Annotated in this window: 45 protein-coding genes and 1 other RNA gene (1 of these 46 running past the window's edge); 16 read left to right on the top strand and 30 right to left on the bottom strand. The window is 52.9% G+C overall.

What is annotated here, in order from left to right:
- The 5 genes from ntrX to NQF64_RS06305 all read right to left on the bottom strand — a co-directional run.
- On the bottom strand, positions 1 to 15 hold the 5' portion of the coding sequence (gene ntrX, locus NQF64_RS06325; protein ID WP_099026987.1) for a nitrogen assimilation response regulator NtrX. Its footprint begins 1413 nt before the window's first position; 15 of the gene's 1428 nt are visible here — the first part of the coding sequence; the start codon lies at positions 13 to 15; the stop codon falls past the left edge of the window.
- Between the two features lie 9 nt (positions 16 to 24).
- Positions 25 to 2364 (bottom strand): sensor histidine kinase NtrY-like, encoded by a 2340-nt coding sequence (locus NQF64_RS06320; protein WP_266106858.1) that lies wholly within the window; start codon positions 2362 to 2364, stop codon positions 25 to 27.
- A gap of 35 nt (positions 2365 to 2399) precedes the next feature.
- Positions 2400 to 3131 carry a helix-turn-helix domain-containing protein gene (locus NQF64_RS06315; RefSeq protein WP_266106857.1) on the bottom strand — a complete coding sequence of 244 codons (732 nt, stop codon included), beginning with the start codon at positions 3129 to 3131 and terminating at the stop codon, positions 2400 to 2402.
- A complete protein-coding gene (dusB, locus tag NQF64_RS06310) occupies positions 3131 to 4180 on the bottom strand; it encodes a tRNA dihydrouridine synthase DusB (RefSeq protein WP_266106856.1) in 1050 nt (349 codons plus the stop codon). The genes NQF64_RS06315 and dusB overlap by 1 nt, the downstream gene beginning before the upstream one ends.
- Positions 4181 to 4260: 80 nt before the next feature.
- Complete coding sequence (locus NQF64_RS06305) at positions 4261 to 4554, bottom strand: hypothetical protein (RefSeq protein WP_407651826.1); 294 nt, start codon at positions 4552 to 4554, stop codon at positions 4261 to 4263.
- A 161-nt stretch (positions 4555 to 4715) separates the two neighbouring features.
- Here NQF64_RS06305 and NQF64_RS06300 point away from each other — a divergent pair, with 161 nt between their 5' ends.
- Positions 4716 to 5774, top strand: coding sequence for a quinone-dependent dihydroorotate dehydrogenase (locus NQF64_RS06300; protein ID WP_266106854.1), 1059 nt, complete (start codon positions 4716 to 4718; stop codon positions 5772 to 5774).
- Between the two features lie 39 nt (positions 5775 to 5813).
- Positions 5814 to 7346: a glycosyltransferase family 2 protein gene (locus NQF64_RS06295; RefSeq protein ID WP_099026993.1), complete on the top strand. Its 1533-nt coding sequence runs from the start codon at positions 5814 to 5816 to the stop codon at positions 7344 to 7346.
- Between the two features lie 78 nt (positions 7347 to 7424).
- Here NQF64_RS06295 and NQF64_RS06290 read toward each other — a convergent pair whose 3' ends face one another.
- The 6 genes from NQF64_RS06290 to NQF64_RS06265 form a co-directional block, all read right to left on the bottom strand.
- Positions 7425 to 8858: a sugar porter family MFS transporter gene (locus tag NQF64_RS06290; protein WP_099026994.1), complete on the bottom strand. Its 1434-nt coding sequence runs from the start codon at positions 8856 to 8858 to the stop codon at positions 7425 to 7427.
- Between the two features lie 91 nt (positions 8859 to 8949).
- Positions 8950 to 10353 carry a sugar porter family MFS transporter gene (locus NQF64_RS06285; RefSeq protein ID WP_266106853.1) on the bottom strand — a complete coding sequence of 468 codons (1404 nt, stop codon included), beginning with the start codon at positions 10351 to 10353 and terminating at the stop codon, positions 8950 to 8952.
- Positions 10354 to 10440: 87 nt separating this feature from the next.
- Positions 10441 to 10995 carry a Fur family transcriptional regulator gene (locus NQF64_RS06280; protein WP_099026996.1) on the bottom strand — a complete coding sequence of 185 codons (555 nt, stop codon included), beginning with the start codon at positions 10993 to 10995 and terminating at the stop codon, positions 10441 to 10443.
- Positions 10992 to 11927, bottom strand: a complete 936-nt coding sequence (gene rapZ, locus NQF64_RS06275) for an RNase adapter RapZ (protein ID WP_099026997.1) — start codon at positions 11925 to 11927, stop codon at positions 10992 to 10994. Before rapZ ends, NQF64_RS06280 begins: the two co-directional genes overlap by 4 nt.
- A 39-nt stretch (positions 11928 to 11966) precedes the next feature.
- The gene (locus NQF64_RS06270; RefSeq protein ID WP_257875157.1) at positions 11967 to 13616 is read right to left on the bottom strand and encodes a cache domain-containing sensor histidine kinase; all 1650 of its coding nucleotides are present in this window, start codon (positions 13614 to 13616) and stop codon (positions 11967 to 11969) included.
- A 162-nt stretch (positions 13617 to 13778) separates the two neighbouring features.
- The gene (locus tag NQF64_RS06265; RefSeq protein WP_266106852.1) at positions 13779 to 14555 is read right to left on the bottom strand and encodes a response regulator transcription factor; all 777 of its coding nucleotides are present in this window, start codon (positions 14553 to 14555) and stop codon (positions 13779 to 13781) included.
- Between the two features lie 416 nt (positions 14556 to 14971).
- Between NQF64_RS06265 and NQF64_RS06260 the strand changes: the two genes are divergently transcribed.
- The 4 genes from NQF64_RS06260 (at position 14972) to infC (ending at position 19353) form a co-directional block, all read left to right on the top strand.
- A complete protein-coding gene (locus NQF64_RS06260) occupies positions 14972 to 15595 on the top strand; it encodes a nucleotide exchange factor GrpE (RefSeq protein WP_099027000.1) in 624 nt (207 codons plus the stop codon).
- A 24-nt stretch (positions 15596 to 15619) separates the two neighbouring features.
- Positions 15620 to 16585, top strand: a complete 966-nt coding sequence (locus tag NQF64_RS06255) for a glycosyltransferase family 9 protein (RefSeq protein WP_266106851.1) — start codon at positions 15620 to 15622, stop codon at positions 16583 to 16585.
- 145 nt (positions 16586 to 16730) lie between these two features.
- Entirely contained in the window at positions 16731 to 18677 is a 1947-nt protein-coding gene (thrS, locus tag NQF64_RS06250) for a threonine--tRNA ligase (RefSeq protein WP_099027001.1), read from the top strand.
- Positions 18678 to 18792: 115 nt separating this feature from the next.
- Entirely contained in the window at positions 18793 to 19353 is a 561-nt protein-coding gene (gene infC / locus NQF64_RS06245) for a translation initiation factor IF-3 (protein WP_099027002.1), read from the top strand.
- A 59-nt stretch (positions 19354 to 19412) separates the two neighbouring features.
- Here infC and metF read toward each other — a convergent pair whose 3' ends face one another.
- Together metF and NQF64_RS06235 are read right to left on the bottom strand one after the other, a co-directional pair.
- Positions 19413 to 20291, bottom strand: a complete 879-nt coding sequence (gene metF, locus NQF64_RS06240) for a methylenetetrahydrofolate reductase [NAD(P)H] (protein WP_266106850.1) — start codon at positions 20289 to 20291, stop codon at positions 19413 to 19415.
- Positions 20292 to 20321: 30 nt separating this feature from the next.
- On the bottom strand, positions 20322 to 21290 hold the full coding sequence (locus NQF64_RS06235) for an ArsR/SmtB family transcription factor (RefSeq protein WP_266106849.1): 969 nt from the start codon (positions 21288 to 21290) through the stop codon (positions 20322 to 20324).
- A gap of 208 nt (positions 21291 to 21498) precedes the next feature.
- Here NQF64_RS06235 and metE point away from each other — a divergent pair, with 208 nt between their 5' ends.
- Positions 21499 to 23829: a 5-methyltetrahydropteroyltriglutamate--homocysteine S-methyltransferase gene (metE, locus tag NQF64_RS06230; RefSeq protein ID WP_266106848.1), complete on the top strand. Its 2331-nt coding sequence runs from the start codon at positions 21499 to 21501 to the stop codon at positions 23827 to 23829.
- A gap of 109 nt (positions 23830 to 23938) precedes the next feature.
- On the opposite strand, the gene NQF64_RS06225 is transcribed toward metE, so the two are convergent.
- Together NQF64_RS06225 and NQF64_RS06220 are read right to left on the bottom strand one after the other, a co-directional pair.
- The gene (locus NQF64_RS06225; RefSeq protein WP_266106847.1) at positions 23939 to 24406 is read right to left on the bottom strand and encodes an MliC family protein; all 468 of its coding nucleotides are present in this window, start codon (positions 24404 to 24406) and stop codon (positions 23939 to 23941) included.
- Position 24407: 1 nt separating this feature from the next.
- Complete coding sequence (locus NQF64_RS06220; protein WP_143813650.1) at positions 24408 to 24938, bottom strand: hypothetical protein; 531 nt, start codon at positions 24936 to 24938, stop codon at positions 24408 to 24410.
- Positions 24939 to 25059: 121 nt separating this feature from the next.
- Between NQF64_RS06220 and NQF64_RS06215 the strand changes: the two genes are divergently transcribed.
- Positions 25060 to 27780 carry a M16 family metallopeptidase gene (locus NQF64_RS06215; RefSeq protein ID WP_266106846.1) on the top strand — a complete coding sequence of 907 codons (2721 nt, stop codon included), beginning with the start codon at positions 25060 to 25062 and terminating at the stop codon, positions 27778 to 27780.
- A gap of 83 nt (positions 27781 to 27863) precedes the next feature.
- On the opposite strand, the gene NQF64_RS06210 is transcribed toward NQF64_RS06215, so the two are convergent.
- The 6 genes from NQF64_RS06210 to aroA all read right to left on the bottom strand — a co-directional run bounded on the left by NQF64_RS06210 (position 27864) and on the right by aroA (position 39462).
- Positions 27864 to 28904 carry a CgeB family protein gene (locus tag NQF64_RS06210; RefSeq protein WP_266106845.1) on the bottom strand — a complete coding sequence of 347 codons (1041 nt, stop codon included), beginning with the start codon at positions 28902 to 28904 and terminating at the stop codon, positions 27864 to 27866.
- A gap of 31 nt (positions 28905 to 28935) precedes the next feature.
- Positions 28936 to 31956, bottom strand: a complete 3021-nt coding sequence (locus tag NQF64_RS06205) for a glycosyltransferase (RefSeq protein ID WP_266106844.1) — start codon at positions 31954 to 31956, stop codon at positions 28936 to 28938.
- On the bottom strand, positions 31953 to 35336 hold the full coding sequence (locus NQF64_RS06200; RefSeq protein ID WP_266106843.1) for a glycosyltransferase family protein: 3384 nt from the start codon (positions 35334 to 35336) through the stop codon (positions 31953 to 31955). Before NQF64_RS06200 ends, NQF64_RS06205 begins: the two co-directional genes overlap by 4 nt.
- A gap of 187 nt (positions 35337 to 35523) precedes the next feature.
- A complete protein-coding gene (gene rpsA / locus NQF64_RS06195; RefSeq protein WP_099027010.1) occupies positions 35524 to 37233 on the bottom strand; it encodes a 30S ribosomal protein S1 in 1710 nt (569 codons plus the stop codon).
- A gap of 250 nt (positions 37234 to 37483) precedes the next feature.
- On the bottom strand, positions 37484 to 38137 hold the full coding sequence (gene cmk / locus NQF64_RS06190) for a (d)CMP kinase (RefSeq protein WP_099027011.1): 654 nt from the start codon (positions 38135 to 38137) through the stop codon (positions 37484 to 37486).
- Positions 38134 to 39462 carry a 3-phosphoshikimate 1-carboxyvinyltransferase gene (gene aroA / locus NQF64_RS06185; RefSeq protein WP_266106842.1) on the bottom strand — a complete coding sequence of 443 codons (1329 nt, stop codon included), beginning with the start codon at positions 39460 to 39462 and terminating at the stop codon, positions 38134 to 38136. The genes cmk and aroA overlap by 4 nt, the downstream gene beginning before the upstream one ends.
- A gap of 87 nt (positions 39463 to 39549) precedes the next feature.
- On the opposite strand from aroA, the gene NQF64_RS06180 reads away from it, so the two are divergent.
- The 3 genes from NQF64_RS06180 to NQF64_RS06170 are packed head-to-tail and all read left to right on the top strand — an operon-like array spanning position 39550 to position 40631.
- The gene (locus NQF64_RS06180) at positions 39550 to 39675 is read left to right on the top strand and encodes a hypothetical protein (protein ID WP_266106841.1); all 126 of its coding nucleotides are present in this window, start codon (positions 39550 to 39552) and stop codon (positions 39673 to 39675) included.
- The gene (locus tag NQF64_RS06175; RefSeq protein ID WP_099027073.1) at positions 39629 to 39946 is read left to right on the top strand and encodes an FYDLN acid domain-containing protein; all 318 of its coding nucleotides are present in this window, start codon (positions 39629 to 39631) and stop codon (positions 39944 to 39946) included. Before NQF64_RS06180 ends, NQF64_RS06175 begins: the two co-directional genes overlap by 47 nt.
- Positions 39927 to 40631: a hypothetical protein gene (locus NQF64_RS06170; protein ID WP_266106840.1), complete on the top strand. Its 705-nt coding sequence runs from the start codon at positions 39927 to 39929 to the stop codon at positions 40629 to 40631. Before NQF64_RS06175 ends, NQF64_RS06170 begins: the two co-directional genes overlap by 20 nt.
- On the opposite strand, the gene NQF64_RS06165 is transcribed toward NQF64_RS06170, so the two are convergent.
- The 8 genes from NQF64_RS06165 to NQF64_RS06130 all read right to left on the bottom strand — a co-directional run bounded on the left by NQF64_RS06165 (position 40567) and on the right by NQF64_RS06130 (position 48318).
- Positions 40567 to 41319 carry an SDR family oxidoreductase gene (locus tag NQF64_RS06165; RefSeq protein ID WP_266106839.1) on the bottom strand — a complete coding sequence of 251 codons (753 nt, stop codon included), beginning with the start codon at positions 41317 to 41319 and terminating at the stop codon, positions 40567 to 40569. The genes NQF64_RS06170 and NQF64_RS06165 overlap by 65 nt on opposite strands.
- 1 nt (position 41320) lies before the next feature.
- The gene (gene recR / locus NQF64_RS06160; protein WP_099027015.1) at positions 41321 to 41917 is read right to left on the bottom strand and encodes a recombination mediator RecR; all 597 of its coding nucleotides are present in this window, start codon (positions 41915 to 41917) and stop codon (positions 41321 to 41323) included.
- Positions 41918 to 41939: 22 nt separating this feature from the next.
- Positions 41940 to 42263, bottom strand: a complete 324-nt coding sequence (locus NQF64_RS06155; RefSeq protein WP_099027016.1) for a YbaB/EbfC family nucleoid-associated protein — start codon at positions 42261 to 42263, stop codon at positions 41940 to 41942.
- A gap of 27 nt (positions 42264 to 42290) precedes the next feature.
- Complete coding sequence (locus NQF64_RS06150; RefSeq protein WP_266106838.1) at positions 42291 to 44366, bottom strand: DNA polymerase III subunit gamma/tau; 2076 nt, start codon at positions 44364 to 44366, stop codon at positions 42291 to 42293.
- Positions 44367 to 44463: 97 nt separating this feature from the next.
- Positions 44464 to 44560, bottom strand: an RNA gene (gene ffs, locus NQF64_RS06145) — signal recognition particle sRNA small type.
- Positions 44561 to 44603: 43 nt separating this feature from the next.
- A complete protein-coding gene (ggt, locus tag NQF64_RS06140; RefSeq protein ID WP_266106837.1) occupies positions 44604 to 46427 on the bottom strand; it encodes a gamma-glutamyltransferase in 1824 nt (607 codons plus the stop codon).
- A 15-nt stretch (positions 46428 to 46442) separates the two neighbouring features.
- Positions 46443 to 47243, bottom strand: a complete 801-nt coding sequence (gene map / locus NQF64_RS06135; protein ID WP_099027019.1) for a type I methionyl aminopeptidase — start codon at positions 47241 to 47243, stop codon at positions 46443 to 46445.
- Between the two features lie 79 nt (positions 47244 to 47322).
- On the bottom strand, positions 47323 to 48318 hold the full coding sequence (locus NQF64_RS06130; protein ID WP_099027020.1) for a D-alanyl-D-alanine carboxypeptidase family protein: 996 nt from the start codon (positions 48316 to 48318) through the stop codon (positions 47323 to 47325).
- 357 nt (positions 48319 to 48675) lie between these two features.
- Between NQF64_RS06130 and clpS the strand changes: the two genes are divergently transcribed.
- Complete coding sequence (gene clpS, locus NQF64_RS06125) at positions 48676 to 49023, top strand: ATP-dependent Clp protease adapter ClpS (RefSeq protein ID WP_180794236.1); 348 nt, start codon at positions 48676 to 48678, stop codon at positions 49021 to 49023.
- A 95-nt stretch (positions 49024 to 49118) separates the two neighbouring features.
- The gene (gene clpA / locus NQF64_RS06120; RefSeq protein WP_266106836.1) at positions 49119 to 51455 is read left to right on the top strand and encodes an ATP-dependent Clp protease ATP-binding subunit ClpA; all 2337 of its coding nucleotides are present in this window, start codon (positions 49119 to 49121) and stop codon (positions 51453 to 51455) included.
- 29 nt (positions 51456 to 51484) lie between these two features.
- Here clpA and NQF64_RS06115 read toward each other — a convergent pair whose 3' ends face one another.
- Complete coding sequence (locus NQF64_RS06115; RefSeq protein ID WP_407651825.1) at positions 51485 to 51985, bottom strand: DUF3465 domain-containing protein; 501 nt, start codon at positions 51983 to 51985, stop codon at positions 51485 to 51487.
- A 154-nt stretch (positions 51986 to 52139) separates the two neighbouring features.
- On the opposite strand from NQF64_RS06115, the gene NQF64_RS06110 reads away from it, so the two are divergent.
- From NQF64_RS06110 to cas9, 3 genes are all read left to right on the top strand, one after another.
- Positions 52140 to 53159 (top strand): MBL fold metallo-hydrolase, encoded by a 1020-nt coding sequence (locus NQF64_RS06110; RefSeq protein WP_266106835.1) that lies wholly within the window; start codon positions 52140 to 52142, stop codon positions 53157 to 53159.
- Complete coding sequence (locus NQF64_RS06105; RefSeq protein WP_266106834.1) at positions 53152 to 54090, top strand: N-acetylmuramoyl-L-alanine amidase-like domain-containing protein; 939 nt, start codon at positions 53152 to 53154, stop codon at positions 54088 to 54090. The genes NQF64_RS06110 and NQF64_RS06105 overlap by 8 nt, the downstream gene beginning before the upstream one ends.
- Positions 54091 to 54270: 180 nt before the next feature.
- Positions 54271 to 57429 (top strand): type II CRISPR RNA-guided endonuclease Cas9, encoded by a 3159-nt coding sequence (gene cas9 / locus NQF64_RS06100; protein WP_266106833.1) that lies wholly within the window; start codon positions 54271 to 54273, stop codon positions 57427 to 57429.
- Positions 57430 to 57671 lie beyond the last annotated feature (242 nt).

The raw sequence follows: 57671 nt of genomic DNA, 5'->3' as shown, positions 1-57671 counted from the left end.
AATTTCATGCTCCATGACTTACCTTCATGCTCCGCTTTCGCTGTCTCCCGCAAGGTCTTTCTTTATCAAGGGGAGCTCCAACGTCACTAAAGTGCCACTCATCCCTTGGTCTGCAGCTGATAATCCAACGATTGTCTGACATTCCTGCTCTGTCAACGGGCGTAACCGCACCTGACCGTGATGAGCCTCCATCGCACGATGGACAATAGCCAGCCCCAACCCCGTCCCCTTCTCCTTATGGGTTACATAAGGCTCGGTAAGGCGTTGATGCTCCCCAGCAGGCAGACCCACGCCATTATCTGCAACACTTATGATTGCCGCTCCCTCCTCTTGCGTCAAGCGCAGGATAATCGTCCCGATAACAGGGTGCCCTTCCCCAACCTGCCGCTTGGTCATGAGGATAGCATCTGCTGCATTTTGTAACAGATTGATAAGAGACTGACTAATTAAACGATGGTCACACCGTACAATAACTGCCCCTCCCTCTGGCATATCCAACTGATAAGCAATTTCGGGATGGGCATTTTGCTGGAGGAACAACGTCTCCCGGCAAAGCCGGACGAGGTCATGCTCGGCCATTTCCGGTTGGGGCATCCGCGCAAAGGAGGAAAACTCATCCACCATGCGCCCTATATCCCCCACCTGCCGCACAATCGTGCTGATGAGACGGTCATAAATCTCCGGGTCGCTGGTAATTTCTTTATGAAAACGCCGCCGCAATCGCTCTGCCGCTAATTGAATCGGCGTGAGTGGATTTTTAATCTCATGGGCAATACGACGTGCCACATCCGCCCATGCGGCTTTACGCTGCGCGACTTGGAGGAGGGTAATATCATCAAACGTGACAACATAACCCGTTGACCCTGCATGGTCATTTTGGTCCGCCACGGCACAAACAAGCAAGGTCCGCCCTGCCCCAGCCCCGCCACCACTCCCCGGGCCACCGGGGGCATGAGCATGTTCAGCATCAATTTGAATCTCCGCGCCATGCTCTTTATCAGGCTGCTCCTTCACCGCTTGCAGCAAAGCAGCAAACTCCGGCACGAAGGCCACTAAGGGCCGCCCCTTTGCTTGCTCCATATCCCGCTGAAGAATAAAAGACGCTGCCCGGTTAGGCAGCTCAACAAACTGATTATGGTCTAAACCAATCACCCCAGCAGACACACCGGCAAGGACTGTCTCGGTAAAGCGGCGGCGTTCATCAATTTGGTCATAAGCCAGCATGAGTTCAGAGCGTTGGTCAGCAAGCTGGCTGGCCATGAGGTTAAACGCCCGAGAGAGTGCCATCAACTCATCTTCCCGATTCCCCTTACCCTCCACGGGAACACGCGCTGTTAAATCCCCCCGTGAGATACGCTGTGCCGCGCGGATTAACTGGCTAAGCGGCCGCGTAATGCGATTAGCTTGGGAGAGGCCACTTAACATCCCCACCGCTAACACCAACAGCCCCATAAGAGCCAAAATCACAATAAGGACAAGCTGCGCCTTCCCACGATTATTGAGCATGCGCTGATAATCCTGCACCAGCGCGTTTGTCCGTGTCATATGATGAAGAATCTCAGGGTCCACCGGGCGAGTGATGACGAGCATCAAGCCAGAATTCCCCCCCAATGAGACGACCCCGCGGACCACCTGCGCCTCTGGTTGGTCCAGCAACACGACCTCACCCGTCCGCGCCATAGTCGCAACAGAGCGTGGAGGAAGCTCCTTTTGCGGGTCCTCCGCCCGAATGGCCAGCAATCCCCCAGTGGCGATGATTTGATAAGTCAACGGATTAAAGATAATCGCATCATTCAACCCGCGCTCGGTCACCTCATCTTCTAACAACGCTTGTAAGCGGGAATGATCATGGAACAAATCCGTCCCATGAGTGAACATTTCATCATTCTGAACCGTCAGCAGCGTATTGGCTAAAGCGAAGGCTTCTGTCCGTGTATTCTCATTATGTTCCCGCAAATACCCCGCCGCGACAGAGCGTGCCTCACTCAACGCATTATTCACCCGATTGGAGAACCAAATCTCCACCCCGTAATGGAAGAATAACGCAGACAATACCCCGACCATCAAGGCAGGGGCTACAGCCACAACGCCAAAGAGCATAACCAGCTGAGTATGCAGCCGCGCACCTGCTTGGCCCATGCGCCGCTCGGCCAACATCCGGCCAATTTGCCGCACTGCCGCCGCCCCAATGAGCATGATTGTGATGAAATCGAGCAGAAAGAGCAAAGCTTGGGCCCGCGGCACACGCGCAAGAGACACACCCCCAGCTAAGACGATGAAAGTCACAAAGGTCAGTACCAACGCCACAACCGTCAGCACCACCACACCGTTAGGGCTGGTGAGCCGCCAGAGGGAGGCCCTCATTTTCCCAGAAAAGAACCGCCTCATCACGCGCTCTCCTACCGCGCCCCTGGCGGGCGAGGAATCGTAATCTGAAGCTCCTGAATCCGTTTACGCAATGTGTTCCGGTTCAACCCTAATAAAGCAGCGGCTTTAAGCTGATTACCCCCCGTATGCTGCAAGGCCATGATGATAAGAGGCTTCTCTACCGCGCCCACCACACTATTATGGAGGTTACAACTCCCTGCCTCTAACCCTGCACGCACATAGCTTCGCATCACAGGCTCAAACATCGCCGCCAAACCACCTTTAGAGGCCGCAGCTAAACTTCCCACGGCCTGCAAACGCTCCGGGCCTAAACATTGCTCGGCGGGAAGAGCCGCCAACCAATGCTGCAAGCCGTCCTCCAACCCTCCATGACGCAATAAGGTCGCATGGTCATGGCAGCTCGCTACGATAATCCGTACGCGCTCCTCTCGTTTCACGTGAGGCCGCTGTGTTAAGAACAATACAAAGCGATGCTGCATCTGGGGAGAGAGGCAATCCAGCTCATCAATTAAGAGCGTGCCTCCTTGGGCTTGCTCTAACCAGCCATTTCCCGCCGTGCCAAAGAGACGCTCCTCCCGCAAAGCCCGTGGCACACCTGTTAGCCCCGCAACCACAAATGCCCCATGCGCGCAGGGACTATGAGCATGAATTTGCCGGGCAATATCCAACCGCTCCCGCGCGCTAGCCCCGTGGAGGAATAAAGGCCGCATCGCACGGTCCTCGCGGGCAGTACGCTCCGCCATTATGCGGCATGCCGAGCAAGGGCGGCTTCTCGGTCTCTTACAATGCCTGCGGCGATCGCCTCATCATAAAAACGCGTAAGCAGCGCGATGACAGCACCCGCCTCATCTAGCCGGTTTACCTCCGCACGAAAAGCCGCAGACCCCGGCAACCCTGCCGAATACCAAGATACATGCTTACGAGCGAGACGCAGGCCGGGACGCTCTCCAAAATACTCCATCATCATATGATAATGCTTTAGGACAATATCTCTCTCGGTGGCGAGGTCAGGGTCTGGCACATCCACCCCACTGCGCAAGGATTGTACAAGCTGTGCTAAAAACCAAGGCCGCCCGTAACAGCCCCGCCCTACCATCACGCCATCGGCCCCTGATTCCGCCAAAGCCTGACGGGCTGAAGCCATGCTGATAATATCCCCATTTACAATCACAGGTAGCTTTACGGCCTCTTTTACCGTCCGCACAAATCGCCAATCAGCATGACCATTATAGAACATCTGACGCGTCCGCCCATGGACGGTAATCATACGGATGCCCACATCCTCCGCAATCCGCGCCAACTGAGGCGCATTAAGGCTGGCATGGTCCCACCCCATACGCATCTTCAACGTCACAGGGACATTTACTGCCTTAACGGTCGCCTCCAAAAGTCGCGCCGCTAATGCCTCATCCCGCATGAGGGAGGAGCCTGCCATCTGCCCGATCGCCACCTTCTTAACCGGGCAGCCGAAATTAATATCCACCACATCCGCCCCACCTGCCACGGCGATTTTAGCAGCCTCACCCATAGCTTGAGGGTCGCAGCCTGCAAGCTGTACGGCATTAATCCCGCCAGCCCCAGCACTACGCGCCATACTCAATGTACGTTCATTCTCCCGCACCATGGCCCAAGAGGCAATCATCTCCGAAATCACCAACCCTGCTCCTAGCTCGCGTGTTAGGCGGCGGAAGGGAAGGTCCGTCACACCAGACATCGGCGCGAGGATAACAGGGTCCTCAATCACGCAATCCGGCCCTAATGTGATAGGAGGCAAAGGAATCGGGGTGGGCATCGCTCGTTAAGACCTACGGGTTTTTATAAAGGGCATGGGAGGGATTTTACCGCTCTCCCCGCTAAAGAGCAAACAAGGGCCTACCGTGCCCCTCCACCACCTCTACGATGACGTGCCCGCCGCATAGCCAGAATCTCCCGCTCATGGCGTTGTCGTCCCGCCGCGGTGACCTCAAACCGGCCATCCTCTCGTTGCTGGGCAAACCCCATCCCTGCCAGACGCTCTAAACATGCACGGTCCTTTAACGGGGCGCGGAAGTCCGGCATCTTCCCCTCCGGCGGGGGACCAACAGGCCGCCCCGTTGCACCGCTTAACACCACCCGATGTAAAGCTGAGCGGCAACATGTCTCTAAATATAACTCATCCCAACTCATGCTCTCTCCTCTCATTAATCCCACGCAACCCCGATCACGCCCTCATCTTGCGAAGATAGATTATCACCATCATCGCACGGCATGAATAATGTGAATCCTCTTGACAAACCCTCACGATGAGGTCTGAAACAACCCAGGCAACTGATATAAGGGGAAAAAGAATGCTGGACCTCGGACAAATCGCCACACAGCTTCTACGCCGCCTCGACCCCGAAACGGCTCATGAAATCGCAATCCACAGCATTGCATACGGCTTAGCAGGCCATGGCAAAGCCGACCACTCCGCCTTAAAGACGCACGCTTTGGGCCTAACCTTCCCCAACCCCATTGGCCTTGCCGCGGGGTTTGATAAAAATGCCCGCGCTGTAAGAGGCCTCGCAAAATTGGGCTTCGGTTATATTGAAACAGGGACCGTTACCCCCCGCCCCCAACCCGGCAACCCCAAACCACGCCTCTTCCGCTTGATTGATGACCATGCCATCATCAACCGCATGGGCTTTAATAGCTGCGGGATTGATCGCTTTTGCCAAAATCTCACACCGCTATTCCGCCCCAATAAAGAAGGCCACGTCCAGGCGGCCAGTGTACCTTTGGGCATTAATCTAGGCATTAACAAAACAGGGGCCGACCCCTTAACGGACTATCCCGCCCTTGTTGGCAGGGTAAAATCCTACGCCGATTATATTACAATCAATCTTTCCTCCCCCAACACGCCAGGTTTGCGCGACCTCCAAGCGGTGGATATGCTCTCCCGCCTGTTGGAAGCCATCCAAACGGCCCATCCAGACCGACCAGCTTTGCTCATCAAACTCGCACCCGACCTTGAGGACGAGGCTTATGGCCCTATCCTCCAAGCAGCGATTGATGGTGGAGCAGATGGTCTCATCCTCACCAACACGACTCTCGCCCGCCCCGAGAGCTTAACAGGCCCCCACCGTACAGAGGCGGGCGGTCTCTCCGGCGCACCACTCGCTACTCGGGCACGCGATGTGCTAAGATTAGTCGCGAACTTGAATGAAAGACGTCTTTGCCTCATATCTTCTGGAGGGATCGAAAGTGGGCGTGACATCTTGGACCGCTTAAAAATGGGAGCCAACCTTGTCCAAATCTATACCGCCTTTATTTATGAAGGGCCCGCCGTGCTCACACGTTTAAAGCAAGAGCTTTTGCAAGAAATGAGCCGCGAGGGTATTCGCAACCTCGCCTCTCTGCCACGCTAGACACCCCTGACGAACTACCATAGGACCACGAACTCTCTCATGAAACTTGCTTTGGTCGGCATCATCAAGAATGAAGCCCATGACATCCTATACTGGCTTGGCTGGCATGCCCGCTTAGGCATTAATAGCTTCATTCTCTTTGATGACGATTCAGACGATGGGACGCGCGCTCTTATCCGTGCTGCTTGTGTGCATTGGGATATTCGTCTTTTCCACATTCGTGAGCATAGCTTAAACCTTGCAGAGCAAAGCCATCTTAAACGCCAACAGCAAGTCTATTGCGATGCGCTCAATGCCATAAAAGGGCAGTTCGACTGGGTGGGCCTGTTTGATACAGATGAATATCTCACCCTATGCGAGCATAAAACCTTACCAGACTTCCTCGCTACGATGGGGACAGATGTTGGTGCGGTGGCGCTGCATTGGCGTGTTTATGGTCATAATAACCGCATTACCACCCCTAACACGCCACCTTTCCATAGTTTTACCCGCCACAGCACAATCCAAGAAGATATAAATCGGCATATTAAAACTCTTCTCCGCCCCTCTTATTGGGACCATGAGCAGTGGGTAAATGTCCATTATTTCCCTCTGCAAAAGGGACGTTACGTCACAGCCACAGGACACCCCATCACCTGGTCGGACTCACTTGGCATAACAGCCGAGCAACCGGAATGGTCGGGGGCGTTCCTCATGCATTTTCAAAATCGTAGCGTAGAGCAGTTTGTTGAGCGCGCCCGGAATCGCAAAGATATTCAGCTTACTTTAGCTGATGCCGACTTCTCCCAATGGAATGAGGTGGAGGACCTTACACCTCGTCACGCCACCGCTGATGTACTAGGCCGAGTGCGACCTGTGATCACCTCTGGTGTTGTCAATGCGCTGATGCAATTACAGCATCAATATCCCCCACATGCAAAACACACGCCTCCCCCGGCCACACAATCATCCTCTACCTTTAATATCTTTGCTCTTTTCCCCAAGGAAGAGCGCCTTTTGGGCCTTAAAGAGGGCCTTATTTATGATACGGATGCCGCAGAGCTAAATAGCCACAACAACAACGTTACTCTTTTCCTCCTCCAAAGCCGCCATGTCCCTACAGCGGCCTTCCTTTTCGCGCTGGATCAAACCTACAAAATTGTCGATTTCATCCTCCTAGATGATGGGCGGCTAGGCGGCTTACCGCGTTATGACCTCCTCCCGATTGTTGAACAAACAGCCATTGCGCTACGACAAAGGGGCGGCTTTTCCCGCCAAGGGTACTTCCTCTCTGCCCCTCCTAAAGAGCCACTTACAACCAATCGCCCCAAGGCCGATATGTGGGAATATTTTACAGCCCTCCCACAGCTGACCTTACCTACAGAGGATTCATGGTTAACCCTCCCTGCCTTTAATCTTGCTGAGATGCTCCTCCGCACCCCTACCATCACGTTAGAGGATATCAGCTTCCTCACGCAGGTGGATCGCCACATGACAGCATGGCTCCTTCCCTTGCTGGCTGCCCATTTGGAAGACTCACAGGCCCGCATCCTGCACAGCTATTTAGGCCCCTTCGCGCCCTTCATCCTATAAGAGGCACAAACTCTTCTACCCATAAAAAAAGGCTCCCTCTCTTGGGGAGCCTTTTTTGTAGCACTATAAAAAGCAGCTTTAGCGGCCCAGATTACGCAGCTTCACACCGCTCATCAGCCGCTCCTCAATCTTCGCAAGGGACATGCCTTTTGTCTCTGGGACATAAAGATAGGTCAGCCCAATAAAGAGGAAGTTCAGCACCGCAAGGAGCCAGAACGTCCCTGCCGCGCCGAAAAACTCCATCAAAGGGAGGAAGCTGACACTCACGCCCATATTGGCCAGCCAGTTCGTCAAGGTAGAGATGGACATCCCAAAATCCCGCCCTTGGATGGGCTGAATCTCCGCACATAGCACCCACATCAATGGCCCAGCGGACATAGCATGGCCTGCGCAGAAGATCATCAACACGAACACCGCCATCATTTGGGAGGCTTGCTCGGTCATACCCTCATTCAACAAACCCGCTAATGCGCCCATGGCCAGAGCCATCACCGCAAAACCAACATATAGAATCGGCTTACGCCCCCAGCGGTCCACCAGCCCTACAGCCACAAAGGTCGCCAGCATATTCACCAGCCCAATAATGGCCGTACACCAAACCTGCGAATGGGTATCGAAATGCGCCGCATGGAGAATCTTCGGCGCATAGAACATCACAATATTAATGCCCGCTAATTGCTGCATAGCCTGCAACACAATCCCCAGCAGCACAGATCGGCGGAAGTTCTTGTTCCGCTTCAATAGAGAGAAGCCTTCTTGCTTTGTCTCTAATTGCGCGCGAATGGCCTGAATCTCTTTAGCCGCTTCTAGCGGGTCATTACGCAAATCCAGCAGGATACGGCGTGCTTCTTTATGGCGTCCCTTCATCACCAGCCAATGCGGGCTGTACGGCAAAAACAGCACCCCAACAAAGAACAGCACCGCAGGAGCTGAAGCAAACCAGAACATCCCGCGCCAATTCCCCCGATAGGAGAAGAATGTATCAGCCAAAAAGGCGATGAAAATCCCCACTGTGAGCATCAGCTGGTAGGTAGAAATCATCGCCCCGCGCGTGTCCTCACTGGCAATCTCGGAAAGATAAAGCGGCGCTGTAAAGGCCGAAAGCCCCACCGCATAACCCATCACAACACGAAAGCAAATCATCGATGAGATAGACCAGCTAATCGCACAGCCCGCCGCACCGATCACAAACACAGACGCACCACAGATTAACGCCCGTTTACGGCCAATCTTATGGGCAAGGGTACTCGCACTAACAGAGCCGATCGCCGCCCCGGCCATCATAGCACTCACAACCCAAGAAAGAGCCATCGTAGAGGGATGAAACTCTCGCGAGAAGAAATCTAACGCACCAGACACCACACCAATATCAATACCAGACATCAAGCCAGCCAAAGCGGCAACAACGCCAATGGCTAAAATCTTAAACTTTGTTGGGTCAAAGAATGACGTATCTTCATCATCGTCACTCATACCGGGAGGAGCTATGCGGGGGTCAACCTCATCTACCATATGCGATCATACCCTCTCTACAAAAGAGAAACCAACTTGATGGGACCGACCTTAGCCAGCCCCATCCCTCAAGCTTATAACAAGAGCAGCCTTACCGGCGGCCAAGGTCGCGCAATTTTACGCCGCTCATCAGGTCTTTCTCAATAACATCCAGCGGGACATCCTTCGTCTCTGGCACAAAGAGATAGAGCAGAACCACACCAACAGCGTTTAATATCGCAAAAAGCCAGAAGGTATTTGCACTGCCGATAGCCTCCATCACACTCAGGAAGGTTGTACCGATAAGGAGGTTGCTGAGCATGTTCGTCCCTGTGGAGATGGAAATCCCCAAGTTACGACCTTCCGCTGGCTGAATCTCTGCACAGATAACCCACATAAGCGGCCCGGCGGACATCGCAAACCCACCAACGAAGATGATAATCATCGCCAAGGCAAGAAGCTGCTGGGTCAGAGTTGTCGTCCCAATCGAGAGAAGGAAGGCCAAAATCGCCATGCTCGCAGCCATGATGCCATAACCGGCATAAAGGATAGGCTTACGACCCCATTTATCGGAATATCCAACAGCAACAAAGGTCATCAGCACATTCACAAGGCCGATAAGGGCTGTACACCACATCTGGGCAGAAAGGCCAAAATGGGCGGCCTCCAAAATACGAGGGGCATAGTACATGATGATGTTAATACCGGCAAATTGCTGCATAATCTGCAACAACATCCCCAACCCTACAGAGCGGCGATAATTGCCATTCGTCTTGAAGAGCTTCCACCCTTCTTCCTTGGTTTTCAGCTGCTCACTGATGGCTGCCAGCTCCTTATGTGCCTGTGCAGGCCCATCACGCAGGCGCGTCATGGTCTCCAAGGCTTCTTCCTTCCGCCCCTGAATCATCAACCAGCGTGGGCTTTGGGGGAGGAACAGGAAGATAAGTAAGAAAATAACAGCCGGGATAGCCTCCACCGTCATCATAGACCGCCATGCACCAGAAGGGGCAAACCAGCTATTAGAGAAGAAAGCTAAGAAAATGCCCATCGTCTTAAGCAGCTGGTAAAGTGAACCCATCGCCCCGCGCTGCTCTGTGCGTGAGACCTCGGAGAGATAAAGCGGTGTTGCAAAATCTGACAGGCCCATCCCAAAGCCGACAATCAAACGGCACGCAATCATCATTGCAACCGATTGCGATGTGGCACAGCCTATCGCCCCAATCGAGAATGCTGCCGCAGCGGCTGTTAGCGTAAACTTCCGGCCTAAGCATGATGTTATCTTACTGCCTGTCAGCGCGCCAATGGTCGCCCCAACCAACATCCCCCCGACAACCCATTCCAACTCCACCGTTGTGGCATGGAACTGTTGCCCAAAAGGACGCAACACACCAGAGATGACACCAATATCCATCCCGCACATCAACCCGGCAAGGGAGGCAAGGATACAGACAAACAACACACGCCGCCTGGCGGTTGGGTCGATCGTCGAATGCGGGGACTCAACTGTCTCGTTCATAATCTCAAGCCTCTCCTACACCAGGGGCATTTTGTGACAGACTCACCCAATACCATAAAAAACAATTTAGCCTAAAAGTAATTTAACCTAATGGTCTATCATCTCATTGCCGTTAGACTGTCCCGCAGCTGCACATTCAGCACAGGTCCCTTCAATCTCCACCGTTGCCGCTTCAGCATGGAAGCCCTGCCCACGGGCCGATTGCAATAAAACAGCGGCAACAACATCCTGCTCCAGCTCTTGTACACGCCCACAATGGCGGCAGATAAGAAACTGAGCGCGATGCACACCCCACGCTTTATGCGATTTACAATCTGCATGGCACGCCAAACGATGATGACAACCCACAAAAGCGCTCAAACGTTCAATACGATGGATAAGCCCTTGCTCGAGAAGAAACTCCAACGCCCGATACACTGTCGGCGGTACAGCTTTAGGCTGATACTCCCGCAATAAAGAGAGTATATCATAAGCCCCTAATGGCCGCTCCTCTGCCAGGATAAGCCCTAAAACCAACCGTCGCGTTATTGTTAGCCGCTGCCCATGATGGTGGCACCAATCGGCTACCTCATCTAAACGCGCTATCACATGCGCTGCAAAATCCGGCTCTGCTTGCTGTTGCACTAGCCTTCCCCCTTTCATGACGTCCCATCAGGCAAAACAGCCCAGCGCCATGAGGCCAATCCTTCACGCGCAAGCTCCCGGTGTACAACCATTACAGAGGCGGGAAGTTCGTCTATCATAGGCTCTTCAGATAAATCCCGCGCGAGTGCTTCAATTATCGTTACAGAGCGATGCCGCCCACCACTGCAGCCTACAGCAATGGTAACGTATTTTTTCCCTTCCTCAGCAAAGCGCGGCAAAACTGTACGTATTAGCCCCAAAACATGCTCATAAAATTGCTGGTAAAAAGGGTCTGCCTTCACATAATCCGCTACGGATTTTTCTAACCCTGTGTGGGGACGTAACGTTTCATCATAATGGGGATTCCGTAAAAAACGGGCATCAAGTACGAGGTCTGCCTCCCGTGGGAGGCCCGCCGGGTAAGCAAAGGACATCAAGATGACAGAGAGCATCGCCCCACTCCCCGCACTAAAGCGCGCATTAATCATCTGGCGCAAATCTGGTACTGGGAGGTCACTTGTATCGATAACAAGATCAGCCATAACCCTTAAAGGGGCAAGCATCTCCGCTTCCAGCTCCAAAGCGGGACGTACACCTCCATCACCTGCTAAAGGATGACGCCGCCTTGTCGCGGTAAAACGACGCAAAAGCACATCATAATCCGCCGTGACAAAAAGCAGCTGTATTGCACAATCCTGCTCACGCCGTGCCTGGGCGAGGAAATCTGCCACGCGATGTGATTCAAACCCACGACTGCGCACATCCAACCCAATGGCTAAACGCTGCCCGGCTTGATTAATCAATGGCCCAAAAAGATCAAGCGGGGGGTTATCCACGACCTCGTAATCGAGGTCCTCCAACATCCGTAAGGTAGAGGCTTTGCCTGCACCGGAGAGACCTGTCACCAGTACAATCTGCCGCGCAGAGTGTTCCTTCGTCTTTATGACCATGCCCTGCTTTCCTGCGCCTTATCAAGGAAGATACGATAACTACGACAACATAGCACAGTCCTCAGTTGGCAAGAAACATTGACCATCCTTACGCAAAGCGCACTTAGGAAGAAAACACGCAATTAAAGGCAGCCTAATCACAAACCGCGCCCCACAGATACGGGTCTCTCCCGTTATGGCATCCACCTCATCACGGTTTTCCGCATATAACACACCATCAAACGCCATAATAATTTGTCGACTTATCGCCAGCCCCAATCCGGAATGTTCTCCAAAATGCTCACCAACGGGGCGCTCTGAATAAAAACGATCAAAAATACTATTCAATTTAGCAGGGGGAATGCCCGGCCCTTCATCCTCTACGGCGATCTCAATGGCAGGACCACCAGGCGTGATAGACCCATCTTCTTCCAACCGTGAAGGCCCTGTAACTGTACGTAAGACCAACCGTATCGTCCCCTCCGCAGGGGAGAAAGACACTGCATTACCAATGAGATTATGAAATACTTGTACTAATCTATCACGCACAGCTTGCACACAGAAAATACCCTTCCCCTCCGGCACAGAGAGCATTAAGCGAACGCCTTTTCCCTCCCGGATCGTCTCATGCACATCAACAAACTGTTCCAAAAGCTCAACAACATTAATAACAACGCGCTCCTCGCGTTGCAGCTCCCCTTCCACACGACTAGCAAAAGAAATATCGGTAATCAGCCGCTCTAAACGCTTAACATCACCCCCTAAGATGGATAATAACCGATCGCGCGCTTGCATATCTGTAATACGGGGAAGCGTATCTAAAGCCGAACGAATGGATGATAGGGGGTTTTTCAACTCATGACTAACTTCCGCAGCAAAGCGCTCTACATCATCCATACGTGCCCATAAAGCCAAGGCACTCTCCCGCAAAGCACGGGCAAGCTCGCCAATCTCATCCCGACGGCTGAGCAACGTATAAGGCAGCCCATCGACATGGCCCTGCCCTGGCTCACGCATATTCCGCGAGCGAACAACAAGGCGTCGTAAGGGAATAGCCAATGTCATAGCGAGATACCATGACAGTAATACGGCTGCCCCCATACTCAGCAGTAACATGACGACAATCACCCACCGTACTTTCATCAATGAGCGATCAATATCGGCATTAAAGCGCGTTAATTGCAGAACCCCTACCGTCTTGCCTCCTATAAAGACAGGCTCCACCACCGTCATAACTAATTCATGCGTATCAGTTAGGCGAATATAAGGAGGCAATTCCCCTCGTGCACTGATGCGGACATCTTCGTCCGTCTCATACCCAAAATTTTGCGATGCTGTAGAATTATCTAGTGGAACTTGCCCCTCTTTTGTCTGCAAAGGGATTAGCGCGAGCACCCACGCATAAAGCTTATCTGCAATACTGACCGTCGGCTGCCAGCTTACCCCTCCAATTGGGGACCCTTTTTTCCGACTTTCTGTCAAAATATGGCCGTTTGGTGCATAAAGACGCACCTCAGCATTCCGGCTAAAACGGATCATATCTTCTAATAAAAGATGGGCCTGTGCGACATCTAGGCTAACATTGCCGCCCTTCCCCTCACGATAATGCCCTTGTTGGAGAACAGAAGTGTAGATCCGCGCCTGCTCACGCAGAGCATCAATACTGTCATCAAGCAACGTATTGCGGACAGCATTAATAGACAGCAACATCCCTCCCATAAATAATAGAGGGAGGAAATTTACTAACAATAAGCGACTCGTGAGCGGAGAAACCCACCGCCGTATTTGTGGTAAATGTAACCATAGCTGCGTGCGCAATAACTTTTGCCGCACAGCACTTACCTTCACCATTAACCCATGAGCTCCATTACCTTATTCCCTATATCGGTATCCAACACCATAAAGCGTCTCAATATGATTAAAACTATCATCTACCTGTCGAAACTTCTTACGAACCCGCTTAATATGACTATCAATTGTGCGGTCATCGACATAAATACTGTCTCCATAGGCCGCATCGATGAGTTGGTCGCGCGACTTCACCATACCTGGGCGCAAGACCAAAGCTTTGACGAGCAAAAACTCCGTCACTGTTAGGGCAACATCAGTCCCATTCCAGACACATTGATGGCGTGCCTCATCCAGTGATAATCCCCCACGGATGAGGATCTCACCACCAACAGCTCCGTCGCCATCTAACCCAGCCTGACTCACTTCATGCCGTCGTAACAGGGCACGAATACGCTCCACCAACAAACGCACGGAAAAAGGCTTCGTGATATAATCATCCGCCCCGAGCCGTAGCCCCATAAGCTGGTCTAACTCTTCATCCTTTGAGGTTAGAAAAATAACCGGCAAACTACTTGAGCGCGTCCTCAGCCGACGTAATAACTCCATCCCATCCATACGCGGCATTTTTACATCCAACACGGCTAAGGAAGCCGAACGAGACAAAATACCCTGCAAGGCGCTCTCACCGTCCGTATACGTATGAACGACGAACCCCTCAGCCTCTAACGTCATTTGTACAGATGTCAGAATATTACGATCATCATCAACAAGAGCAATTATCGGGGCTTGCTGCCCCCTAACGCCATATTTCTCTTCCCCAAAAGGTTGATAAACACAAGGGAAGGGACCCTTTACCATGAAAACTCCTACCATTCTTCACAGGTACCGGAGATGTCAGAGAGTCCTACCCCCGGATTGCAATATAACATTGACACAGATGAGCACACACACATCTGCCCTCACTGATCACAATTTCTACACCAAAAGGTCATAGTTTTTGAATACCTTAAAATAGGGGTTTTTTAATATATTGTACCTTTATTTTACATTTTTTTAACCCATTTGCACCGCAAACAACCTTCAGCCTCTTGTTTTTACAAAAAACAATACTATCTATTATAGGTATTAAGAGGAGTATTTCCTCTATTTGTCGAATGACCTTGCAAAATATGCAAAGCCACGACATCAAATGGTTAGAAGGCTAGCTTGCGATGACAGTCTTTGCCATATAATGCAGGCCCGCCATCTCATAAGACGCGAACTAGGGTCACAACATGACAGAACAAACGTCTCATACCGAAACAGAACACCCCAACACCCCACAGCATGAGGCTCCCTCTCACGCTGATCAGCATGACAGCCAAACAGGCGAAGGCCATACACACGCTGAGGATAATGCCGAGGCACGCATCGCCGCGTTAGAAGAGAAATTGGCCGAGATGGAAGACCGCTGGAAACGCTCTGAAGCGGAAAACCAGAATCTTCGCACCCGCCATAAGCGCGAGCTTGAGGATGCCCGTCATTACTCGGTGCAGAAATTTGCGCGCGATGTTGTAGAAGCTGCCGAGAACCTTCAACGTGGCCTCTCTGCTCTCCCCCCGCATGAAGAAGGCGAAGATGGACTCATCACCCGCCTGCGTGAAGGGTTTGAGGGGACAGAGCGTGCCTTCCTCTCCATTTTGGAGCGGCATGGCATTACCAAACAAGACCCCACTCATGAGCCTTTTGATGCCAATCTTCATCAAGCCATGCAGGAGCAAGAGGTCGATCACCTCCCACCAGGGCATGTCGTCCAAGCATGGACACCAACCTGGTTGCTCAAGGACCGGCTGCTTAAACCTGCTATGGTTATAGTCTCCAACCCATCCTCAACCGGTCAAGCACCGAAGAAGGATTAAACAAAACAACACCCTCATGGCTCTATGACGAACATTCAGAACATCCTTATTATTCGTCATGGGGCCTTAGGAGATGTTTGTCAGGCTTTTGAGGCCTTTGCCTCCATTCGGCAGGCCTTTGCGCATGCCCATATTACCCTCCTCACCAGCAGCCCTTATCAAGCTCTTGCTGCCTCCACCCCTTGGTTTGACGCTATCGCGATTGATGACCGCCCCCCCATCACACATTGGCGGCATTGGCGTAATATCCGCGCTCTGTTGCACAAGATGGACCTTGTGTTCGACCTCCAAAACTCTGGTCGTACGAGCCGTTATCGCACGCTTGCACCGCGTACTATCCTATGGTCAGGCCAACAAAAGCGGGCGAGCCTCCCTCATCACAATCCCCAAGCCCGCCAGATGCATACGCTCTGCCGACAACGCGACCAGCTCCGCAGCGCAAATGTCCCTTTACAGCCCCGCACGATTCCAACCTTTCTAAAGGATGAAGGCCCATTCCTTACTGAGCCTTATGTGGTGCTTGTCCCCGGTGCTGCACCACATCGACCCGCCAAGCGATGGCCCCTCGCCTATTTTGCAGATTTAGCCCACACTATCGCCGCATGGGGGTATGTCCCCCTCATTGTAGGGAGTGCAGCAGACGCTCCCCTTGCCGCGCATATCTGCCACCATGTTCCCACAGCGCGGGACTTTACCGGCAAAACCACATTGCCTGCTTTAGCAGGGCTGCTCCATCGCGCTTTGCTTTGTTGTGGCAATGATACCGGGCCACTACATATGGCCGCTATGATGGATTGCCCCACCTTAACCCTCTTTTCTGCCGAAAGTGACCCCCGCCGTTGCGCCCCCCACGGCCTCACAGTAGGGCAAAACCGCGTGATGCAAGCAGATACGCTCGCTCATATACAGCCAGAACGTGTGATGACCTTGCTGCATGATTGGGGCCTCCCCCTCATGCAAGCACGCAGGGCACATCATGCAAAAAAATGACCCAACGGCACACTATCTCATATTAGGGCTTGCAGAAGAGCCGTTTTAAAGGCCATTTTGCCACCCGCTATGTTCAACGAATCCCTTTTCGCCTAACATAAGCTGAAGAATCCCTCTTGATGATGACTGACCAAGGAGTCCTTTCATGCCCGCCATTACCCTACCCGATGGAAGCATTCGCACCTTCGATGGGGCAGTGACAGGGACAACTATCGCCGACTCCATTGGCCCAGGTTTAGCCCGTGCGGCCATCGCGATGGAGGTTGATGGCAAAGCTGTGGATATAGGCTTTACCATCACGCAGGATAGCGCTGTTCGTTTCATCACCCGCAAAGATGAAGATGCCCTCCCGATGATTCGCCATGATGCTGCCCATGTCATGGCCGAGGCTGTGCAAGCCCTCTGGCCGGGGACGCAAGTAACCATCGGGCCAAGCATTAAAGACGGCTTTTATTACGACTTCTTCCGCGACAAGCCCTTCACCCCTGCCGATTTTGACGCCATCGAAACCAAAATGGCCGAGATTATCGCCCGTGGAGATGCCTTCACACGAGAGGTATGGGACCGTAACGAGGCCATTGCCTTCTTTGAGGAACGCGGTGAGAGCTTTAAGGCCGAATTGATTCGCGACCTGCCAGAGAGTGAGGAGATTTCCATTTACCGCCAAGGGGAATGGTTAGACCTCTGCCGTGGGCCGCATCTCCGCACGACAGGGGATGTTGGCAATGCCTTTAAGCTCATGCGGGTGGCCGGGGCTTATTGGCGGGGGGACCATCGCAACCCCATGCTTACGCGCATCTATGGCACAGCATGGCGCGATAAAAAGGAGCTTAAAGCCTATCTAGAACGCCTAGAAGAGGCCGAAAAACGCGACCATCGCCGCATTGGCCGGGATATGGACCTGTTCCATATTCAAGAAGAAGCCGTAGGGCAGATTTTCTGGCATCAAAAAGGTTGGCGGCTCTACACAGCGGTGCAAGATTATATGCGCCGCGCCCAGAACCGAAACGGCTATCAAGAAGTCCGCACCCCTCAACTTGTGGACCGCACCTTGTGGGAAGCCTCCGGCCATTGGGATAAATATCGTGAGCATATGTTCATCGCCACAGTGGAGGATGAGGATAAGACCCTCGCCCTCAAACCGATGAACTGCCCTTGCCATGTGCAGATCTTCCGCCATGGCTTGCGCTCTTACCGGGAGCTGCCGCTGCGTATGGCGGAGTTCGGGGCCTGTCATCGCTATGAACCCTCCGGCTCGTTGCATGGGATTATGCGTGTGCGCGGCTTTACGCAGGATGATGCGCATATCTTCTGCACAGATGACCAAATCGCTGAAGAAACGGCCCGCTTCGTCACTATGCTAGGCGAGGTCTATAAAGATTTTGGCTTTGAAAGCTTCCGCGTTAAATTCTCCGACCGGCCTGAAACCCGTGCTGGCTCTGATGAGGTCTGGGACCGTGCCGAGGGGGCCTTAAAACGTGCCTGCGAAATGGTTGGGGTAGAGTATGAGTTAAACCCCGGCGAAGGTGCCTTTTACGGGCCGAAATTGGAGTTCGTACTGACTGATGCCATCGGGCGCGACTGGCAATGCGGGACGTTGCAGGTCGATTATGTTCTGCCAGAGCGGCTAGATGCCTCTTATATTGGTGAAGATAGTGCCCGCCACCGGCCCGTTATGCTCCATCGCGCTATCTTGGGGAGTTTTGAACGCTTCCTTGGTATCCTCATTGAGCAATATGCCGGGAAGTTCCCCCTCTGGCTGGCCCCAACGCAAGTTGTGGTAGCGAGCATCGTGACGGATGCCGCTGATTATGCTCAAGAGATTACCGCACGTCTGCAAAAAGCGGGCTTGCATGCGGAGGCTGATATTCGCAATGAGAAAATCAATGCGAAGGTGCGTGAGCATAGCCTCGCCCGTGTACCAGTCATCCTCGTTGTTGGCCGCCGTGAGGCAGAGGAAGGTACAGTCAGCCTCCGCCGCCTTGGGGAACAAGCCCAAAAGGTCCTCCCTTTTGAGGAGATTCTCCCCGCCTTGCAGGAAGAGGCAACACCGCCAGACCTTCTCCGCGCTATGCAGCAGAAAACAGCCTGATACGCAGTCCATCCTCCCCCCTTGCGCCATGCCCGCACGGGGGGTATGAATCTAAACAGAAAGTTTGAGACCCCTCACCGTTTTGTACCGGGTGAGGCCCTAACATCGACAGGAGATGACCATAGCTAGACCGCCATTTCCCGCCGCCCCAAATCGCGAAGGGCCGCGCGTTAATGAAGAGATCCGAGTACCGCAGGTGCGCGTTATTGATGCCGCAGGCGAGATGGTTGGCATTATGTCAACAAGAGAGGCTCTTTCCCGTGCTTTTTCTGAGGGGTTAGACCTGCTGGAAATCAGCCCTACGGCCGAGCCTCCGGTGGCGAAGATTCTCGATTACGGCAAGTTCAAATATGAACAGCAAAAGAAGCGTAACGAGGCCCGCAAGAAGCAAAAGGTCATTGAGATTAAAGAGGTCAAGGTCCGCCCTGGCACGGGCGAGCATGACTTCCAGACCAAAGTAAAGGCTGTGCGTTCCTTCTTAGAGGAAGGAGATAAAGTTAAGGTCTCACTCCGCTTTAAAGGCCGTGAGGTTGCTCATCAGGAACTTGGCTCTAAGATGATGCACCGCATCCGCGAGTCTGTGGATGATATTGCTAAAGCTGAGCAAACCCCTCGCTTGGAAAATCGTCAGATGATTATGATTCTGGCCCCAAGCAAACAGCGGGATACAAAGTAGGCTTTGTACTTGCTCCATAAAAACCCGGTCCTTTATAAGGCCGGGTTTTTTAGTTTCTATCAGCTTGCAAGCTCCACAAGTGGATGCGACCGCTGCCGCCCTAATAAAGTGCATAAGGTAGAGGTAGGGGCACTTTGATTGAGCGTATAAAAATGGAAATGCTCCACCCCTTCCGCGCGCAAACGCTGGCAAAGGCGATCGACTACCACGGCACTCAAGCGCGTGCGAATAGGGGGGAGGTCATCCACCCCCTCAAAGAGCGTTTTTAACTCTTCTGGGACAGAAGCCCCGCACATTTTGGCAAAACGCCATGCTTGTACCGCCTTACCAATAGGCAAAATCCCCGGTACGATGGGTTTATTAATCCCCGCCTTCACCGCACGATCTCGGAAACGCAAAAAACATTCTGGGTCAAAAAAGAATTGCGTAATCGCCCTATCGGCCCCTGCATCAAACTTCTCTTTAAGATGCTCAATATCAGACTGCGCCGATTGCGCCTCGGGGTGCGTCTCTGGGTATGCCGCAACAGAGATCTCAAAAGGGGCAGTCTTCTTCAGCCCCGCTACAAGGTCTGCTGCATAATGATACCCCTCTGGATGCGGGCGATAAGGCGTTGGGACCTCACCTTTGGCAACCGGGGCATCACCCCGCAACGCCACAATATGCTTTACCCCTAGGTCCCAATAAGCACGGGCGACATCATCCACCTCACCTTTAGCGGCATTAACGCATGTAAGATGCCCCGCCAATGGGATAGGCAATGCCTCTACCATCTGTCGTAACGCCTCTAACGTACGCTCCCGCGAGGACCCACCCGCCCCGTATGTAACGGACATAAAGCGTGGCTCATAGGCAGCAAGACGCTGCGCTACCCGCAATAAAGCCGCGGCTTTCTCGTCCGTCTTAGCGGGAAAAAATTCGAATGAGACCTCAGCCATGATGTCCGTTCCTTCTAAAATAAATGTAAGTTATCGCGTTTTCGAATCCTGATGTAACGGCAGGCGGCCCATCCAAAGCTTAACCGTCAACTCACCATCCAAAGAGAGGGGCGGGTCTAACTCCAACCCAGCCGCTTTAAACCATTGCTGCATGCGCTCATCACTAAAACCGAGATACATATGCGCATCCCGCGTACGGAGCTCCTCACGGTCATGCAGGGCGAAATCCACCACCAGCAAACGCCCACCAGGGCTTAAAATCCGCGCCGATTCGGCAATCACAGCCGCCGGATGCTGTGCATAACGCAAGGCCTGATGCAAAATCGTCAGGTCAGCCGAGCCTGCGGCTAACGGCAGAGCATAAAAATTCCCCTGCCGTAACTTAATCTCCTCACCATCAGCCGTGCGATCATCTTCCAATTTCACACGCGCTAGCCGGAGCATAGAAGGGCTACGGTCAAACCCAATGGCACTCTCACAACGTGGGGCGAGAAGCTCCAACATGCGCCCCGTACCTGTCCCAATATCCACCACGCGCCCCAATGGCCCCGGTCCGACAAGCTCCATAATGGCCGACTCGACCGAATCTTCCGAGACATGAAGGGAGCGAATCGCATCCCATTCCGCGGCATGGACCTCAAACCAATCTTCTGCCTCACCCATACGGACATTCCGCACAGCTTGGAGACGTTGACGGTCAGCCCGGCCTATCTCGTCATCTTCTTCCTCATGATAACGCCGCCAATGGTCCAACGCGGCAAAGATGGGCTCTAGGTCATTCTCATCTCCTAAGGCGAGAAAAACCCAGCTCCCCTCCTTGCGGCGTTCCACCAACTCCGCCTCCGCCAGTACTTTAACATGGCGAGAGACACGCGGCTGGCTCTGGCCCAAAACTTGAGCCAGCTCACCGACAGACAACTCCATCTCACGCAATAAACGTAAGATTCGCAAACGTGTTGGCTCTGCAAGAGCCTGAAAGATGATAAGAGCACGATCCATGTGAGAGCATATATAACGATTTCATTATATATGCAATACATATTGACACATTAAAAAAGCCCTGCCACTTCTAATGGCCGAAGAGAGATCACCCGCCGCGTTGAAAGCAAAAAAGCGGTTGGACGTAATCTTCCATGGCTGTCTTACACGAGCAGTCTCATTCTTACTGGTGGGGGCTTCCCTCCACCAAAACGCCAGGAGGTATGTCATGACCGTACGTGTCGCCACATTGGGCTTTCCCCGTATCGGTGGTCGCCGTGAGCTAAAAAAAGCCCTTGAGAGCTTCTGGGCTGGTAACAGCAGCGAGGCTGAACTGCTCGAAACCGCCGCAGCCCTCCGTAAAGAAAATTGGACCCGCCAGAAGGAGCAAGGAGCGGATATTATCCCCTCTAACGACTTCTCCCTTTATGACCATGTGTTAGATACCAGCGCACTTGTTGGAGCTGTACCGGAGATTTACGGCCATAAAGGCGGCAAGGTGGACCTCACCACCTATTTTGCTATGGCCCGTGGCCGTCAGGTCTCTGGCGAGCATCCCGCTCATGACCAATCCCATGATTGTTCCTGCCAGCATCAACACGCAACCGATGTTCCTGCGGCGGAAATGACAAAATGGTTCGACACTAATTATCATTTTCTGGTGCCAGAGTTTAAAGCGGGGCAAAGCTTCCGCCTCTCCTCCACCAAAATTATTGATGATTATAAAGAGGCCAAGGCCCAAGGGATTGAGACACGCCCTGTTCTGCTTGGCCCCGTTAGCTTCTTGCTCCTCGGTAAAGCGCATGGGGCTGCCTTTAATAAGCTAGACTTACTCCCAGCTTTGCTGCCTGTTTATCATGAGGTCCTCCAAGCATTGCACCAAGCCGGGGCAGAATGGGTCCAGATTGATGAGCCAACTTTAGTGCTGGACCTTGATGATGCCGCCCGTAAAGCCTTTGCTCATGCTTATCAGAGCCTGAATAAAGCAGTACCCAGCATCAAGCTCTTCCTCACAACCTATTTCGGTGGGTTAGGCGATAACCTAGAGACTGCCCTCTCCCTGCCTGTCCAAGGCTTGCATATCGACCTCGTCCGCGCTCCACAGCAGCTTAATGACGTTGTCGCAAAAGCACGGCCGGACTTGCTGCTCTCCCTCGGTGTGATTGATGGCCGTAACATCTGGAAGGCAGACCTCTCCAAAATTATCGCACAAATTGCCCCGATTGCGGAGAAGCGGGACATCATCGTTGCACCGTCTTGCTCCTTGCTCCATACACCCATCGACCTAGAGCGTGAAACACAGCTGGATGCAGAGGTTAAAAACTGGCTCGCCTTTGCTGTGCAGAAAATTGCCGAGCTGGCTACGATTGCCAAAGCCCTTAATCAGGGGCATGAGAGCGTAAAAGCCATCTTAGATGCCTCCGATGCTGCCGTGCAGAGCCGTAAGACCTCCATACGCATCCATAATCAGGAAGTCAAAAAACGTGCTGCTCAAAAAGATGCAAAGCTAACCCAGCGTCAATCCCCCTTCCCTACACGCCAAAAAGCGCAGGAAGGTGCCCTCAAGCTGCCGCTCTTCCCCACAACGACCATCGGCTCCTTCCCGCAGACCAAAGAGGTACGCCAAGCCCGTGCCCGCCATGCGAAGAAGGAACTCTCTACACAAGATTATGTAGCCTTCCTCAAGAAGGAAACAGAATCCGCCATCAAATGGCAGGAAGAGGTTGGGTTGGATGTGCTCGTTCATGGTGAGTTTGAGCGCAACGACATGGTGCAATATTTTGGTGAGAAGCTCTCCGGCTTTGTCTTTACCAAACATGCATGGGTACAATCTTACGGCTCCCGCTATGTGCGCCCGCCCATCATCTTTGGTGATGTATCCCGCCCCGCCGCAATGACGCTGGATTGGTGGCAATATGCCCAATCTTGCTCCAAAAAGCCGGTCAAGGGCATGTTGACAGGCCCTGTCACCATCCTCAACTGGTCCTTTGTGCGTGATGACCAACCACGCTCTGAGACATGCCGTCAGATTGCCTTTGCCATCCGTGATGAAGTGCAAGACCTAGAAAAAGCCGGTTGTGGCGTCATCCAGATTGACGAAGCCGCCCTGCGCGAAGGCCTCCCCCTCCGCCGTAAAGACTGGCAACATTATCTGGATTGGGCTGTGGAGAGCTTCCGCATCACTGCCAGCGGTGTGCAGGATAAGACGCAGATTCACACCCATATGTGCTACTCCGAGTTTAACGACATTATCGAAGCCATCGCCGCTATGGATACTGACGTTATCTCCATCGAGACAGCACGGTCCAAAATGGAGCTGCTAGAGGCCTTTACTCATCATAAATACCCCTCTGAGATTGGGCCGGGTGTGTATGATATTCACTCCCCCCGCGTCCCCTCTGTAGAGGAAATGGTCGAGCTACTCCGTGCTGCGGAGAAGAAGGTCTCCCGCCGTCAACTTTGGGTGAACCCTGATTGCGGCCTCAAGACCCGTAATTGGGCAGAGGTCCGCCCGGCCATTGCTAACATGGTCAAAGCTGCCGAGATCCTGCGCGGTTAACGCAGGCAGTAAGCTGAGGGAGGGGTGTCATCAGCCCTCCCCCACAACAAAAAGGCTCTTTCCTTTAATGGGAAAGAGCCTTTTTTAATGGACCCATCCTATAATAGCCTTAATGGCTTGATGTTGGCTTATCGCTTTTACCAGAAGGCATAACATGGCAGGTAAAAGCCGTACCCTCTTTATCCTCCCGAGCGAACGTGACCTCATCGCCTTTGGACCACCAGCTATAGCGGTCTGCGACATATTTCGTACCATCACCAGCGACAACATTGGCAAACACCATCACCCGTCCATCCACAGGCAATATGGCAAGGGCCATAATATCCGCACTATAATATGTGACCGTAAATGGCTTTGCTGGCAGGGAGGTCCGTAAAGAGCGGACATCATCTCCGGCCTTCTTATCATCCACGACACAATTATAGGTCACATCCTGCCGCCCGACTGTTTCATCCGCTGGGAGGGGGATGAGCAAATGATTCTCCCCCTTATGGACAGGCTTTGCCATGGCCATAGAACTTACACACATAAAAGCCGCAGCCCCACATAACCATAAACGACTTTGCTGTTTCAGCATGTTACTGCACCCCATCAGACACAACTCCCTTTATCACTGTACGGCGTTTACGCGCCTGACGCGCACCGGGCGGGGGCATTTGGCATGCCATAAAATACAGCCCCACAACGAAAGTCAGCTGCGATAATAAGCCCAAGCGGTCCCATAACCACATTTGTGGCTTGGCTGCCCCCACAAATAGCGAGATGGTCTCGTAGAGCAAAAACCCAAGACACACCACACGCAAGCTATACATCATCGGCCGTAGAGGGTTCATCATATTCGGCCTTACTAAGGTCTGAAACCGCTGGAAGCCAATAAACAACATGATGCTACAAAGCAGCACCAAAATAGCTTCCACACTTTCACCCAGCGTTGCCCCGTAGAGGAGTAACGGGGCTAAAAGGCAAACAACCTGTAAAAGAACAGACCCAAGCTCAAAACTGATGCCGATATTCCAAGCGGATGTTTCCTCTGGCAGACGGTCCACCAGAGGTTGAAACAGCCTATCCAAAATAAAATCATCAATCGCTTTTAAAAAATCTGCTTTCATTCCGCCCTCTTCCATTCCATGCCAGCATTGCCTAGCATAATCCCTTATAGAGATGGAGGATAATAAACCCCTCCTCTTAACGATAAGCCGCCTCTCCTTGCCATCAAAGGATATATACCTCATGCCCCGGCCTACACTCTTCCGCTCTGCTTTATTAGCAGCCTCTCTCCTAGCAGGCGGCCTCCCAGCTTATGCGGCCTTTGCGCAACCGGCCCCCACCGCACCGCAGACCACACAGCAGGATGAAGCCGGGGTCACCCGCGCGACTCTCAAAAATGGCTTGCGGGTTATCATCATCCAGAACCACCTCGCCCCTGTCGTGCAAACCATGATGAATTATGAGGTCGGCTCGGTCAATGCGCCGGCTGGCTTCCCCGGTACGGCCCATGCGCTAGAGCATATGATGTTCAATGGCTCCCAAACCTTAAGCCGGGACCAGCTTGCTACCCTCAGCGCACGGCTAGGCAATAATGATAATGCCGATACAACCTCGGATGTCACCCAATATTACTTCACAGCCCCTGCAAGTGATTTAGACATTCTCCTCCGCATTGAGGCAGGGCGGATGGAAGGCCTCACCCTCAGCAAAGATGAATGGGCCCATGAGCGCGGCGCGATTGAGCAAGAAGTCTCACGCGACCTTTCCAGCCCCATTTATCGCTATATGTCGCAAGTGCGCGGCTTGCTCTATAAAGGCACACCTTATGAGGCTGATGCCCTTGGCAGCCGTCCCTCCTTCGATGCCACAACGGTTGAGCAATTACGGCAATTTTATAAAAATTGGTATGCTCCCAATAATGCCGTCCTCATCATCACGGGGGATGTTGAACCAACCCACACCTTAGCCCTTGTTGAGAAGGCCTTTGGGGCTTTGGCCGCGCGCCCTCTGCCTGCGCGCCCACAATTTACCCCCAAGCCCGTCACCCCGCATGAGCTTGCCTTGCCGACCGACCTCCCTGTGGGGTTAGTCACACGCGCCTGGCAAATGCCCGGCCAGCGTGACCCGCGCTTTGCTGCTGCTACCTTGCTGGCTGATGTACTCTCCAGCCAGCGAGGCGACCTTTTTGCCCTCGTTCCCCAAGGCAAAGCGTTAGAGACTGGCTTTTTATACGACCCAGACGCCCAAGGCGGCATTGCCACCGTCTATGCCGCCTTCCCCCAAGGGGGTGACCCAGCCCCCCTCCGGGCCCAAATGGCCGCCATTATGGAGCATTACCGCACAACGGGCCTCCCCGCAGACCTCATCGAGGCTGCCCGGCGACGCGAAATTGCCGCATTGGAGTTTAATGCCAACAGCATTAGCGGGCAGGCTGAAAGCTGGTCACAAGCTGTTGCCATCCAACATCTACACAACCCACGCGATATGATCCGCGCCTTCCAAACCGTTACAAAGGCCGAGATTGATGCCCTCGCGCAGGAATGGCTAAAGCCTGACCATGCTATTAGTGCCACACTCACCCCGAGCAATTCCGGCAAGCCCTTGGCCGATAAAGGCTTTGGCGGGGCAGAATCCTTCACTAATCCTCCCAAAGAGCATGTCACCCTCCCTGATTGGGCCGAGCAAGCCCTCGCACGGCTGAGCCTCCCTCCAGCCTCACCCCAACCTTATGCGACAATCCTACCAAACGGGCTGCGGCTGATTGTTCAGCCTGAGCATGTTAGCCACACCATTGAACTTTACGGCACAATCCGCCAGACACCCTCCTTACAACAGCCGCAGGGGAAGGATGGCGTTGCCTCTCTGACCGATCAACTCTTCCTTTATGGCAGCACACAGCATGACCGCTTGGCCCTTGCCCGTGCGTTGGACGACATCTCGGCTGAAGAAAATGCCGGGAGCAGCTTCACCCTCAGCACATTGACGGAATCCTTCCCAGCAGGGCTGTCCCTCCTTGCGGAACATGAGCTTCACCCTGCCTTCCCAGAGGAAGCCTTCCGTATCACACGGGAGCAAGAAGCCCGTAGCCAGAAAGGGACACTCCAATCCCCGGCCTATCATTTTGGCCGTGCGGTGCGTAAGGCCCTCGTCCCCGCCACGGACCCCACACTCCGCGAAGCAACACCAGAGAGCATCCGCGCTCTTAGCCTTGAAGATGTCAAAACCTACTATAAACAAGCCTACCGGCCAGACCTTACAACCATCGTCATTATTGGCGACATCACCCCAGAGGAAGCACGCCAAAAAATCATGGCCGCTTTTGGGGGATGGAAGGCCGAAGGCCCCACCCCTAGACTAGACCTCCCAGCTGTTCCCCTCAGCCGGGCAAGCCAAGCCGTGGTAGCGGACCCGGGTCGCTCCCAAGACCATGTTACATTGACTGAAACATTGGGCCTGACTATCACCAACCCAGACCGTCACGCTCTTGCCGTTGGCAATACCATCCTTGGGGATGGCTTCTCCTCCCGCTTAATGCAGGACCTCCGCGTCCGCACGGGGTATGTTTATAGTGTGGGTAGCCAACTTAATTATAGCCGCACGCGCAGTACCATCTCCATCACCTTTGGGGCAGACCCCGCTAAAGTCTCCGCCGCCCAAGCTCTTGCACTAAAAGACCTTGAAAGCTTGCGGACAACACCCGTCTCGGCCGATGTACTAGACCTCGCCAAGGCTAGCTTGCTGCGTAGCTTCCCTATGAGCCGCGCCAGCTTTAGCTCCCTTGCTGGGCAATGGCTCTCCCTCATTGACCTCGGCCTCCCACTTGATAGCCCTGACCAAGCTGCGAAAGCTGTATATGAACTCAGTGCCGCAGATGTGCAGAAAGCTTTTGCAAAATGGGTCCGCCCTGCGGATATGGCGCGTATCATCATGGGGCCGGCCCCACACACAAAGCCGCAGCACTAAGCAGCCCCATAACAACCCCATAACAAAAAGGGCACCCTCAACGGGTGCCCTTTCCATCGCCATTACGCTTGACGCAAAGTAGTTTAAAGCAGCTTCTCCGCTTTAAGATATTCCACCGCTTGGCGGATGCGATGGCCGTAGAGATGCTCCTTCATTGTGCGCTCCTGCGCCTTTTTAGCCATCTCAAAACGCAATCCATCATCACGCAAATACCGGCTTATAATTTGCTCAAAATCATCCCGGTTGGAGAAAACGGGAATCTCATCTGCCTCATAATAGCGGCGTAATTCGTAAGTCTCCTCATGAAAGACTTGAAAGGCCCCTGCCGCTGCGGCCTCAAAGGTCCGCGGCCCCGGTGTGGAAGGAGCAATAGCAAAGCGTTTATTCTCAAAATGTAGAGACCGCCCTAAATTTAACACAAGGCGGGAGCGGCTATAAAGTTCGATAAGCTGTTGCTTCTCAATCCGCGCATCAGAAAAGCCAATCCCCATCTCACCCCAGCCTGGCCCGATGATACGGATGTTAAGCTGTTGCAGCAGGGGCATTAAATTCCGCACCACCTCTTTGCGTGAGCTAAACGCCACACCGCAGAAAAGCACATCAATCGTCTTTTCCGTATTTCGCTCCAGCGGGACATAATGCAACTTAGGACACGCCCCTAAAGGCAAGTGAAAGACCCTATCACGCTGATAAAAATTATGCCCCCAACGGTCGCAGGAAAAGATCACATCAAAATCATACCCGATTTGATAATGTGCGTCTTGCTCATACGGGTCCTCTGTCGCCCAAAAGGTCGTCACAGCACCAATCTGCCGCGCCTCCCGTGCAATCTCCCCATAATAGGTACTCTCCGGTAGGTAAGAGCCCATTGCAAAAACCAAAGCTGGCTTTAACGTCCTAATAGCCGAGGCTGCCGTCATGACATGAGCGGCGATCACATTGCCCTTACCAAAGCAATCCTCCAGCCCATCCATAATGGTTGCTCGTACCTGAGCATTCGCATGGCTCTCATACCGCCCACCACTACAGAGCAAAACCTTTTGCGTCTGTTTTTCACCACGGCTAGAGGTCTGAGTAACCTTCCCTGCGGTCCGCTTCTTCCCTGCGCTCATTCTCGTTCCCATTTTTACAATCCCTTTACATTATTTAGTTGAATTAATTGAGAGATGCTTTCACGATTTGTTGTAACCCCTGCCGAAAATGCTCCGGGTCCGTATCTTTCTGGACCGCCTTCAAAGCGGATTGGCGAAGCCGCTGCCATAAAGCCTCATCATTATACAATCGCTCCACCTCCGAAGCGAAAGCGCGCGGATCCTCCGCCGGCGCGCTTAAGAGAGTATCTCCGGCGTCCCAACCGACCTCTTCCCGCAATATCTCTGTAACGACCATAGGTACCCCCCGCGCAGCAGCTTCTTGCACCTTAAAAGGCAGTCCCCCTGCAAAACGCGTGGGCGCCACAAAAACCCGGTAACGGTCAAAAAGAGTGGCTAAATCATCCACCGCTCCCAAGATCTCTACCCGGTGATGTTGTCCCAAAGCCGTCATGTCCACAGAGGGATGTACATAGCCCGCAATATGCAAGCACACATCATCTGGCAACGCATTGAGATAAGGCAAAACCTCCTCCACAAACCACATCATGCTGTCATAATTAGGCGATTGCACATTATGGAACGCCCCAAGGAAGAGGATATCCCGCCGCTCCGCATAAGGCCGCGGCGTGGGGGCTGGCACCATACTATGACCCAACACCATAACATTAACATAACCTGCGCGTTGGATCAGCCTCGCATCATGCTCCGTTACGGCGATAATCTGCCGACAATAATGAGCGCTCTGCAATTCCTCAGCCAGAAGAGCGTCCAAAGCGTGCTCTTGCTCTTCAGCCGTACGTGTTGGTGCAGGCGTTCCATCAGGCAAAAGGCCCGTCACCGCTTGTTGCAATAAAGCCCGTGGAGCTGCAACAACCTCTGTATCCATCACCGAGCCACAATGCGTTAAAAACCGGCTCGCCTCATTCAGTACAGGTAACAAACGCGCCATGTTATGTGTCCGCCCGACCCAGAGTAAATCATAATACCCCGCACGCTCCTCTAAAAAAGCCGGCAAGGTGGACATATCTTGGTCAAAAGCTAACTCTACTTCCTCTGGGAAATCACGATAAAGTAAGAAAGCAGGCAGTTGCTCACGCATTACGGGAAAGACTGTTACGTGATAATCCAACGCTACTAAAGCACGCACGATATCATTAGAGCGCACATAGCCTGAGCCCAACCCTCGTAAAGGGATTCGGTCCTCTATCAAAAGCACGCGCTGCCGCTCTGGCCTGCGCCGCTCCCGCCCTAACAGAGCATTACGAATATGCTGGGGCTGTTGATGACGTAAAAATTCTAAATGCTGTTGGGCAAAAACCTTCCAATGCCGTTGGATTAGTTTATGCGACCCACTCTGGCCGGAACTGCCAAACTCCAAATGTTCGACCATCGCCAATGGCTCATACACAATCCGCGCCCCAATTTTTTGGAGACGAACGCATAAATCCGTATCCTCAAAATAAGCGGGCCAATAGCGCGTATCATACCCCCCCAAGCGACGTAGCAACCCCGTTTTAACCAGCAAAAACGCTGCCGAGCCATAATCAACATCACGCGTAAAGCTAGCCTCTGGGGTGTTCGGATCATCCTGTCTGCGATACCCATATGTCGCACCATCCCGCCAGATGATGGACCCAGCCTCTTGCAGCTGCATATTTGTCCGCACCAACCGTGCTGCTACAGCCCCCGTTGTCTCCGCACGATAAAGACGCCTCAGGGCATGGTGCAATGCCTCAGGGTATAAGCGAACGTCGTTATTAAGATATAAAACAGCTGGGGCCGTCACATGTGCTAGGGCCTCATTACAACCCAGCAAATACCCAATATTGACCTTGTGACGCAGGATAATGGCCCCCTCCACAAGGTCCTCTAATCCTGTTGTTTCATCCCGAGAGCCAGAATCAACGAGGATTAACTCAATCGCGCCCTTATACCCCCCCCGCAAAGAGGCCAAAGCTTGAAGTGTGAGGTCTATCTGATCATGCACCACCATGATGACGCTAACATCTGGCACACCCCGCACGCGGAAATCCAACTTCTGACGCGCAAGAAGAGGAAGATATAAAGCTGCTTCATCACGAAAAAGCTGGCGCGTCTGATCCTCCACCAACGCAGGCTCATCTATCCCCGCCGCTGTAGCCTGACCATTCTTCTCCGCCACAAACCGTGCAAATGGGCTATCAAAAACCCCGCCATCACAATCAAACCATACAAGCGGAAGTTGCTTATATCGCCTAAGGTCCACCCCTTCGATAGGGCTACGCCCCTCATGCGCTCCAAACCGCACAAAATGCTCATAACCATTCCGCAACCCCTCTCCGCCTAGGGATGGCAGAATATCAGGCGATGTCTCACGGTAATAAGCCTCATCAAACCAAGGAGAGGGGTTAAAGGCCTCAGGCGTTGGGTTTGTTAAATAATGGTGCAGCGCATTACCATAATCCCCGGCCGCAATCGCCTCTTGCACCTGCGGATAAGTCTGCACGTACCAGGCAGGGTCAAAATACCATGAGGCTGGTGCTGCATCAGCAATATGGGCTGGTAAAACCAACCATGAGGCTAACAACCCCTCGGGGCCAAACCATTCCCCATAACGATGAGCCATAGCCCGTAGGAGACGGACATCACAAAATGGCCCCGCTACAAAACCGTGCTGCTCCCCGTAAGAAAGATAATGGTCATACCCGTTATAAAAGCCCCGCTGCGCTAAATAATGATCTGTCAGCGTAACATAACGACGACGATAGGCGGCTTCATCAAACAACCAATGCGGAGCAAGATGCGTATAACCAACGTCACAATAATGGGCAAAACCAGACTTCCAACGCCGCTCTAACAAACCACGCCGGACCTCTGGATAAGCCTGCTTATACCAAATCTCATCAAAATACCGGTTGGGAGAATGACCACGATGACAACCCACCTCCTCATAAAAAAGGTAGGAATCCTCATACCCATGCTGCACCATGAGCTCCGCTACATCAGGGTAACGGAGCTCATACCATTCACGCTCAAACCCCATCCAAAGAGGTCTATGTTCCTCACGCGTCTTAGCATCTGGGACGGATAAAGCGAATGTCATAAGCTAGGCTGTTGGTCTGCTAATTCTGTCACCAACGCCCTGATACGCTCTGCCTGCTGAGCTGTCGGCTCTTTACGCTTTGCAGAATGGCAACGTCCCTCTTCCATCTGGACGCAAAGATCCGTCACCACCATCCCAAACACTTCGCCAATAATATTCACCAAAGCTAGCCGCCATATCCCTTTCATGGTGTTGATCTGCCCCTTCCAAGGGCGCAACACGCCCTCAAAGCCAGAACAAAGCGGGGCATCCCCATGCACGACACGCACATCATCCCGCGCGAAACGCTCCAAGGCGAAAAGGACCACCTTATCGCTCTCATCTCCGACCATCGCCGCATAGATTGTACCAGAGCGCCCTAGGCCATTAAGGAAGCTCCACCCCCGTAAAGCTAAGGCCCCTTGATCCTCCATATTTTGCGGAGTACCTGCCTCCTTCTTATCGCTTGAGCCAAGAACATCGAAACGGTCTAAGAAATAAAGCTGATCCCCACGTTCCTGCGCGAACAGACGCCCACGGGGGAAGCGCGCCAAAGGCACCCCGCGCAACACATTATCCCCATTTGTCACGCGGAAGAAATCCGCCAGAATAACGCTATTTTCTGGTTTGGCGGCGCGGATGCTCTGCACCTGGCCACCCTTAACATCCATCCCATGCGATAAAAGCTGGAAGGCACCGCGTCCATTAATCACATTGATAATACCAATGCGATATGTCCCTTCGCACCATTTACCACGCAACGCCGCTTTTGCTGAGAAACCAGAACGACGCGGGACTTTATTACCAAAAAGCTCTGAAATATCTGTACGTATTTCACGCTCTGCTTTCATGAAGATGAGAGGGCTATTCTCTTTCTCATTAATCAGAACAACATAGACCTGCCCTGAGGTACTGACATCCGGTAAGAAGAGCCAACCACGGAGATGGAACTCATCAGCAGGTTTAAATGTCCGCTCTGCCCCTTCAACAAGGACATGATGACAAATATCATCCAAATAACATTGCGCCCCCTGGATGGCGAACCAATCCGTTATATGCCCTGGCAAACTGACAGATAAATCCCGCACTAATGGAGGGTCAAAAATATGCCGCGGCGGGGCTTGATGCTTCCATGAGGAAATAGGCAGGAGATGAATCTGCCCTGCATCCAACATTAACTCCGACACACCAAGCAAACGCTGGGGGGCAAGGTCATGATATAACTTTAATAGCTTAGCTGCGTAATCACCCTCATGCGTCCAAAGCTCAGGGCCGATTGCCTTCATCATCCGCTCGCGAATCTCTTCTGAGGACCGCAGCAGCTCCAACCGTTCTAACGCAATATCAGGCCGGCTAATCGGCACTTTATAGCCATTCACCCCGTCAGTCACACGGTCATGCAACGCCCCAACATCTGTAACAATGGGCACAAGCCCATATTGCCATGCCTCAGAGAGGGAAATGCAATAAGTCTCCGGCCATATGGATAAAAATAGAGCAACATCAGCTTGCTTCATGACATCAGTACTACCAACGTCATACCGCCCATGAACCGTCACATTGGGCCGTTGTAATCTCTCCAATACTGGCTGATAATCGGGGTGAATATGCCCTAAAATATGAAAGTGGAAATGCTCAGGATGGGCCGCTTCAATGAGAGCGAGAATCGTATCCGCCCCCTTTGTCCGCACAAAATTACCCACAATCGCCACACCAAGTGGTCGTTGCTCTAGCGGCGCATACCGATTGGGGATTACCGGTACCGTTACATCTGGGCTGGGAATCCCATTAACTAGGCTGATCTTTTTATCAAGGACAGGATAAACCCGGTGCATGAAGTCACGTGAGTGCTTCGTCCCGAACATGATAGCATCAACATGGTGCAACATCCTGTCGATAAAGGCACGACGGGTCTGCTCGCCACCATACTCAACCCCCTCAGCGGATTTGAGCATCACATCCATGGCTAAAACCGAGTAAAACTCACCCTCGGCATAACGCATATCTTGATTCAACAAGTTATAGCGGGATGATACTAACCAAAAATCATGAGCAGAAAATAACACACCCGTGCCGTTTGCCTTAGCAATCAACGGCAAAGATAATGCATGGTGGCCAAGATGCTGAAAATGTACAACATCAATATTATACTGGCTCAACACACTCGAGAAAGCTGTCTCCTCCTGTGCATCGCAAACAATATCCTGCCAATCCCGCTCGACAATATCAAAACGCTCTAGCTCGTGCCCATTAGCAGAGAGAAGGCGACAAAATGCCCCACGCCTTAGCCAGAAATAAAACTCAACCTCACGCCCAAGAGCCGCGCACAGCTCCCGCTGATAAACCTCGACCCCACCCCACACTTGCTCATGAATTGTGGAATGCGTACACATCAACACACGCAGGCGATTCCGCCGAGGGCTAGGCCGTACCTCCGTTGGAAGAGAACGTTTAAAATCCGCCTTCGTAATATCTTGAATTTTCTGTAGTCGATGTTCGTAAAGATGCTGTTTAAGGACAGTATTTTGTGCATTAATTGCAGAGCGTTTACGCAACGCAGCATTATTAAGAAGTCGCGCAATATTTTCGACAACTTCATCATCATTATGTGCGAGGTGAACACCCTCTACAGTTTTAAAACAATTAATATCCATCCCCGACGCAACTTCAACCACTTGCGCCGTACCCGCCAAGCCAAGCTCAAAATAACGTGGCCCTGGTGCTGTAGCTTGGCTGACATCACCGTGACTTGCATAGTCACGGAACATGGTCAGCGTCACAGCACTCGCATTGGCAAAATCAATGAAGGCTTCATGGCTGACAGGCCGTTGCAACGCCAAGGCGGCTATATCATCAGGCAACGGAGGAAGAAACTCATTCCCAGGGCAGACGAGCTTTAGGCGCACATCAGGAAAACTGGCCAACACGCGCCGTAAGGTCCGCACGCGATTCGGCCACATCGTCCCTGCAAAAAACAAGTCATAATCACAATCAGGCACGGCACGTACTGTACGCTCATGCAGGCTTTGGCTCGCTGCTAACGGCAGATAATGCCCCTTACCTTGATACGCATCCACACAAGAGGGATCATTCGTAAAAATATAATCAAAAAGGGGGGCAGCTTGGGCGTTGAATTCCCTCATAAAAGGGTCCTCAAACGTCCATAAAATAACCGTTTTAAAAGCGGAGCGGACACGCCGAATCAACGCTTGGTTTAAGCGCTGTCCATCGATACATAAAAGCGTATCATGCTGACCAGAAGCCGCAACACCTGCGAGGCTCATATTATCTGCGACAACGATATTCTCTTTTCCAAAGAGTGCTTCCGCCGCACGCTGGATGGCTAAGGTCAGATAAGCATTCGCGTTATGCGTATAATTAGTGTTGTAGATGATCGCCATTTATGACCTCAAGCCCCCAGAAGCCTATCGCACGATAGAGTAAACGCTACCTTAATATATTCTGAATGACGATTTATCACTCTTATCAAGGTGAAACAATAAAAGGGTGACCAACAAATGGCCACCCCTTATCTCTTCTGCATGAGGCAGTCGAAAAATCCACTGCCTCACCGCAGAATCAAGGCTCTCAGTCCTCTGAGCTACGACGACGGATAGCCGCACCCAGAATATCACCAAGAGAGGCCCCAGAGTCGGAAGAACCATACTCGTTGATAGCCTGCTTATCTTCCTCAACCTCACGACCACGGATGGTCAGAGATAGCTTGCGGGAAGCGCGGTCCAAACCAACAACCTTGGCATCAACCTTCTCACCAACAGCAAAACGCTCTGGGCGCTGCTCGCTCTTATCACGAGCCAGCTCGCCACGGCGGATGAAGCCTGTCAACACATCGTCAACCTTAACCTCAATCCCGTTGCTCTGCACAGCAGTGACAATGCAGGTCACAACATCGCCTTTATTGATGCGCTCCAGCACATCGGCAGCAGGGTCTTCCTGAAGCTGTTTAATACCAAGAGAGATGCGCTCTTTCTCAGCATCAACGTCAAGAACCTTAGCCTGAACGACCTGGCCCTTTTCGTAACGCTTCATGACCTCTTCGCCGGACTCATCCCAAGAGAGGTCGGACATATGGACCATACCGTCAATATCGGCAGACAGACCAATGAACAGGCCGAACTCTGTGATGTTGCGGATCTCACCTTCGATGATGGAGCCAACCTTATGCTCCTCAGCGAACTGCTCCCAAGGATTGCGCTGAACTTGCTTCAGCCCCAGAGAGATACGGCGTTTTGCGCTATCGACATCCAGCACCATGACCTCAACCTCCTGAGAGGTAGCCACGATCTTGCCCGGATGGACGTTCTTCTTCGTCCAGGACATCTCAGAGACATGAACCAGACCTTCAACGCCCGGCTCCAGCTCAACAAATGCACCGTAATCGGTGATGTTGGTCACGCGGCCTGTAAAGCGCGCATTGACGGGATATTTAACAGCCACATTCTCCCATGGGTCAGCCTCAAGCTGCTTCATCCCCAAGGAGATACGCTGTGTATCGGAGTTAAAGCGGATCACCTGCACGCGAACGGGCTGGCCAATCTGCAACGCTTCGGACGGATGATTAATGCGCTTCCACGCAATATCTGTCACATGCAGCAGACCATCCACACCGCCAAGATCAACGAACGCACCGTAATCGGTGATGTTCTTGACCACGCCATCAAGGATCATCCCTTCCTTCAGGCCCTGAATCAATTCAGAACGCTGCTCAGCACGGGTCTCCTCCAACACAGCACGGCGGGAGACGACAATGTTACCACGCGCACGATCCATCTTCAGAATCTGGAAAGGCTGCGGCTGGCCCATCAACGGCCCAACATCACGCACGGGGCGGATATCCACCTGGCTACCCGGTAGGAAGGCCATCGCACCGCCTAAATCTACCGTGAAGCCCCCCTTCACGCGGCCATAAATCGTGCCATTAACGCGCTGATTGTGTGCAAAGGCACTCTCCAGAGCAGTCCATGCCTCTTCACGACGGGCTTTCTCGCGGGACAGCACGATGGAACCATCGCGGTCCTCGTAGCGCTCGATAAACAGCTCGAACACATCACCAGGCTTAATGTCCGGTGTTGCGCCCGGCGGGCCAAACTCACGTAGAGCCACGCGGCCTTCGCTCTTAAGGCCGACATCAACAATCACGTGGTCATCTGTCAGACGGACAACGCGACCGCGGACAACAGTGCCATCAAACGCACTGTCAGTGCCCAATGTCTCTTCCAACAGGGCTGCAAAATCTTCTTTACCGTGTTCCGGTGTATTCTGAGTGGCAGAAGCCATGTATTTCCAGCATTCCAGAGTGTCGCAGCCTATGCCCGACACTCAGCTATGCGCTATTCCCCCGACTATCGAAGCCTCAAGAAACAACGTCTCCTCCCAGCCCCACAACCCGGAGTGGAAGTCATCATCACAAAAAACACCCCACATCCACCTTCTCAGGGATATAAGGCCGTAACATTACGGGCTGTATAACGCTACGCTACCACCACAACACGCTTGGAGGGGGGACTGTCAATAACGAAGTGTGAAATCACACCCGAATAATCCCTTTCTCCTGCAAAATCTGGCATACTTTTTCTAACACGGCAGCAGCATCAAGCCCATCAGTCAGAATCTGCACAGCATCCTCAGCAGGACGAAGCGGAGCCGTTTGGCGTGAGGCATCCTGCCCATCGCGCGCATTAATAGCGGCCACTTCCGCCGCTAACGCTGCCGAATCGGTACAAGACTGGCCATAACGCTGGATGTAACGCCGCTGGGCGCGGACCTCTGGCGAGGCCGTAATAAAAAACTTCGCCGTAGCTTGGGGGAAGACGACCGTACCAATATCCCGCCCATCCACAACCGCGCCACGCGCACGAGCAAAGAGACGTTGCCGCTCTAGCAACGCTGCACGAACCTCTGGCTCCTTTGCCACGAGAGAGGCTGCACGATCCACCTCTGGCGTGCGTAAATCATCGCGGCGCATATCCTCTGGCATAAGCTGGCGAGCTTGCTCTGGCCCGTCATGGGCGGGGTCACCACCTTGGTCTAGCACACGGCGAGCCACAGCGCGGTATAGCAACCCGGTATCAAGGTAAGGCAAAGCCAGTACCTCCGCTAATTGCCGCGCTAATGTCCCCTTCCCCGCCGCCGCAGGGCCATCAATCGCGATGATAGGGTATTTCATGCCATGCTTGCTCATGCCGTAAGCCCCGCACCAAGATGATTCATTAAAGCCACAAAACCGGGGAAGCTCGTCTCGATAAACGCTGTATCATCAATATGGACGGGTTTTTCTGCCGCAAGCCCTAACACGGTAGCACTCATCGCTAAACGATGGTCCATATGGGTTTGCACATGCCCCCCACCGGGGAGGCGGGCTTGGCCCTCAATAATCACATCATCACCTTCCACCTGCACCTTTGCGCCATTTGCCTCTAACAACGCTACGGTGGAAGCGAGGCGGTCACTCTCCTTCACCCGCAATTCGGCAAGGCCGCGCAAGCGTGATGTCCCCTCCGCAAAAGCACAGGCCACAGCGAGAATCGGATATTCATCAATCATGGAGGGCACGCGTATGGCAGGTACATCAACACCCTTTAGCCGCCCAGCGCGCACATGAAGGTCCCCGATGACTTCCCCGCCCTCAATGCGCTCATCGCGTATCTCTAGTGAGGCCCCCATCTCCTTGAGGGTTTTAAAGAGGCCTGTACGTAACGGATTCTGCCCCACAGCCTCTATAACAATGGACGACCCCGGCACAAGCAACGCCGCCACAACGGGGAAAGCCGCTGATGATGGATCCCCCGGTACCAACACATCCTGAGCCACCAAACGCGCTGGACCTTTTAGCGTGATGCGCCGCCCTGCCTCTGGTAGCTCCTCCACCTTCACCTCTGTGCCGAAATGACGGAGCATATTCTCGGTATGATCGCGCGTGGGGGCGGGCTCCTCCACCACGGTTTCTCCTTCGCAATTCAACCCTGCGAGCAGGATAGCGGACTTCACTTGGGCCGAGGCCACTGGCAAGCGATAATGCAATGGCTTGCCTTTACCAGTCCCCTCCACAGCCATAGGCAGCTTCTGCCCCGCACGGGTGACGAATCGCGCCCCTGTCTCGGCCAAAGGCACGCTCACACGTCCCATAGGCCGACTGCGCAATGAGGCATCACCTGTCATGATGCTCATAAAAGGATGCGTTGCCAGCACACCGCTCAAAAGCCGCGCTGCTGTGCCAGAATTACCCATATCCAGCACATCGGCAGGCTCTTTAAGCCCAGCTACGCCACAACCCTCCACAACCCATTGCGTGTCCTTACGCGTTACCTCGGCCCCTAAAGCGCGCATAGCCTCAGCCGTGCGGAGAACATCTTCTCCCTCCAATAAGCCGGTAATGTGCGTCCGTCCTTCTGCAAGGGCTGCGAACATCAAGGCACGATGGCTGATGGATTTATCCCCCGGCACACGGACCCGCCCCGCTAAGCCAGCAGGAGCAGAGGAAACTATCAAAGGGCGTTGTGCTGTCATAATTTTACGTCACATTATCTCGGTTTAGAGCGTTTGATTCTGCGAGGTTACAGCATCTAAAGGGAAAAGTCTGTCCCCTTCCTTATCATGAATGATTTGACAGGCGGGCATTTCGGTGGCATGGGCCAAACACTTCTCTTTTGTGGCAATACGGGCTTCCAAGATTATGGCAAAACCAGAACTCGGTCTGAAACGGACTTGCGTCGATTGTAATGCGCGCTTTTATGACCTCAACAACATGCCAGTTGTCTGCCCTAAATGCGGCACAACCCAGCCAAGCCACCTCTCCCGCTTGAAGAAAGAGGGCGAGCTCGCAGACGAGAAAGACAAAAACCTCTCCCAAGAGGACCACGAGGATGATGTGGACCTCGATACAGGCGAAGATGATGATGTCATCTCCGATGATGATGATTTGGATGATGACGATGACATCAGCAAAGATATTGAGGTCTCAACCGATAAAGATGAGCGTGACGACTCCTAAATCACGCTCTCATGCTCATCCGGGGTCATGCCCCCCTAAAGGGGAGGCCCTTGCGCACCTCCCCGGCAAAAGCCGTATCCTCCCTTGGGTGCGGCTTTTTTCTATTGCCCATTTTCTAGGCTGCGCTGCCATTCCGCTCCCCATCATGGCACAGCCCACCGCAATAGCCACCCTCACCCAAGAGCTAAACCAACGCGATAGTGCCACGGCTGTGTTACAACAACGCTGCCCTATCCCCATAACGGCACGCTTATTAGGCGCAGACACTCCGGCTTCCCTCCATAATGAGGCACGTCATGCCCTCAACGCCCCTTCTGATGGCCACTTAACCACCCGCCATGTGCTCCTCCTCTGTGAAGGTACGGCACTTTCCGAAGCGTGGAATCTTTACCTACCAGACCGCCTCACCCCACAAGCACGCACACTTTTAGCCGATGGTCATACACCCTTTGGCCGCGCTGTGGGGGAAGGGCATTTCTATCGCCAACGTCTGAGTCGCCCTATGGGGAGCCTCCCGCCGCTTATCATCATAGAAAATCGCGCCATTCTTCGCCGCAAAGCAGACGGCAAGCCTTTGGCGTATCTGATAGAACGCTATAACCGCGCGGCTCTAACGCCTGTTACAACGCCGGGGGCGACCAGTTTAAATGTTGTCCCCCATCAGGGGCGAGCATCTGCCCCGTAACAGATGGCAGCATGAGGAACATGCGGGCAATCGCCGCAATTTCCTCAACATCTGCCCCACGATGCAGCGGTGTACGCTGGCACATCGCCTCAAAATGCTCCAAAGACTGCCCAGCAGCCGGCAAGACCGGGCCGGGGCCAATCGCATTTACCCGCACGCGTGGGGCCAACCCCAAAGCCATCGTACGCGTCAAGCTCCATAAAGCAGAGCGCGCTACTGTATAGCTGACAAAATGCGGCGTGAGATTCCATACGCGTTGGTCCAACATATTCACAATCAGACCTTCAGCCCCCTCTGGCAGGGCCTCCGCCATGGCTTGGGAGAGCACAAAAGGCGCACGGAGATTTGGCTCCATATGCGCATCCCAACTCTGACGCGTCACACTGCCAAACTCATCCCGCTCAAACACTGATGCATTATTGATGAGCACCCCCAGCGCGCCAAGCTGGGCGGTAACATGCTCCATCATCGGCAATAAGGCGGCCTCATCGGCAAGGTCTGCCTGCACCACACAGCCCCGCCCGCCAATCTGGCGCAATAGGGCTTCGGCCTCATCCCGGCTGTTACGATAATGGATAGCAACGGCAAATCCTTCCGCTGCCAGCATCTCCACCATTGCCCGGCCGAGACGCCGCGCTCCACCCGTCACTAACGCCACACGCGGCATGTGGGGCGAGAGACCCATCATCCTATAACGCCTTGCGTGAGGACATAGCCGCAGCCAATGTGCCTTCATCTAACACATCTAACGCCCCGCCCATCGGGACGCCATGACCCAACCGGCTCACAATCACCGGGTAAGGGGCGAGCTTTTCTTGCAGCCAATGAGCCGTTGTTGCCCCTTCCACCGTGGCCCCTAGGGCAAGGATAACCTCCTTCACCGCGCCTTGCTCCACATGCTTCATCAAGCCCTCAAGGTTTAAATCCTCCGGTCCACAGCCTGAAAGAGCAGAAAGAACCCCACCTAACACCTGATACCGCCCGCGATGCATCCCTGCACGCTCCAACGCCCATAAATCACCCACACTCTCCACCACACAAATGACAGACCCATCACGCTGCGGGTCCGCACAAAGAGAGCAAGGGCTACAGCTATCCAAATTGCCACATTCTGGGCAGGTTTGAATCGTCTGCGCGGCCTGCTGCATCGCCCCCATCAAGGGCTGTAAACGTGTCTCTGGGGCTTGCAAAAGGGCTAAGGCCGCCCGCCGTGCCGAGCGTGGGCCAAGGCCGGGTAAGCGGGCAAGACGAGTGATAAGAGCGTCAATCTCAGGGCTTATACGCACGGTCTATGATGGTCCTCACTTTTTAGAAGGGCAAGTCCATGCCCGGTGGTAACTGCAACCCACCTGTCACCTGCTTCATCTCCTCAGCACTGGTAGCTTCAACCTTTGTGCGTGCATCAGCAAAAGCGGCCAGGATTAAATCCTGCAATGTTTCCATATCCTCTGGGTCTGCCAATTTGGGGTCGATAGTAATGGCTTTCAACACGCCTTTCCCCGTCATGCTCAAACGAACAAGGCCATTACCTGCCGTACCCTCAATCTCCAAGCGTTCCAACTTCGCTTGGGCTTCCTTCATGCGGGCTTGCATTTGGGTGGCCTGCTTCATCATACCAGCCAGATTCTTCATAACATCACTCCTCCAAAAAAGGGCTGCTTATTCAAACTCATCCTCATTGGCATAATCGGCATCCGGTGGGGCGAACTCAAAACCAGGGGGGACATCCTCCCCTAATGGAACAATCATCTCTGGTGGGAGGCCATAATCATCCAACGTATGATCCCGCACCTCGCCAATTTCTGCTTTGGGAAAACGCTGTAAAATCGCTTTAACAAGCGGATGTTGCTTTGCTTTATCCTTATGCAAAGCAATAATCTCCGCCCCCTGCTCATCTAATGTCGGCTCCCCCGCCGCCTCGGAGGGCAGAACCTCCCACCGGCCGGGATAAAGCCGCTCTAACAGCGCGATAAGCGTCCGAAAAGCCTGCCTTTTACGCTCCTTATCCTCATCAGCAATGCGCAACACAACGCGGGGCGGGGCAAACTCTACCAAATGCCCCAAATGACGCAACACACCATGAAGATGCGCCTCTTTTTGCTGGCCTACCAACGCCACCATTTCCCGCCAGCTACGCGGCATGGGGGGAATACTCCCTTCCGCCTCACCTAAGGTCGGTTGTGGCATGATTGGTGCAGCAACGGGGCTCCCATTCTCGGTTGCTAAGCGCAAAGGCTGCGGGGCGGGGCTGGTTTGCGCCTCTGCCTCCATAGCAGACTGTGGCTGCGCCATCGCACTCCCCCGCACTACGGGGCCAGAAGGTACATTCTGCCCCTGATAAGACGCTGTAGAAGAAGGCGTTGCCGCGGCACGGCTTGGGGGCTGCTGTTGCCCCATATGCTCCGCTGGCCCTGCCGCCCCACGAGGTGACGCCCCACCAGATGGCCCGTTTGGGTGCGCTCCTCCCGCTGTTTTATGAAGCTCTGCTGCGGGAACCTCCTGCAACTGACGCACCAAATGTGCAGGGGTTGGCAGTAAACTTGCGTGGCAGAGGCGAATCAAAACCATCTCAGCCGCTTGGCGGCGGTCGGGGGCCATATCGACCTCTGCCAGACCTTTCAGCACTAATTGCCATGCACGACCTAAAACGCTCGCCCCGACATGCTCAATAATCACCCCACCACGAACACGCTCCATCTCTGGCAGCTCGTTCCCTTCGCGCAGGCTAGGCAGGGCCTTAAGGCGCGAGAGCAGATGCAGCACATCCAGCACATCGGTCAGCAACACGCCAAGGTCTGCCCCCCGGGCATAGGCTTGCTCTGCCATGGTGAGGACCTCAGCCACCTGCCCACGTAAAGCCGCCTCTAAGAGGTCGAACACCAAGCCACGGTCTGCTAGACCAAGCATATCCGCTACCGCAGCAGTATCGGACGCCCCTTGGGCAATCGCTTGGTCAAGCAATGACAACCCATCACGCACCGAACCGTCAGCTGCACGCGCGATGAGCGATAAAGCCCCTTCCTCCAGCGTTGCCCCTTCTTTTTGGGCAATGCGCGCAAAATGCTCAGCCAACATAGCTTGCGGTACACGTTGGAGGTCAAAACGCTGACAGCGCGATAAGACCGTGACAGGAACCTTCCGCAATTCTGTCGTAGCGAAAATGAACGTTACCTGCGCGGGAGGTTCCTCTAGCGTTTTAAGCAACGCGTTAAACGCATTGCGCGAGAGCATATGCACTTCGTCAATAACAAAGACCTTCATCCGCGCTTGCATGGGGCGGAAGCGAGAGGCCTCAATAATCTCGCGCACATCATCCACACCTGTGCGAGAGGCTGCGTCCATCTCCAGCACATCGGGGTGACGGTCCGCCAAAATAGCCTTACAATTAGGGCAAACTCCGCATGGCTCCGCTGTTGGGCCGCCTTTACCATCTGGCCCGATACAATTAAGCGCGCGAGCAATAATCCGAGCGGTTGTGGTCTTACCCACACCGCGCACCCCTGTCAGCATAAAGGCATGTGCCACACGCCCCACAGCAAAAGCCCGTCGTAAAATACGGACTAAACTCTCTTGGCCAATGAGGTCATCAAATGTTTGGGGGCGATATTTACGCGCTAAAACACGATAAGGCGTACCCTCCCCTGCCGAGGGAGCAGCCTCTAGCGGGGCAGCATCACCAAAAAAGCCTGCACCACCTTCTTCCGGGGGAAGGGGCAAAGCATCATCATCCGTCACGGCTGTTCTGGCCTCCCACAGCTCTCATGTTCTGGAAAAGACCACGCGGAGGGCATTTCTCTAAGCCCGCAGACTTTGTACCTCCAAAGCCTAACAGGTGGAAGACCGGACACCCGACCCGATACGATCTCACTACGGCTGCTCCCTTCCGGGCCTGACCGGGTTCGCAAGTCAACCGCCCAGGGCCGATCCCCCACGCGGCTTCTAGCATGAAAGGTGGGGGGGATGGCAAGCCCTTTACGGAGCGACAGCCCCACCACCGGGATGGCGCGGGTCCGCCACCCCATAAAACGGCCCGATCGCCTTAGCAGAAGGCTGCATACCCAAACGTGGCCCACCTACCAAAATTGCCTCCGTAATCCCCCATGGGCGATGCGCGATGAAATGATACCCCATATGCTCCAACGTCTTTTGCACCTCGGGGCTAAGCGCGCCGCTCTCCATCTCCACACTATCTGGCTTCCATTGCTCATGCAGGCGTGGGAGATCAACCGCCTGGGCTAAATCCAACCCGTAATCCACCACCCCCAATAAGCTTGAAAGCACAATGGTCGGAATACGCGACCCGCCGGGGCTACCAGTGACCATAACCACCTTGCCCTCACGGCTAATAATCGTAGGCGACATGGAGGAAAGAGGCGTCTTACCCGGGGCAATCGCATTAGCCGCAGACCCAACAAGGCCAAACATATTCGGCTCACCAGGCTTGATGGAAAAATCATCCATCTCATCATTCATCCAAATGCCGGTCCGCCCGCCCATAACGCCAGCCCCAAACCAACCATTGAGCGTATAGGTTGTGGAGACCGCCATACCTTGGGCGTCAATAGTGGAGAAATGCGTTGTCTCATGCTTCTCCTCCGCTGGCTCCGCCCCAGCATGGGCCACATGGCTAGGGCCGGGCTGACCGACAAACAAAGCATCGGACGCAATAGCATGATGCGCTGGTAAAGCTGCGCGAATCTGTGCCGCATAGGCGGGGTCTGTTAAATAAGAGACCGGATTTTGCACAAAAGCGGGGTCGCCAAGGTCACGCCTGTCAGAATAAGCATGGCGCATCGCCTCAATCTCGTAACGCACAGCTTGCGCGCTATGTAACCCCAGCTGGGTCATATTATAGCCAGAGAGGATGTTCAGAATCTCACATAGCGCAACACCACCCCCACTTGGGGGCGGGGCAGTCTCAATCTGATAGCCCCGATAAGCACACCGTATGGGCTCCATAAAACGCGGCTTATAGGCGTGGAAGTCCGCCTCTGTAAGCAAGCCACCCCCTAAGCGAGCCACACGCAAAATCTCCGCCGCAATCGGTCCGTGATAAAATGCGCGGTCACCTTGTTGAGCAATTAACGCTAAAGAGCGCGCTAAACCGGGCTGGATAAGCCGGTCCCCTACAGCGAGCTCTGACCCATCAGGGCGAAGGAAAATACCGCGCGCATACTCATCTTGGCGGAAATAATCTGTCGATGTATGCAAAAGCTCTACATCGCCTTCCTCCAGCACAAAGCCATCTCGTGCGAGAGCAATGGCTGGGGCCATATCCTGCGCACGGCTTAACCGCCCCCAGCGTTTACGCACAGCCTCCAGCCCGGCAACCGTCCCCGGTACCGCTACAGCTTGCCAACCAATGGTAGAGAGGCCCGGCTTCACATGCCCTGCAGCATCTACATACATATCAGGCTGTGCCCGCAAAGGGGCATGTTCGCGGAAGTCGATAAACACAGCTGGGCCATGCGGGGGGCGAAGGGTCATAAACCCACCCCCACCCAGATTTCCCGCTGCGGGATAAACGACGGCTAACGCATAACCAACAGCCACCGCCGCATCTGCCGCATTACCGCCTTCACGCAAAATACGCGCTCCTGCCTCTGAGGCTAAATGCTGAGCGGAGACCACCATCCCCCGCTCCCCTCTAACCAAAAGGCCGGGGCGGGTTGTATCTGGCCCATAAGCAAGGGGGTCATGGTCGGCACTAAGCGGCTCTGCTTGGCAAAAAGGCACCATACCAACGCACAATGCCCCGATAACCAGCCGCATTGCTCTCTTACGCCACGCCATCATACCCCCTCTACCCCCTTAAACAGCGTAAGGCGGCTTTGTGTAACCACGCGGTGAGAGGGTAAAAATCTCGTACCCATCTTCTGTCACGCCAAGCTGATGCTCAAATTGAGCGGATAAAGAGCGATCCCGCGTCACAGCTGTCCATTCATCAGCGAGGACTTTCACATCCGGCTTACCGAGATTCAACATAGGCTCAATGGTAAAGACCATACCTGCCTCCAAAACCGTGCCCTGACCGGGCCGCCCGTAATGGAGAACACTCGGGGCTTCATGGAAACTACGCCCAATGCCATGCCCACAAAAATCCCGCACGACACCAAGGCGATGCTTCTCCGCAAAGCTTTGAATGGCATAACCAATATCCCCTAGCGTTGCACCGGGGCGGACCTGCTCTATCCCCAGCATAAGGGCTTGATAGGTCAGGTCGATCAATTTTTCTGCTTTGCGCGGGGGCTTGCCCACCACATACATGCGCGACGTATCACCATACCACCCGTTTAAGATGGAAGTGACATCAATATTAAGTACATCACCTTCCTGCAAACGCCGCTCACCGGGGATGCCATGGCAGACAACATGGTTCAGCGAAATACAGCATGATTTAGGAAAGCCATGATAATTCAAAGGAGCCGGTGTGGCCCCATGAGCTAACGTATAATCATGGATGATTTTATCCAACTCACCCGTTGTAATACCGGGGCGGACATGCTCGGTAATCATATCCAGCGTTGCCGCAGCTAGCTGCCCTGCCGCTTTGAGGTGCTTAAAATCCTCTGCCGTATAATGCTGGATATTACGCCCATCTTGAGAAGCCATACCGTTTGATAGTCCTTATACTGAAAAGGCGTCCTACGCACGCACCCCTATCTACTGCTCTCTGTAATCTACAATAGGATCAGGAACGATGGTGCCCACGCCGCGATGCCCAAGAATGACGCAAACCACGCGGTGCCCCATGAGCACGATAGCTCACCAACATAACATTGCGATGCATATGCTTTACCCGCACAGCGCGATGTTCCCCACGCCACGCCACAGCATAAGCACCCGGCTTTTTAATAAGCGGCAATGGCGCTTGCCCGACCTTCGTAAAACCATCATCCAGCAAAGAAATCATAGTCTCATTACGGCTGGCGTTGCTTGGCGCCCCCATCTCAACAGCGATTAAGCGCGTCTCTCCCTGCTGAGCAGAGCTTACAAGATTATGGCCAGCAAGCTCGGTATAGCCTGTCTTAAAGCCGTCAGCCCCCTGATACACATCCAACAGAGGGTCATGATTTGGGATCATATGACGACGGAAGGCAAATTGCCGCACCCCGAAATAATGATAATATTGCGGATAATCCCGCAATAAAGACCGCGCTAGAACCCCCAAATCCCGCGCTGTCGTCACTTGGTCGGGGTCTGGCAAGCCAGACGCATTGCGGAATGTCGTATGAGCCATCCCCAAACGGCGTGCTTGGAAGGTCATATGCGCAGCAAAGCGTGTTTCATCCCCACCACCTAGATACTCACCCAGCACACAGGCCGCATCATTAGCGGACTTTGTCACTAATGCGAGAATCGCTTGCTCCACCGTCAGATGTGTGCCCGGCCTCAGCCCTAATTTAGAAGGAGCCTGTACAGAGGCATGGATGGAGACGGGCATCTCGTCATCCAGCGTAATTGTCCCGCGCTCCAACGCTTGGAAGGTGAGGTACAATGTCATCATCTTCGTCAAAGAGGCGGGATACCGCTCCAAATCCGCATCATCTTCAGAGAGGACAGCCCCTGTCCGTGCATTCAGCACGATAGAAGAGACATGACCAGCAAACTGAGCCCGCGCTGTACCAACAAGCGTTACCAAGCCCACGGCAAAAGACAATACGGTACGGCGAAAGAACGGACGCATTAAAACACACTATCCTCAGGCTAAAACGAAGGCATACGAAATATGGCAGATTTTAAAATCTTCTTACGCGCCCTGTCTAGATAATTTCTACAGAAGCAACAATTATTGGATAAATCATTAATAATTAACCTTACTTCATCACATCTTTGTTATATTTCTGTAAGAAATGATCATGCTGGACTCTCAAAATGCCCAGCAAACAGCATATAGTATCGAATCGAAAAGACACGAACATCTCTCTATTCTCTCATTGTCTCCACCATAGGATTCCAACTTTTTCCTGATAGAATGGTCAGCATGACTTTGTGTCTTTACTCAATGCCAGGAGACTTCCCCATGCAGCGCAGGCCATACGGAATGACGGCTCGTCAGCCAGAGGGCTCTACTGTCCTAGACGCGCCGATCTGTGCTGTAAAAGAAGAGACACTTACCAGCCAGAAAACGGACATCTCCTACCCGTCTATGTATAAAGTTCTGCTCCTTAATGACGACTATACCCCTATGGATTTTGTCGTTTTTATTCTGGAGCGTTTCTTTGCCAAATCGCCCGATGAAGCCCACAGCATTATGTTAGAGGTTCACAACCGCGGTAGTGGGGTTTGCGGTATTTTTACCTATGAAATTGCGGAAACTAAGGTAGGGCAGGTTATGGACCTCGCACAACAAAACCAACATCCCCTACAATGCACTCTTGAGAAAGCCTGACCAAATATCCACCTTAAAAACGAGCACTATGAGATGATTTTTTGTACCGCTGTTTTCATCATTCTGACATTATTTTGTGTCACAAGGAGCGCATTATGTTGTCTACCACACTTGAACAGACGCTTCAGCGCGCCCTCATCATAGCCGGACAGAATCACCATGAATTCATCACATTAGAGCATCTCCTCCTCGCCCTTTGTGATGATTATGATGCAGCAGCGATCTTCACAGCCTGTCACACTGACCTAAACCATCTGCGTCAGGCTTTGGAGCGTTTTCTCCTAAGCGAGCAACGTACTGTAGTCCGACCGGACCTAGAGGACGCACCACAACCGACGACAGCATTTCAACGTGTTATCCAGCGCGCAGCGGTTTATATTCAAAATGCGGGCCAACCTGTTATGACAGGCGGGCACGTCTTGGTAGCCATGTTTGCAGAGAAAGAAAGCCACGCTATTTTCTTCCTCCAACAGCAAGGCCTTACCCGGCTCGATGCCATCCGCGCAATACAACGCGATGACCTCCCCCCCTCACAACAAGGGGGCCAGGCCGATAAAAAAGGACGCCAATCGCGCAAAAATAATACAGCCTCCTCAGAAGCATCTACTGAGAGTGAAACCAAAGAAGCCCTACAAACATACTGCACCGACCTTAATGAACGCGCCTATCATAACCGCATTGACCCCCTAATTGGCCGGGAAGAAGAGGTAAACCGCGTTATCCAGATTCTGTGCCGTCGTACCAAAAACAACCCCCTCCTTGTTGGAGAGCCAGGCGTAGGCAAAACAGCCATTGCCGAGGGGTTGGCACAAAGGATCATTCGCGGGCAAGTGCCTGCCATCCTCGCTGAAGCGCGCCTCTATAGCCTAGACCTTGGGGCCTTACTCGCCGGAACACGCTATCGCGGTGATTTTGAAGAGCGCCTCAAAGCCATCATCAATGAATTGGAAGAAAATCCCCATAATCTGCTCTTCATCGATGAAATCCATATGCTTGTTGGGGCGGGCTCTACCACAAATGGCTCTATGGATGCTTCCAACCTCCTTAAGCCTGCCTTAGCAGCGGGGAAGTTGCATTGCATTGGGTCCACCACTTACCAAGAATATCGCCAGCATTTTGAGAAAGACCACGCCCTTACCCGGCGTTTCCAAAAGATTGATATTGCTGAGCCCTCTCAGGCCGATACGATCCGCATCCTCCGCGGGTTAAAAGACCGTTATGAGGACCATCATGATATCCGCTTTACCGATTCTGCCATTCGCAGTGCCGTAACGCTCTCAGCGCGATATATCCATGACCGCAAGCTCCCCGACAAAGCGATTGATGTCCTCGATGAAGCCGGGGCGGCGTGCCGCTTACTCCCCAATAGCCGCAAACGCCGCACAGTCGGGGTAAAGGATATTGAAACCACAATTGCCCACATCGCCCATATTCCCCCCCGTCATCTCTCCACAGATGACCGCACCGCGTTGCGCCATTTACCAGAGGATCTACGCCGCGCTGTTTATGGGCAAGACGCCGCTTTGGAGGCTCTCTCCTCAGCGGTTATGCTATCTCGTGCAGGGTTGCGCGATTCGGAAAAAACCATCGGGAGTTACCTTTTCTCCGGCCCAACGGGGGTTGGCAAAACAGAAGCCGCACGGCAATTAGCCAAATCGCTTGATATTAAGCTGATCCGTTTCGACATGTCGGAATATATGGAGGCCCATTCGATCTCCCGGCTTATTGGCACCCCGCCCGGTTATGTTGGTTTTGAGCAAGGGGGGTTATTAACCAGCGCCATAGACCAGACCCCTCATGCTGTCTTGCTCCTTGATGAAATTGAAAAGACCCATCCAGACCTCTTTAATCTCCTCTTACAAGTTATGGACCACGGGAAATTGACCGATAATTCTGGCAAGACGGTCGATTTCCGTAATGTTATCCTCATCATGACCAGCAATGCAGGAGCAAGCGATCTCTCTAAAGAAGCCATCGGCTTTGCCCGCACCGCCCGCACTGGTGATGATGAAGACGCCATAAAACGGCTTTTCTCACCTGAGTTCCGCAATCGGTTGGATGCGATCATCCCCTTTGCCCCGCTCACCCCTGCCATTGTCGCCCATGTGGTGGAGAAATTTGTACAACAGCTCAGCACCATGTTGGCTGCCAAACATGTTACGCTCCACCTCACCTCTGCTGCAAAAGCATGGCTTGCTGAGCATGGCTACGACCGCATCAATGGGGCACGCCCTCTGAGCCGCCTAATACAGGATAAGATCAAAAAACCACTGGCGGAGGAACTTCTCTTTGGCAAGTTGACCAATGGCGGGAATGTCAAAATCGGGGCCCGAGAGGGTGAGCTCACCTTCACCCTCTCCTCTGCTACAATCACGCCCCCACCACGTAAGACCAAAAAGGTCAAAACAACAAAGACCCTTACCCCGGCCTAGGCATCCCAAACCTGCCGGGGTATTAGGTCTTATTGGTAACGCTGGCCATTTACACTCACAAAGCCAGGCCATGGCCATTGGCGGCTTGTCCCATGATGTGTCCAATCCACACCTTGGCGGTTTGGCCCATCATAATAATACCGTCCTTGGACCTCGACCTGATCTCCAACCTTAACCCAAGGCCATGCTGGGGCGCGCATTTCATCAAGATTTGAGACAATGCGGATAGGTGTTGTTCCTCCCGCTACAGACATCAGAAAATAACCATGCCGGCCGCTCCGGCTTTGTTGAGCACGGTACACATGCACAACCATCCCGCAAATATGCTCTGGCAGGTCTAAATGCTGCCCATAAGGCACATGCCGATGAGCAAATTGTTGCGCATAATGGGCCTGATCTTGCACAAAACGCGTATTATCGCATTGCGCTGGCATAGAAGACTCCGCCAGGGCCGGAACAGCCCCCCCCATTATGCTCACTACAAATCCTAATAATCCTGCCTTTACTAAGCGCGAACATGAAAAACGCATAATCTCTCCTTTCCGTTCCCCCTTCCCCCATGAGCAAGGCAAGAGTATCGTGGGTAAGCCTCGTCATTACTGGACTGGAAACATCCCAGCAAGACAAGCAGTGGGACATAACAGATAGGAACCTCCCCCCCCTGCTCATAGGAAGGAAAGAACCATGCCCTTACGCCACTTAAAAACACTTCGTGATCGGTTACAAACACCCCGCACCAACGCGACAAGTACCCCTGTTACCTTCACAGATGCTCATCCTCATTTTGAGGTCATCGCACTGGGGGTCCGCAGTGGCGTTGCTGATGGAAATCTATCCTCCTATCTCATCCGCCCCCTCGGTACCAATGAGGCTGTCCTCTGCGATGCTGGGACATTAGGCCACGGCCTTAAACGCGCAGAGGCAGTAGGAGCCCTCAATGACATCCCCATTATGCCCAACTCCACCCTCAGCCGGGCTGGGCATGTCCTCAAACAAACTATACGGGCTTATTTGATCAGCCATGCCCATCTCGACCATGTCGCAGGGCTCGTCCTAACTTCACCAGAGGATACACCAAAGCCCCTTTATGCGCTCTCCCAAACTAACGCTATTTTAGCTGAGAACCTCTTCAATAACCGTGTTTGGGGTGCCATGGGTGATAAAGGGCCAAAGCCGCGTATTGGGAAATACACCTACCATAATATGGAGCCAGGTCAGTCACACACACTACAAGATACGACCATGAATATCACAGCATGGCCCCTCAGCCATGCGAGTACGACCTCCACGGCCTTTCTAATTCAACAAAAAGGTAGTGCCATCCTCTATTTCGGAGATACACAGGCAGACCAGCCAGACGGCCCACAAAATCTTCATAATTTGTGGGAAGCTGTTGCCCCTCTGGTACAAAATAACACGCTCAATACGATCATTATTGGCGTAACATATCCCGACACCCACCCAGATGATGCACTTTGTGGCCAGCTGCGCCCTAAAGACCTCCTTACGAGCCTACGCGAGCTTGGCCATATATGCGGGGGACGTCATCACATCCGTGGGTTACGCGTCATTATTTCCCATGTCAAAGAAACGTTCCATGACGGGGAATGCCCCACACGCCAGATCTATCGTGACCTCCAGGATGGTAATGATATAGGCGTCCACTTTCTTATGGCTGAACAAAGCGCACGCTACCTTGTCTAAAGGTCATTCTCACAACCACACGTTAAAAAGACGGGCCTTCCTTGCCGGTATCGGCATGGGGGGGCTCGGCCTTTATCGTCCCACTTATGCTAGAAGACACCCTTTAGCCCCCCATCCCCATCACAAGGTTGCCCCCACACACCATAAATTACCCTCCGATGCGCCCCCTCTTGAGGCATTATCTGATTCCACACGCCAGCAGCTCAGCCAATTAATTGCCATAGCCCCTCATCGCTCCCGCCAAGAGCGCATCGTCCTTATGTCCCAATTTATGAAAGGGACGCCCTATCTCGCCCAGCCACTTATTGGCTCCGCCACAACGCAAGAGGAACTCATCCTCTCATGGCGAGGGGTAAATTGCATGACCTTTGTAGAAATCATTCTTGCCGCTAGTCGTAGCCTCACCGTAGAGCAATTCATCCACGCCCTCATCGCCACACGCTACCGCCATTACCATGTCGCTTTTACCGAACGCCGGCACTTCTTTAGCGACTGGCTACATGGCACACCCGTGCTATGCCGCGATCTTGGTCCCCATTTCCCCTATGCGCAACGCATCCTCAAAACACTTAATCTTAAAATCCCATCATCATCCGTACCATCCCCCAGCACGACACCATCAATGGATCGCTATTTACCCGGGATTCCCTTAAAAAAACGACTCATCACTTACCTGCCCACAGGCCCATTATTAGAGGACTTACGGCATAATAATGTAAAGGGACGCATAAAAAATGGCGATGTTATCGGTATTTACAGCCCCTTACCGGGCTTAGACGTCTTTCATATCGGGTTAGCCATTTGGCACGGGCATGAACTTCTCTTCCGCAATGCTTCATCATTGCCAGAACATCGTTATGTCGTAGATACACCGCTTACAACCTACCTCAAGGAAAGACGCGGCATACTCATCTACCGCCCTATCCTCTAAACAAAAATATTAAATTTTTATTACACCTAAATGAAAGGGGAATCCCTCTCCCTTTATGAATAGGGAGAGGTAATCCTTCACATGGAAAACCATGTTACCGTGGCTTCCCGACCGATTTGCTTACATAGCTTCTAAAGAATTATACTGAAATATGTCAATAGATGTGCAAATAAACATCGCATGACATGTATCAAAGAATCGCATATATTTGGCCTTGACATTGGCATTGGCTCCTGTGGATGGGCTGTCATCAATCAAACAGAAGGGGCCCAACAAATCGAAGCACTGGGCAGCTGGTGCTTTAACGTCCCCGAAACCGATAAAGACCGCACCCCTACCAACCACATTAGGCGGAATAATCGTCTGCTCCGCCGCGTCGTCAGGCGACGTCGCCATCGTATGGCAAAAATTCGCCATCTATTTGCAATGTATCACCTGCTCGACCATCCCCATCCTGAGGCTTTCCGTCAAATAGGGGCCGACCCATGGGAAATGCGGGCCCAAGGGCTTGACCGCCTTCTCACACCCCAGGAATTCGCTACCGCATTAGGCCACATTGCAAAACGGCGGGGCTTCAAATCCTCTGCCAAACGGGTGCCCAAAACAACATCAACTCATGATCATAAAATGCTCTCAGCTCTTACAGCTACCGAGGAGCGAGCATCCCAATATCGCACAATTGGAGAGATGTTTGCGCGGGACCCCGCCTATAGCCAAAGGCGCCGTAACCGGGAAGGCCAATTTGACCGGACTATGAGCCGCAAGGCCTTACAACAAGAAACAAGAATCCTCTTCAACACACAACGCCGCCTTGGCAGCCTCGTGGCTACCCCCACGATTGAGCGTGCTTTTACTGCCATTGCTTTCCATCAACGGCCCATGCAAGATAGTGGTAGTTTCGTAGAATTTTGTCCTTTTGAACCGGGGGAAAAACGCTCATCCCGCTTTTCTCCCTCATTTGAGCAATTTCGCCTTCTCTGCCGCTTAGTAAATTTACGCATTACAGATGGAATAGACGAATATCCTCTCACCCCAGATGAATTACAGCAGATTTATCTAACAGCCAGTAAGACACGGAAACTAACAGGCGACAAACTGCGCCATCTCCTCCAGTTACATGACCACCACCGCTTTACCACTATCCCATTGGGGCAGGAAAAACGAGACATCACAAGCCGCACAGGGGAGAGTTTTCCGGGCACAGCCACGTTTCGATCTGTCTTAGGAGATACATTATGGTGGCAACTCCACCCACATCCTGAGCTGCTTGATCAAACCGCTTGGATTATTAGTTTCCACGAACTAACAGACACAATCGCTAAGAAACTCGCAAAGCTTGGCCTCCCCTCGCAGGCTTATAGCCTTATTCTACAAGCTCTTTCTGCCAATAAATTCGCCAAATTTAAAGGGGCATCCTCTCTTTCAGATAAAGCCGCCCGGAAACTGATTCCTTATCTTCAGCAGGGACTCACTTACGATAAAGCATGCGAAGCTGTCGGTTATAATCACGCTGCATCTAAATTCCACGGCCGTGAAATTGTAAACACAAAAGCCAAATTTAAAGCCCTTATGGATGACCTCCGCCAGGACATCACAAACCCTATTGCGAAAAAAGCCATTAGTGAGGGGATGAAACAACTCTGGGCTATGCGCAACCGCTGGGGGCTCCCTGGGTGCATTTGCATTGAACTTGCCCGGGATGTCGGCAATAGCCTAGAAAAACGCCGCCTGATTGAACGCAACATTGAAGCAAGGACAAAACAACGCGAAAAAGAACGCACAGAAGCTCGTGCCTTATTATCCCTTGAGGATGTCTCAGACGATATATTGCTCCGCTATCGCTTATGGAAGGAACAAGACGGCCGGTGCTGCTATACTAATGAGCCAATTGCGCCTTACCTACTCCTTGATGAGAGCAATATGATCCAAATTGATCATATTCTTCCTTGGTCACGCTTTGGCGATAGCAGTTATAATAATAGGGCTCTTTGCTTCACAAAAGCGAACCAAGATAAGAAAAATCGAACACCTTATGAGTGGATATACACGACAAAGGGACCAGCCGCGTGGGAGCAATTTTCCACTATTGTGGAGGGACGCAAGAATACAAAAGGCATTAAAAAACGTAACTTCTTGCTCAAAGGAAATCACGAAACTGAAAAGCGTTTCCGCCGGCGTAATCTTAACGACACACGTTACGCAGCACGCCTCATTGCAGAGGCGGCTCATATTTTCTACCCGGTTGGACAAAGGGCCGAAAAAGGAGGCACGCGGCGCGTCTTTACCCGCCCCGGGGCACTTACCGCAGCCTTACGTAATGCTTGGGATATTGAGTCCCTCAAAAAAATTGATGGGCGCCGTATCCCAGACAGCCGCCATCATGCGCTAGATGCTACCGTCGTTGCCGCTGTGAGCGAGCGCGAACTCCAGAAACTGACAAAATCTTTTCAATATAATGAACAAATTGGACGTCCCCGTCTCCTACGCAACATTCCCCCACCATGGATAGGTTTCCAAGATGAATTACGCAAAAAATATGCGGCATTATTAGTCGCTCGCCCTGAGCGCCGTCGCGCACGCGGCGAAGGGCACGGCGCTACCATCCGTCAAATACGTATAGAGGAAACACGCCCTGTCATTTATGAGCGTAAAGCCATCGACTCTCTAAAAATAACAGACCTTACTAAAATTAAAGACCCTGAGCGTAACAGCGAGCTTATCCACGCCTTATATCGTTGGATCAAAGCGGGTAAACCCACCAACAACCCCCCGCGCACTCCCTGCACCGTAGCGCATGAAGGCCATCTCGTACGTAAAGTACGGCTCATGACCAATAGAAGGCCTGCCGTCCCCGTCCGAGGAGGGATGGCAGATCGGGGCGATATGGTACGCGTGGATGTTTTTACAATGCACGGCAAAAGCGGCAAAAAGGAATGGTTTATGGTGCCTATTTATCGCCACCATGTCATGAATCCAGCCAGATGGCCTTCTCCTCCTAATAGAGCTATCCTAGCCAATAAACCGGAAGAACAATGGCCCATCATGGACGAGAGAGCGCAATTTCATTTTAGTCTTTACCCTCGTAGTTACATTCGTCTCATCAAAAACGGAACCATCATGGAAGGCTATTTTGCGGGGAGTAATCGCGCTACCGCTTCCATAGCCTTGGCTGACCCCAATAATACGGCCCAATTACACAAGGGGATCGGCATAAAAACACTAGACCTGTTTCAAAAATTTTCTATCAATCGCTTCGGGGAATTGTCGCTCATCAGACAGGAAACCCGAACGTGGCACGGGTTAATATGTCCCTCCCCACCCCACACTCATTATGATTAAAATCGACACTCACCGCATCATATTAAAAACACAGTCCCGTACAATAAAACGATACAGCCCGTAACGCCTTTCCTTTTAAAATCAACATACAATATCCCACGTTAGGGCACGTATATTCCCAAAATAGAATCATATAGCAAAGCAACCCCTAGCAAATCGGCAGGGAAGCCACGGCTGACAGAGCCATCACCATTCAGGGACGTTAACTTTATCATAATAAATTTTATGAAGAAACAGGACTT

The sequence above is a fragment of the Bombella saccharophila genome (genome assembly GCF_026385475.1).
In the GTDB taxonomy this organism is placed as follows: domain Bacteria; phylum Pseudomonadota; class Alphaproteobacteria; order Acetobacterales; family Acetobacteraceae; genus Bombella; species Bombella saccharophila.
The sequence above is the reverse complement of the archived record's forward strand: the minus strand, read 5'-3'. Positions and strand labels throughout refer to the sequence as shown.

What these genes read in the sequence shown, in the direction of transcription:
- NQF64_RS06320 (WP_266106858.1), bottom strand. Translation starts at nt 2,364, where the DNA reads ATGAGGGCCTCCCTCTGGCGGCTCACCAGCCCTAACGGTGTGGTGGTG.
- NQF64_RS06315 (WP_266106857.1), bottom strand. Translation starts at nt 3,131, where the DNA reads ATGGCGGAGCGTACTGCCCGCGAGGACCGTGCGATGCGGCCTTTATTC.
- dusB (WP_266106856.1), bottom strand. Translation starts at nt 4,180, where the DNA reads ATGCCCACCCCGATTCCTTTGCCTCCTATCACATTAGGGCCGGATTGC.
- NQF64_RS06305 (WP_407651826.1), bottom strand. Translation starts at nt 4,554, where the DNA reads ATGAGTTGGGATGAGTTATATTTAGAGACATGTTGCCGCTCAGCTTTA.
- NQF64_RS06300 (WP_266106854.1), top strand. Translation starts at nt 4,716, where the DNA reads ATGCTGGACCTCGGACAAATCGCCACACAGCTTCTACGCCGCCTCGAC.
- NQF64_RS06295 (WP_099026993.1), top strand. Translation starts at nt 5,814, where the DNA reads ATGAAACTTGCTTTGGTCGGCATCATCAAGAATGAAGCCCATGACATC.
- NQF64_RS06290 (WP_099026994.1), bottom strand. Translation starts at nt 8,858, where the DNA reads ATGGTAGATGAGGTTGACCCCCGCATAGCTCCTCCCGGTATGAGTGAC.
- NQF64_RS06285 (WP_266106853.1), bottom strand. Translation starts at nt 10,353, where the DNA reads ATGAACGAGACAGTTGAGTCCCCGCATTCGACGATCGACCCAACCGCC.
- NQF64_RS06280 (WP_099026996.1), bottom strand. Translation starts at nt 10,995, where the DNA reads ATGAAAGGGGGAAGGCTAGTGCAACAGCAAGCAGAGCCGGATTTTGCA.
- rapZ (WP_099026997.1), bottom strand. Translation starts at nt 11,927, where the DNA reads ATGGTCATAAAGACGAAGGAACACTCTGCGCGGCAGATTGTACTGGTG.
- NQF64_RS06270 (WP_257875157.1), bottom strand. Translation starts at nt 13,616, where the DNA reads ATGTTGCTGTCTATTAATGCTGTCCGCAATACGTTGCTTGATGACAGT.
- NQF64_RS06265 (WP_266106852.1), bottom strand. Translation starts at nt 14,555, where the DNA reads ATGGTAAAGGGTCCCTTCCCTTGTGTTTATCAACCTTTTGGGGAAGAG.
- NQF64_RS06260 (WP_099027000.1), top strand. Translation starts at nt 14,972, where the DNA reads ATGACAGAACAAACGTCTCATACCGAAACAGAACACCCCAACACCCCA.
- NQF64_RS06255 (WP_266106851.1), top strand. Translation starts at nt 15,620, where the DNA reads ATGACGAACATTCAGAACATCCTTATTATTCGTCATGGGGCCTTAGGA.
- thrS (WP_099027001.1), top strand. Translation starts at nt 16,731, where the DNA reads ATGCCCGCCATTACCCTACCCGATGGAAGCATTCGCACCTTCGATGGG.
- infC (WP_099027002.1), top strand. Translation starts at nt 18,793, where the DNA reads ATGACCATAGCTAGACCGCCATTTCCCGCCGCCCCAAATCGCGAAGGG.
- metF (WP_266106850.1), bottom strand. Translation starts at nt 20,291, where the DNA reads ATGGCTGAGGTCTCATTCGAATTTTTTCCCGCTAAGACGGACGAGAAA.
- NQF64_RS06235 (WP_266106849.1), bottom strand. Translation starts at nt 21,290, where the DNA reads ATGGATCGTGCTCTTATCATCTTTCAGGCTCTTGCAGAGCCAACACGT.
- metE (WP_266106848.1), top strand. Translation starts at nt 21,499, where the DNA reads ATGACCGTACGTGTCGCCACATTGGGCTTTCCCCGTATCGGTGGTCGC.
- NQF64_RS06225 (WP_266106847.1), bottom strand. Translation starts at nt 24,406, where the DNA reads ATGCTGAAACAGCAAAGTCGTTTATGGTTATGTGGGGCTGCGGCTTTT.
- NQF64_RS06220 (WP_143813650.1), bottom strand. Translation starts at nt 24,938, where the DNA reads ATGAAAGCAGATTTTTTAAAAGCGATTGATGATTTTATTTTGGATAGG.
- NQF64_RS06215 (WP_266106846.1), top strand. Translation starts at nt 25,060, where the DNA reads ATGCCCCGGCCTACACTCTTCCGCTCTGCTTTATTAGCAGCCTCTCTC.
- NQF64_RS06210 (WP_266106845.1), bottom strand. Translation starts at nt 28,904, where the DNA reads ATGGGAACGAGAATGAGCGCAGGGAAGAAGCGGACCGCAGGGAAGGTT.
- NQF64_RS06205 (WP_266106844.1), bottom strand. Translation starts at nt 31,956, where the DNA reads ATGACATTCGCTTTATCCGTCCCAGATGCTAAGACGCGTGAGGAACAT.
- NQF64_RS06200 (WP_266106843.1), bottom strand. Translation starts at nt 35,336, where the DNA reads ATGGCGATCATCTACAACACTAATTATACGCATAACGCGAATGCTTAT.
- rpsA (WP_099027010.1), bottom strand. Translation starts at nt 37,233, where the DNA reads ATGGCTTCTGCCACTCAGAATACACCGGAACACGGTAAAGAAGATTTT.
- cmk (WP_099027011.1), bottom strand. Translation starts at nt 38,137, where the DNA reads ATGAGCAAGCATGGCATGAAATACCCTATCATCGCGATTGATGGCCCT.
- aroA (WP_266106842.1), bottom strand. Translation starts at nt 39,462, where the DNA reads ATGACAGCACAACGCCCTTTGATAGTTTCCTCTGCTCCTGCTGGCTTA.
- NQF64_RS06180 (WP_266106841.1), top strand. Translation starts at nt 39,550, where the DNA reads ATGAATGATTTGACAGGCGGGCATTTCGGTGGCATGGGCCAAACACTT.
- NQF64_RS06175 (WP_099027073.1), top strand. Translation starts at nt 39,629, where the DNA reads ATGGCAAAACCAGAACTCGGTCTGAAACGGACTTGCGTCGATTGTAAT.
- NQF64_RS06170 (WP_266106840.1), top strand. Translation starts at nt 39,927, where the DNA reads ATGAGCGTGACGACTCCTAAATCACGCTCTCATGCTCATCCGGGGTCA.
- NQF64_RS06165 (WP_266106839.1), bottom strand. Translation starts at nt 41,319, where the DNA reads ATGATGGGTCTCTCGCCCCACATGCCGCGTGTGGCGTTAGTGACGGGT.
- NQF64_RS06155 (WP_099027016.1), bottom strand. Translation starts at nt 42,263, where the DNA reads ATGAAGAATCTGGCTGGTATGATGAAGCAGGCCACCCAAATGCAAGCC.
- ggt (WP_266106837.1), bottom strand. Translation starts at nt 46,427, where the DNA reads ATGATGGCGTGGCGTAAGAGAGCAATGCGGCTGGTTATCGGGGCATTG.
- map (WP_099027019.1), bottom strand. Translation starts at nt 47,243, where the DNA reads ATGGCTTCTCAAGATGGGCGTAATATCCAGCATTATACGGCAGAGGAT.
- NQF64_RS06130 (WP_099027020.1), bottom strand. Translation starts at nt 48,318, where the DNA reads ATGCGTCCGTTCTTTCGCCGTACCGTATTGTCTTTTGCCGTGGGCTTG.
- clpS (WP_180794236.1), top strand. Translation starts at nt 48,676, where the DNA reads ATGACGGCTCGTCAGCCAGAGGGCTCTACTGTCCTAGACGCGCCGATC.
- clpA (WP_266106836.1), top strand. Translation starts at nt 49,119, where the DNA reads ATGTTGTCTACCACACTTGAACAGACGCTTCAGCGCGCCCTCATCATA.
- NQF64_RS06115 (WP_407651825.1), bottom strand. Translation starts at nt 51,985, where the DNA reads ATGCGTTTTTCATGTTCGCGCTTAGTAAAGGCAGGATTATTAGGATTT.
- NQF64_RS06110 (WP_266106835.1), top strand. Translation starts at nt 52,140, where the DNA reads ATGCCCTTACGCCACTTAAAAACACTTCGTGATCGGTTACAAACACCC.
- cas9 (WP_266106833.1), top strand. Translation starts at nt 54,271, where the DNA reads ATGACATGTATCAAAGAATCGCATATATTTGGCCTTGACATTGGCATT.